Origin of the sequence: Dolichospermum sp. UHCC 0352, from assembly GCF_009711925.1 — a bacterium.
In the GTDB taxonomy this organism is placed as follows: Bacteria; Cyanobacteriota; Cyanobacteriia; order Cyanobacteriales; family Nostocaceae; genus Dolichospermum; species Dolichospermum lemmermannii.
Map to the genome: position 1 here is coordinate 1 of NZ_VIKY01000283.1, position 57,671 is coordinate 57,671.

24 protein-coding genes and 1 tRNA gene (1 of these 25 running past the window's edge) are annotated in these 57,671 nt (G+C 38.9%); 15 read left to right on the top strand and 10 right to left on the bottom strand.

All coding sequences use genetic code 11. The features are described from left to right. The first annotated feature begins 171 nt into the window (after window positions 1–171). The 3 genes from ispG to FJR06_RS20450 all read left to right on the top strand — a co-directional run bounded on the left by ispG (window position 172) and on the right by FJR06_RS20450 (window position 3,430). Window positions 172–1,398 (top strand): (E)-4-hydroxy-3-methylbut-2-enyl-diphosphate synthase, encoded by a 1,227-nt coding sequence (ispG, locus tag FJR06_RS20440; RefSeq protein ID WP_015078918.1) that lies wholly within the window; start codon window positions 172–174, stop codon window positions 1,396–1,398. A 301-nt stretch (window positions 1,399–1,699) separates the two neighbouring features. Continuing rightward, window positions 1,700–1,773, top strand: a tRNA-Pro gene (locus FJR06_RS20445). Window positions 1,774–1,930: 157 nt separating this feature from the next. Continuing rightward, window positions 1,931–3,430, top strand: a complete 1,500-nt coding sequence (locus FJR06_RS20450; RefSeq protein ID WP_168652163.1) for a family 10 glycosylhydrolase — start codon at window positions 1,931–1,933, stop codon at window positions 3,428–3,430. Window positions 3,431–3,480: 50 nt separating this feature from the next. Here FJR06_RS20450 and FJR06_RS20455 read toward each other — a convergent pair whose 3' ends face one another. Together FJR06_RS20455 and FJR06_RS20460 are read right to left on the bottom strand one after the other, a co-directional pair. Continuing rightward, the gene (locus tag FJR06_RS20455) at window positions 3,481–4,386 is read right to left on the bottom strand and encodes an alpha/beta fold hydrolase (RefSeq protein ID WP_168652164.1); all 906 of its coding nucleotides are present in this window, start codon (window positions 4,384–4,386) and stop codon (window positions 3,481–3,483) included. A 2-nt stretch (window positions 4,387–4,388) separates the two neighbouring features. After that, complete coding sequence (locus tag FJR06_RS20460) at window positions 4,389–4,889, bottom strand: HugZ family protein (RefSeq protein WP_148763239.1); 501 nt, start codon at window positions 4,887–4,889, stop codon at window positions 4,389–4,391. Between the two features lie 326 nt (window positions 4,890–5,215). Between FJR06_RS20460 and FJR06_RS20465 the strand changes: the two genes are divergently transcribed. The 4 genes from FJR06_RS20465 (at window position 5,216) to FJR06_RS20480 (ending at window position 8,201) form a co-directional block, all read left to right on the top strand. Next, a complete protein-coding gene (locus FJR06_RS20465) occupies window positions 5,216–6,700 on the top strand; it encodes a CIA30 family protein (protein ID WP_168652165.1) in 1,485 nt (494 codons plus the stop codon). 81 nt (window positions 6,701–6,781) lie between these two features. After that, window positions 6,782–7,174, top strand: coding sequence for a GFA family protein (locus FJR06_RS20470; protein ID WP_015078923.1), 393 nt, complete (start codon window positions 6,782–6,784; stop codon window positions 7,172–7,174). After that, on the top strand, window positions 7,175–7,618 hold the full coding sequence (locus FJR06_RS20475; RefSeq protein ID WP_168652166.1) for a CAAD domain-containing protein: 444 nt from the start codon (window positions 7,175–7,177) through the stop codon (window positions 7,616–7,618). Between the two features lie 208 nt (window positions 7,619–7,826). Continuing rightward, window positions 7,827–8,201, top strand: a complete 375-nt coding sequence (locus FJR06_RS20480) for a hypothetical protein (protein WP_015078925.1) — start codon at window positions 7,827–7,829, stop codon at window positions 8,199–8,201. On the opposite strand, the gene FJR06_RS20485 is transcribed toward FJR06_RS20480, so the two are convergent. Further along, a complete protein-coding gene (locus FJR06_RS20485) occupies window positions 8,198–8,806 on the bottom strand; it encodes a Uma2 family endonuclease (RefSeq protein WP_168652167.1) in 609 nt (202 codons plus the stop codon). The genes FJR06_RS20480 and FJR06_RS20485 overlap by 4 nt on opposite strands. 222 nt (window positions 8,807–9,028) lie before the next feature. Between FJR06_RS20485 and hemC the strand changes: the two genes are divergently transcribed. The 7 genes from hemC (at window position 9,029) to FJR06_RS20520 (ending at window position 13,308) form a co-directional block, all read left to right on the top strand. Beyond that, complete coding sequence (hemC, locus tag FJR06_RS20490; RefSeq protein WP_041457699.1) at window positions 9,029–9,997, top strand: hydroxymethylbilane synthase; 969 nt, start codon at window positions 9,029–9,031, stop codon at window positions 9,995–9,997. 8 nt (window positions 9,998–10,005) lie between these two features. Next, a complete protein-coding gene (locus FJR06_RS24550; RefSeq protein ID WP_015078928.1) occupies window positions 10,006–10,146 on the top strand; it encodes a hypothetical protein in 141 nt (46 codons plus the stop codon). After that, on the top strand, window positions 10,143–11,582 hold the full coding sequence (glgA, locus tag FJR06_RS20500; RefSeq protein ID WP_168632658.1) for a glycogen synthase GlgA: 1,440 nt from the start codon (window positions 10,143–10,145) through the stop codon (window positions 11,580–11,582). The genes FJR06_RS24550 and glgA overlap by 4 nt, the downstream gene beginning before the upstream one ends. A 94-nt stretch (window positions 11,583–11,676) precedes the next feature. Continuing rightward, window positions 11,677–12,006, top strand: a complete 330-nt coding sequence (locus FJR06_RS20505) for a hypothetical protein (RefSeq protein WP_168652168.1) — start codon at window positions 11,677–11,679, stop codon at window positions 12,004–12,006. Beyond that, window positions 12,003–12,068, top strand: a complete 66-nt coding sequence (locus tag FJR06_RS25000) for a hypothetical protein (protein ID WP_371724276.1) — start codon at window positions 12,003–12,005, stop codon at window positions 12,066–12,068. The genes FJR06_RS20505 and FJR06_RS25000 overlap by 4 nt, the downstream gene beginning before the upstream one ends. A gap of 14 nt (window positions 12,069–12,082) precedes the next feature. After that, on the top strand, window positions 12,083–12,547 hold the full coding sequence (locus FJR06_RS20515) for an SMI1/KNR4 family protein (protein WP_148763253.1): 465 nt from the start codon (window positions 12,083–12,085) through the stop codon (window positions 12,545–12,547). Between the two features lie 404 nt (window positions 12,548–12,951). Then, window positions 12,952–13,308, top strand: coding sequence for a DUF6006 family protein (locus tag FJR06_RS20520; protein WP_015078931.1), 357 nt, complete (start codon window positions 12,952–12,954; stop codon window positions 13,306–13,308). On the opposite strand, the gene FJR06_RS20525 is transcribed toward FJR06_RS20520, so the two are convergent. The 7 genes from FJR06_RS20525 to FJR06_RS20555 all read right to left on the bottom strand — a co-directional run bounded on the left by FJR06_RS20525 (window position 13,281) and on the right by FJR06_RS20555 (window position 48,304). Continuing rightward, window positions 13,281–15,059: an ABC transporter ATP-binding protein/permease gene (locus FJR06_RS20525; RefSeq protein WP_015078932.1), complete on the bottom strand. Its 1,779-nt coding sequence runs from the start codon at window positions 15,057–15,059 to the stop codon at window positions 13,281–13,283. The two genes, FJR06_RS20520 and FJR06_RS20525, sit on opposite strands and share 28 nt — an antisense overlap. 294 nt (window positions 15,060–15,353) lie before the next feature. Then, entirely contained in the window at window positions 15,354–16,367 is a 1,014-nt protein-coding gene (locus tag FJR06_RS20530) for a hydroxyacid dehydrogenase (protein ID WP_015078933.1), read from the bottom strand. A gap of 50 nt (window positions 16,368–16,417) precedes the next feature. Continuing rightward, window positions 16,418–17,176, bottom strand: a complete 759-nt coding sequence (locus FJR06_RS20535) for an aspartate/glutamate racemase family protein (protein WP_015078934.1) — start codon at window positions 17,174–17,176, stop codon at window positions 16,418–16,420. Between the two features lie 41 nt (window positions 17,177–17,217). Further along, entirely contained in the window at window positions 17,218–27,666 is a 10,449-nt protein-coding gene (locus FJR06_RS20540) for a non-ribosomal peptide synthetase/type I polyketide synthase (RefSeq protein ID WP_168652169.1), read from the bottom strand. A gap of 36 nt (window positions 27,667–27,702) precedes the next feature. Further along, entirely contained in the window at window positions 27,703–28,635 is a 933-nt protein-coding gene (locus FJR06_RS20545; RefSeq protein ID WP_015078936.1) for a cyclopropane-fatty-acyl-phospholipid synthase family protein, read from the bottom strand. Window positions 28,636–28,693: 58 nt separating this feature from the next. After that, window positions 28,694–40,303: a type I polyketide synthase gene (locus FJR06_RS20550; RefSeq protein ID WP_168652170.1), complete on the bottom strand. Its 11,610-nt coding sequence runs from the start codon at window positions 40,301–40,303 to the stop codon at window positions 28,694–28,696. 93 nt (window positions 40,304–40,396) lie between these two features. Further along, window positions 40,397–48,304: a type I polyketide synthase gene (locus tag FJR06_RS20555; RefSeq protein ID WP_217359802.1), complete on the bottom strand. Its 7,908-nt coding sequence runs from the start codon at window positions 48,302–48,304 to the stop codon at window positions 40,397–40,399. Between the two features lie 1,197 nt (window positions 48,305–49,501). Between FJR06_RS20555 and FJR06_RS20560 the strand changes: the two genes are divergently transcribed. Next, window positions 49,502–57,671, top strand: the 5' portion of a protein-coding gene (locus FJR06_RS20560) for a non-ribosomal peptide synthetase (protein ID WP_174783512.1). Its footprint extends 197 nt past the window's final position; the window shows 8,170 of its 8,367 coding nt (coding positions 1–8,170); its start codon is at window positions 49,502–49,504; its stop codon lies beyond the right edge, outside the window.

The following is a 57,671-nucleotide window of genomic DNA, read 5'->3' on the forward strand; positions in this document are numbered from 1 at the left end:
TCTCCAAATGCTTCGCCCGTACAGTTGTTAGTTGTCAGTTGTCAGTTGTTAGGTTATTTTTTGATTTACTTTTCAATTTAGCACCTAAAATACCCCAAATTGTGGCAATCTGAGAAGTATAACCGCTGGCAATCTGATATTTTAGCTACAGAAAATCTACCTATTTAGATTATGCAAACTCTGCCGACTTTGGAAATTACCAACACTACATCTAGTCAACCAACCTTTGATACCACCATCAAACGCCGCAAAACCCGCGCTGTACAAGTGGGAGATGTCACCGTTGGGGGAGGATATCCAGTGGTGGTACAGTCAATGATTAATGAAGATACTCTGGATATTGATGGTTCTGTCGCTGGCATTCGTCGTCTCCATGAAATAGGCTGCGAAATTGTCCGCGTCACTGTTCCTAGTATTGGACACGCTAAAGCACTGGCGGAAATTAAACAAAAATTAATTCAAACTTACCGTGATGTGCCAATTGTAGCCGACGTACATCACAATGGCATGAAAATCGCCTTGGAAGTTGCCAAACATATCGAAAAAGTGCGAATTAATCCAGGTTTGTATATATTTGAGAAAGCAAATACCAGCCGCACCGAATATACAAAAACTGAATTTGACGAAATTGGCGAAAAAATCCGCGAAACCTTGGCACCGCTGGTAATTTCCTTGCGTGATCAAGGTAAAGCTATGCGAATTGGCGTAAATCATGGTTCTTTGGCGGAAAGAATGCTATTTACCTATGGTGACACCCCGGAAGGGATGGTGGAATCTGCCTTAGAATTTATTCGCATTTGTGAATCTTTGGATTTTCATAATGTCGTAATTTCCATGAAAGCCTCACGAGTTCCTGTCATGGTGGCTGCATATCGGCTTATGGCTAAACGCATGGATGATTTAGGCATGGATTATCCTCTTCACCTGGGCGTAACAGAAGCAGGTGACGGGGAATATGGCAGAATTAAATCTACTGCGGGTATTGCCACATTATTGGCTGACGGTATTGGTGACACAATCCGCGTCTCTTTGACAGAAGCACCAGAAAAGGAAATTCCGGTTTGTTACAGCATTCTGCAAGCTTTGGGTTTGCGGAAAACAATGGTTGAATATGTGGCTTGTCCTTCTTGCGGACGGACTTTATTTAACCTAGAGGAAGTGCTGCACGTAGTCCGGGAAGCTACTAAACATTTAACAGGTCTGGATATTGCTGTGATGGGTTGTATTGTGAATGGACCTGGCGAAATGGCCGATGCTGACTATGGATATGTTGGTAAAAACCCTGGTTATATTTCTTTATATCGTGGTCGGGATGAAATTAAAAAAGTTCCAGAAGCCCAAGGTGTAGAGGAATTGATTAATCTGATTAAAGCCGACGGACGTTGGGTAGATCCTTAATTAATAAAATTTTTACTTCTATCTCTCCGGTGAATTACTTAATTTTTTATCTGACCGCGAATAACCCAAAGATAGAAAATTAGTAATTTTGCAGGAGGCAGAAGGTTTATCGCAGATGAAGATCTAACTTCAACGGAACGCCAGCAATCTTCAGATCAGGGATTCTAAAATTTTTTCAAAAAACCCCTTGCTATTTTCTTTAGTCTTGTGATATATTAACAAGAGTGACTTAATAAATTTTAGATGGACAATTTTGGAATCATCCCCACTCCAAAAGTCTAAAATCTCAAGTTCACACTTACGGGACGTAGCGCAGCTTGGTAGCGCGCCACTTTGGGGTAGTGGAGGTCTAGGGTTCAAATCCCTACGTTCCGATTTATGGAAACTTTAATCATGGCACATTCTTCTCATTCAATGTAAATGTTTGTGCGGAATACTGCTTTTGATGGTTGTATGTCTCTCCAAATCTGGGGATATTTTAAGTGCAGGCTATTTCATGCAAGCTATTACAAATTTAAACTGATTGCTATATATGTCTGATTACAACTGGAAATTTGTAAGACTAATTTTGTCTTGGCAAGGTGTATTTACTATAATTATTGCTAGTTGCTTATTAATTCTCAACTTAGTTACCGCACCAGCTATTGCTCAAAAGGGACAGGATTGTCGGGTATCATCAAAAGCAACTCAAGAAAAAGAAAAATTACGTTTATTAGCTTTTAAAGGCAATAAAGAGGCAGAAAGTCGCTATCAGAAATTACTCAAACAGCATACACAAGAATTAAAAACCTGTCGTAGTCAGACTTGGCCACAAACTCAAGCTATTTGGTTGCGCTTGTATCCCTGCGATATCCAGCCGGGAGTAGTTGATCAAATTATGGACCGCATTGTCAACCAAGGCTATAACCAAGTTTATTTAGAAGTATTTTATGATGGCCGGGTACTATTACCAGCCGCAGCTAACCCAACTGTTTGGCCTGCTGTGGTTCGCATTCTTGGTGCAGAAAAATTTGATTTATTGGCATTAGCAATTAAAAAAGGGCAACAACGCGGGTTGAAAGTTTATGCTTGGATGTTTACGAATAACTTTGGTTATACTTATGCTCAACGGGCAGATAGACAAAATGCGATCGCTCGTAATGGCAAAAATCAAACCAGCTTATCCGTAGTAGAAGATAGTTCTCAAGTCTTCATTGATCCTTACAACACTCAGGCTAAAAACGATTACTACCGCATGATACAACAGGTTATACGCCGTCGTCCAGATGGTATTCTCTTCGATTATGTTCGCTATCCTCGTCAGATTGGTAATGATTCTATTGCTACCAAAGTTCATGATTTATGGCTATTTACCCCTGCTACCCAAGAAATCTTATTTCGTCGCGCCAAAAATTCCAAAGGATTAGAATTAATTCGCCGTTTTCTCACCAGAGGATATGTGAGTGCTGGTGATATAACAGAAATTGATAAACGCTATCCTCAAGAAGATGAACCATTATGGGAGGGGCGCATTCCCCCAAAAAAACAGAAATCTTTGCCTTCCCCAGCGGAAAAACAGCGGGTTTTGCAATTGGATTTATGGTTATTCACTGTTGCTCATGCTATGCAAGGTATCTTAGATTTTGTGGCTTTAGCAAGTTACCCAGCTAAACAAAAAGGTATTCCCGCTGGAGTGGTATTTTTTCCCGAAGGTAATCAAGCTTTAGGACAAGGGTATGATTCCCGTTTGCAACCTTGGGATAGGTTTTCTAGTAACTTGCAATGGCATCCCATGTCCTATGCAAATTGCGGTAATGTTGATTGCATTGTGGCACAAGTTCGACAGGTTTTGAAGATGGCACAACCAGGGACAAAAGTGATTCCGGCTTTAGCTGGTAAGTGGGGAGAATCAATTAGTAATCGTCCATCTTTGGAAGTGCAAATGCAAGCTCTCCGGCAATTATCTCCTCAAATTAAGGGTGTTAGTCATTTTGCTTATTCTTGGCAATATCCTCAAGATGATAATGAACGCAAATCTTGTAATGTTCGCTAAATCGTTATAATTCAGTAGGGGAGGGGAAACCCTGCCCTTTTAAGTTTAATTTAAATTTTTAATTCTCCAGTTTTGTTGTATTTTTGCAATATTCCCATGACAACTGCTGGTATTTCTAAATGGGGAAGAATTCCAGTGTCGGGTATTTCGTGAAAACCTATAATTGCACCAGGATTTAAATTTGCTAACCGTCGTCCTAATTGCATATTTGTAAATTGGGCTTTTTCTCCCCACAACATGACAGTTGGAACTTGAAGTTGCTGAATATATAAACTCAAATCAAAATAAAGATTTCCGCGTAAGAAGGACAAAGCCGCAAACTTGGCTTGATATTGTTGTGCAGAACTTAAATAAGCTGATACCATTTCTTGGGTAACTCTTTCTGGTTTAGCAAACAGAAAACTTTGTAAAAAGTTCCTAACTGCAATTTCATTTTCTGCACCTAAAGCATAAATTAAATTATCTACCAACGGTGTATTAATTAAAGAAAGTGGTAATCTCCTTCCTGCACCTTCTCCAAAATCGTTAAAACCGGAAGGACAAACTAAAAACAAAGCTTTAAATAAGTCTGGATAAGTAACAGCAAGACGAATAGTTAAAGCCGCTGTTAAAGAAGATGCTACTACAGTTACAGGTTGATTACAGGTTTGAGTAATAAACTCAAGAATCGTCGTTAAATAATCTTGAATTTGATAATCTCGCACGGGGTGAGCAGATTTTCCCCACCCAATTAAATCTGGGGCTAAAATTCGATATGTTGACGCATAAGCCGGGTAAATTTTCGACCATTCATAAGCAGATGCACCACCACCAAAATTATGTAAGAATAATAATGGTGGTAAATCTTGATCTTTGGCATTTTCCCAAGGGGCGCTAATTTGGGTATAGTAAACCATTGCCCCCAAAGAGGTATGAATGAATTTACTACCAAACCCAGGAGGTTGAAATTGCAGCATAATTATGAAAGTGAATCTTTGGTAATTTGTACAAGTTGATTGATATTATCACTATTAATATTATAGGCAGCCCCAAACCCAATGACGAAACGTCCGGTATTCGGTGTAAGTTGCAAAATCCGAAAATCGGGTAAACTGCGTAATGTCGTAATCAATTCTCCAAAACGAATTTCAAATTTATCAACAACTTCCTGCCATTTCTCTGTTTCCCTGGCTATCAAATTTGCGGTACAATCAAAATTTAACCGCCGACGGGCAAAAATTTGTTGAGTTTTAACTTCGTCGTCAATAAATAAAACACTCACAAAAGGATGATTTTGAATATTTTGGGTGTGAGTAGCTAGTCCACTTACATAAATATAGATATTTTTATCATCGTCCATAATAAAAGGAGCATAACTAGCATTAGGAGTTCCTTGTTTATTTACTGTACTAATGATAATGCTAGTAAATTCTGTGGGAAATTTCTCATATTCAGCTTGGGCTTTTTCAGATTGATTCATCGCAATTATCCTAATTTATAAAAATTATAATACCATTTTTAAGAACAATAAAAATTCCTCCTTAACCTCTTCTCTCTGTGTCCTCTGTGCCTCTGTGGTTAGATAAATTACCTTTAAACCGCAGACGAGATATTTCTGAAGTTACATCAAAAAGGCTGTATAGCAATACTATTTGAGTTTAAAGAATATTCTTTTTAACCAACCACAGAGGCACAGAGAGCGCAGAGAAAGAGGAAAATGAATTATATCCAGGAGTTGATATTTTATCTACTATATACTCGAAAGTTGATACAATAAGACTAAAATAACATGATTAAATCGTAACTATGAGTAACAATGATCGTTCTCAATGGGATTTATGCAGGTTTATCAAAACCCTAACTTACTTTGAAGTATTTCCGGTTCTTAACTGGATAGAGAAACTCTTTCAAGGTAGTCCAAAAGATCATCAAGATATATCAAAAGCAGGAGGAAATATGGCTGTAATTCTGGTAGCTGGGGCGACGGGTGGTGTGGGTAAACGAGTTGTCAAAAAATTGATAGCACAAGGCTATAATGTCCGTTGTTTAGTTCGAGATATTGCAAAAGCGCGGACAATTCTGGGTGATGATATTGATTTGGTAGTTGGGGATATTACGAAATCAGAGACTTTGACAAGTCTAGTTATGGCTAATATTCAAGCTGTAATTTGTTGTACGTCGGTGCGTGTTCAACCTGTGGAGGGAGATACACCAGATAGGGCAAAATATAATCAAGGGGTGAAATTCTATCTCCCGGAAATTGTGGGAGATACACCAGAAAATGTTGAATATCAAGGTGTGAAAAATTTAGTTGCAGCCGCTGGAAAGTATCTAGTTTCTGTGGGTGAAAAACCGATATTTGATTTTACTAAACCATCAGATGAAATCAAAAATATCTGGGGTGCTTTAGATGATGTGGTTATGGGTGGTGTCAGTTCCAGTAGTTTTCAAATTAGGGAAAATACAGCAGTATTCACAGGTAATGTTTCAACTGCTAATTCTGGGGGTTTTGCTTCAGTAAGGACTAAGAATTTTTCACCATTAGTTGATTTATCTGGTTATCAAGGTGTGAAATTGCGGGTTAAAGGTGACGGTCAACGTTATAAAATATTTATCCGCACAGAATCAACTTGGGACGGTGTTGGTTATAGTTATTCTTTTGATACTGTTGCTAATAATTGGCTAGATATTCAGATTCCTTTTACAGATTTAGTTCCGGTATTTCGTGCCAAAATTGTTAAAGATTGTCCACCAATGGACGTTAGTAAAGTTTGTTCTTTGCAATTAATGTTGAGTAAGTTTGAATATGATGGTGCTTTAAATCCTGCTTTTAATCCGGGGATTTTTGCGCTGGAAGTTGCCTCAATTCAAGCCTATGGTGGGGAAACTTTACCTCAATTTGTATTAATCAGTTCTGCTGGGGTAACTCGTCCAGGAAGACCAGGAATTAATTTAGATGAAGAACCTCCAGCGGTAAGGTTAAATGACCAATTGGGAGGAATTTTAACTTGGAAATTGCGAGGAGAAGAAAGTGTCAAAGCTAGTGGAATTCCTTATACAATTATTCGACCTTGTGCTTTGACGGAAACAGCAGGAGGGAAGGAATTAATCTTTGAACAAGGTGATAATATTAGAGGGAAAATTAGCCGTGATGATGTTGCGGAAATTTGTGTACAAGCAATTAAAGAACCAAAAGCCAGTAATCTCACTTTTGAGGTTAAGGAAAGTGAAGTAATTGCTAATGATTTAGATTGGAAACGGTTATTTTCTTCTTTGCAAGTTGATAAATAGAACTTTAAATAATTAGTGAATTTGTTGGGTTTCCTTTGTCAACCCAACCTACAATTAGAGTTAATCAACTGGAGGAACTTAATGTCAAGTAAAGATAAATATGTTACGTATGAGGGTGGTTGTCATTGTGGTACGGTGCGGTTTCGGGTAGTAGTTAATAATCACAAAGTTGATGATTGTAATTGTTCAATTTGTGCTAAAAAAGGATTTTTGCATTTGATTGTTCCCCAAGAAAAGTTTACTTTGCTACAAGGGGAAGATGTCTTAAAAACTTATAAATTTAATACGGAAGTAGCACAACATAAGTTTTGCAGTATTTGTGGGATTCATTCCTTTTATATTCCCCGTAGTCACCCTGATTGTATTGATGTTAATGTGCGGTGTTTAGACGGAAATATAATTGGCAATTTTGAAATTGTGCCTTTTGATGGTGTAAATTGGGAAGAAAATATTGATAAGTTACAAAGAGGTTAAATGATAACTATGATGGAAACTCAAGCACAGCAAACAGAACAAGGAAATTATTCTTCACCACAAGATAGTTTATCTTTTTCCGGTGAAGACAATCGCAGTTTACCAAAATTACCTGCTGCTAAAGAATCTGAATCCCAATGGCAGCAAATTAGTAGACAAATTCTTGAATTCTTAAATCAACTGCCAGAGTATTTAGGCAGTATTTTTAACAACAATAAACAGGGTTTAATCACCCTAGTTTTAATTTTATCAGCTTTGGTCACAGTTAAGGTAGCGATCGCATTACTAGACGCTGTGAATGGTGTACCTTTGCTACAACCGATTTTCGAGTTGATTGGCGTATTTTACTTTATCTGGTTTGCTTTCCGTTATCTCCTCAAATTTGAGTCTCGGCAAGAATTATCCCAGAAATTTAACTCTTTCAAACAACAATCTTTAGGATAAAGATTTTTTATCAAGCTAATAAAATGTAGGTTAGTTCTAGACTAGCTTACATTTTTTTATTTTGTCATGGAGGATGTCAAATATATCTATAGATAGAGAATTTTAATCAAAGTATTTTTATTAATTATATCCTAAGATAGTGTATTTATCTGCTAGAAAATTCTAAGCTAGTCCTGGTAATCCTAGAAAAGTACAAGGGGTTAATTGTATGAATGAGAAGATTACCGCAGATACTTATGATAGAGGCATAATTCCCGCCGAAACAGCAGCACGAATGAAACGAGAGGGAGTAAATTATAAACACTTGCCGACGGAAGAGGATCTTGCCAGTGCTGCCACTGATGACCAAACTGATATTTACAGTATTCGGACAACGGACGGTTATACTGTGGATAAAGAGGGGCTATTGAATAATTATCCAGTTGAACCGGAAATGTATTATGAAGTTCCTGGTGATGCGCGGGAAATAGCAGAACAAGAAAAAGCTGAACGAATACAGGAATTGCGAGAAGTAAATGCAGATAAAACAGGTTTATTAACAGAGGATTTTGATAAAAGAGGTAAAGGACCAGGAATGATCTAATTTACCATTTCTTTGATTTTCTCCCGAAATCCTAAAGCCGCATCTAAAGGGTCATCTGCCACTACATATTGCGCCAAAATTGACAAATCTAAGTTTGGCAATAATTCACTTGTTGCCACCAATTCATAACTTTCACCGCGCAGATGATAAACGGCAAATTGATTGTTTTGAAAAAACCAAACTTCTGCTACACCTAATCTTTTGTAAACTTCTAATTTATCAATTCCCCCACTGGTGACTACGACTTCAATGGCAAGATCAGGAACTTCTTTTTCTATGCCTAGACAGTAGGATTCATCTGGTTCTACTCCTCCTCTTTTCCCTTGTTTACGGAAGGTGGTAGAACCAAGGGGAAAATAGCGAATGCGTTTTTCTTGAAAGTAAATTTCCAGCAAAGATCCAATAATTGTTTTGCGAATTTCATGACGGCGACTTGGTGACATTAATTCTATGACTCCATCTAAATATGTAACTCTATATTGTAAACTGTCACCCAAATCATTGAGTAAAGCTTCATAATTTTTCCAATTAACACCACTGATAGTTTGCCGTTCTTCTGGATCTTCGGCTTGTAATAGTTCAGATAATTCTGAAAGTAAAAGCATATAATTTCCTTAAAACCGAATTATTGCTAACTTGATTATATTCTAATTTCCAGATCCCCGACTTCTCTGAGAAGTCAAGGATATATTTCAAAAATTGTAAATAAATGTAAAGCTACTAGCAAATAAAATCTTCACAGAATTAGGTTAATCTAATCCGGTACGTCACTCCCTGCGGTAGTCTAGATAAATGTTAATTTATCGCCTGGTTTGACAAATAGTTTTATGACTTCAGTTTCCAGTCCTGCACGCGTTATTCGTATTGGTTCACGTAAAAGCCAACTAGCTCTAGTTCAAACATACTGGGTACAAGCGGAACTCCAGAAAAGCTTTCCCCACATTACTTTTGAAGTCCATACCATGTCTACCCAAGGGGACAAAATCCTGGATGTAGCATTGGCTAAAATTGGCGATAAAGGACTATTTACCAAGGAACTGGAATTGGGCATGATCAATAAAGAGATTGATTTTGCTGTGCATTCTCTCAAGGATCTTCCCACCAATCTACCAGAAGGGTTGACACTGGCAGCGATTACAGAACGGGAAAACCCCGCAGACGCGGTGGTATTGCATGAAAAGCATAAAGGTCTGCAAATCGAGACTTTACCCGCAAATGCGGTAATTGGGACTTCTTCCCTGCGACGTTTGGCACAGTTACGCCATAAGTTCCCTGATTTTACCTTCAAAGATGTGCGGGGAAACTTGATCACACGCATGGCAAAACTGGATGCTGGTGAGTATGATGCTTTAATTTTAGCAGTAGCTGGTTTAGAAAGATTGGAAATGAGCGATCGCATCCATCAAGTTCTGACTCCTGAAATCTCCCTCCATGCCGTTGGACAAGGCGCTTTAGGAATAGAATGCCGGGCAGATGATACGGAGGTAATTAGCTTACTGAAAGCGATTGAACACCCGCAAACACGCGATCGCTGTTTAGCAGAAAGATCATTTTTACGAGTTTTAGAAGGTGGTTGTCAAGTTCCCATTGGTGTAAATACGGTAATTAATGGTGACGAATTAACTCTAAAAGGTCTGGTTGCCAGCGTTGATGGTCAACAAATAGTTAAAGATACCGTCACCGGTACGGCTGCTGATGCTGAAAAATTAGGCGCACAACTAGCCAGTATTCTCAGGGAACAAGGCGCTACAGAAATCTTAGAAAAAATCTTCACCGAGATTCAACGAGGATCATAGGGTAATAGGTGACAGGTGACAGGTTACAGGTAACAGCCAAGAGAAGAGAGTTTAATTACCCAATCACCAATTACCAATTACCAATTACCAATCACCAATTACCAATTACCAATTACCAATTACCAATTACCAATTACCAATTACCATGAGAATTTTATTTGTAGCAGCGGAAGCTGCTCCCATTGCCAAAGTTGGCGGTATGGGGGATGTTGTCGGTGCATTACCCAAGGTCTTGAGAGCAATGGGTCATGATGTGCGGATTTTCATGCCTTACTATGGCTTTGTACCCGACAAAATGCCAGTTCCCAAAGAACCCATTTGGAAGGGAGCAGCCATGTTCCAGGAGTTTGCAGTTTACGAAAGTGTACTGCCTGGAACTGATGTTCCTTTGTATTTATTTCAACATCCATCTTTTTCACCTCGGCGGGTTTATGGTGGGGAAGATGAAGATTGGAGATTTACTTTATTTTCCAATGGGGCGGCGGAATTTTGCTGGAATTACTGGAAACCGGAAATTGTCCATTGTCATGATTGGCACACAGGAATGTTACCTGTGTGGTTGAATCAATCTCCAGATATTACCAGTGTATTCACCATTCACAACCTCGCTTATCAGGGTCCTTGGCGGTGGTATTTAGAGAAAATTACTTGGTGTCCCTGGTATATGCAAGGACACAATACAATGGCAGCCGCAGTCCAGTTTGCCAATAAGGTAAATACAGTTTCTCCTACCTATGCGGAGCAAATCAAAACACCTGCCTATGGTGAACAAATAGAAGGGTTATTATCTTTTATTGGCGGCAAATTATCAGGAATAATCAACGGCATAGATACGGAAATTTATGATCCTGCCAATGATAAATACATTAACCAAACCTTTACCATAGATACCCTTGATCAACGCAAAGCTAATAAAATAGCTCTGCAAGAAGAAGTAGGTTTAGAAGTTAATTCTAATGCCTTTCTCATCGGCATGGTGACAAGGTTGGTAGAACAAAAAGGGATGGATTTAGTATTACAAATCCTTGACCGTTTCATGGCTTATACAGATGCTCAGTTTGTCTTGTTGGGAACAGGCGATCGCTATTATGAAACCCAAATGTGGCAACTCGCATCCCGCTATCCAGGACGCATGGCCACTTACCTGCTGTATAATGATGCCCTTTCCCGCCGTATTTACGCGGGTACAGATGCCTTCTTAATGCCTAGCCGCTTTGAACCCTGCGGAATCAGCCAAATGATGGCTTTGCGTTATGGTTCTGTGCCTATTGTTCGTCGGACAGGGGGATTGGTTGATACTGTCAGCCACTTTGATCCAGTCAATGAAGCAGGTACAGGTTATTGCTTTGACCGCTATGAACCTCTGGACTTATTTACCTGTATGATTCGCGCTTGGGAAGGTTTCCGTTTCAAACCTCAATGGCAAGAATTACAAAAACGGGGGATGAGTGAAAACTTCAGTTGGTATGAATCCGCTAAAGAGTACGATAAACTTTATCGTTCTATCTATGGTTTACCAGATCCAGAACCGGAAGTAATAGCAGAACCAATACCAGCACTAGAACCAATACAAAAATCAGTTTAAGGTATTTTAGGAAGTTGGAATTTTAGACAATATTGATGGGGTATTTATCTGGAATACCCCTTTTTAATACACGATAGTATAGAATTAAAAAAAGATGGATTGGCTAGAGCGCGTCGCAGAAATTCGCAAAATTTGTAACGTGCCAGCACCAGCTCGAAATGTTGCTATTGCTAGAGTATGGGTAGATGAGACGTTTTCTGAGCCATTTGCTTTTAGTGGTAAGCTGTTGCGAGAAGGAGCGGTTGGTTTACCCAGTCAACCGATGTTTCAAACCTTTGACATTGCTGGACACCGAAGAGACTTAGACTCAGAGTACAAAATATTAGAAGCGATCGCCGAAAAATATACAAATAATAGAGAAGTAAAGGGTAAAATTGAATTATTTACTTCAAAGAGCCATGTGATTCGTGTGAGTATGTCATGAAGCAGTTTAGGCAAACTTTCCCGAACATTCAGCTAAATGTACATCACGGAAACATTGCATAAAGGAGTCGGTATAAATGTCAATTTGCAATTTACCCGCACCACTTAATCTTATTTTTCATGAGAATCATCTTTCCCCATGTTCAGATTTAGAAATAATTCAACTTGAACGACAACAAGGTATTAATCTGCCCAGCACTTACAAAGACTTTTTGAAGATAATGGGGCATGGGGCAGGTAAGTTTTTACGTGGTTCAGATTGCTTTTATCAGCATTTGCCACAAATTCAAGAATGGGCTAAACAGCTTTTAGTAGAAAATGATTTTCCTCAAACTTTACCGGAGGATGCTTTTGTATTTTTCATGCACCAGGGATATCAGTTCAGCTTTTTCAGACTTTCAGAAGGTGATAACCCACCAACTTATTCATATTGTGAAGGACAAGAACAGCCTTATTTTGTCAAAAGTCATGATCAGTTTAGTGAATTTCTATCTGTGGAAATCAATCTTTATTTAAAGTCTTTGATGCTGATAGCGAATTAGATATAGCAATTCCCATGCAAGTGAGGTACAAGAAGTCAGAATTAAACGCAGATAAACGCAGATAGACACAGATAATTTTGTACCTCATTAGACTAGAAAACGCTATATTTCTCACACTGAATTGAAAATCATGCCCATTTTTAATAAACGATAGTATAGAATTAGCAAAATAACCTTTAATGGAGATTTAACTTGTCGGCATCTTCGGTATTATCGGTTTTGTAAAACTATTTCTACAGCACTTCCCGGTGTTATGAGGTACATATCTAGCGGGCAAGACTTGTACTGAGCTTGTCGATAGCGCAGCGTGGCGTTAGCCATAGTATGCCCGCACTACAAGAGTTTCATGATTCAACTTTGTACCTCATAAGAGCGGAAACCGCTGTATTTAATTACCTAAACTTATGAAATTACTCCAAAAATGTTTGTTCGGTTTAATGCTGATTCCTTCGGGAATATTATTGAATTCCAGGACAATTAATGCCTCACAGGTAGCAAATCAGTGGTATTTTGGTTTATGGGATTGTAATATTGATGGTCGTAATGCCAAAATGCAGTGGCTTGTAGTTGATGACCCTCAAACTAGTTGTAATGGTGATGTTTGTAGCACAACATCAGGTGTTAAGGTTGTAGGACGGTTCAGTGATAATGGTAGTGCATGGGTTCCGCTCGCAAAACGTTCTGCAAATTCCACATCTCTCTCAATTCGTCATCCCGTCAGGCGGAATGTGGGTTATAAACTATTTTTTTTATTTCGATAATCTTTGACAGTCAGAAGTTGCCAACTAGAGTTTTGTGAAAGTTCCAGAACCCATTGATGATAATCAAATAGACTTTCTCTATGTCCAACACTAATAAATGTTGTTTTCGTCTCTTGTAACTGTTGATATAAATTCTCTTCATTCTTCAAATCCAAAGCGCTGGTCGCTTCGTCTAAGATAGTAAAGCTAGGATGAGTCACTAATAGGCGTGCAAAAGCCAGGCGTTGTTGTTCTCCTAGTGATAATATGTTTTCCCAAGGCAGCTCAGTATCAAAACTATCAATTCGACTGAGCAAGTTTTGCAGGTTCACTTTTTGCAATAGTTCTTTGAGTTCTGCATCGGTCATCTGACGATTTCTATTAGGATAAAGCAACTGTTCGCGCAAAGTTCCTAAAATAATGTAAGGACGTTGGGGTAAAAACAACAGGTCTTTTAGAGAAGGTCGCACTAAACGGCCAGTTCCTGCATTCCACAAACCGGCGATCGCGCGCAATAGTGAACTTTTACCGCGACCACTAGGGCCGACAATCAATAAACCTTCTCCCGGTTGAACAGACAATGATAAGTCTTCAACGATTACCTGCTCATAGTTAGGCGTTTGTAAGGTAACATCCTCAAAAGCCAGACGATTTTCTTCTATGGTTTTAATAGTGCTGACATTCTCAGGTTGTTTGGTAACAACTTCTAAAGCATCCGAGAAATAAGCTAAACGCTCAACATAACTGGAAAATCTTCCAGAAGTTCCAAATTCATCAATTAATGTTGCCAGACCATTAGCAAACATACTGCAAGCTATAACTGCTTGGTTAACTTGTCCAAAATCAATTTCACCTCGAATATAGGCAGGTGCAAATATTAAAAACGGAAACAATTGGATTACAGATCGATATCCTCTATTAAAAATGTCTTTATTTTTTTCCCAATTAATTTTACTTTCAGAATTTTTCAAGAGAGTATTAAATCTGCGCTCAATTATATTTAATTCTTGGCTTTCTCCTTGGAAAAAAGCTATAGATTCAGCATGATTCCGAACATGAGTTAGGCTGTAGTTGTAGCTTGCTTTAGATTCAAGTTCCTCTTGCGTAATCTTATCTAATTCTTGACTCATATAAGCAGCAATCAGATTACCTATAATAGTATAAGTAAGTAGAATTGCTACTACTAGTTTGGAAATTGACCAAAGAATTATTAAAAAAGTTGTCATTTCCAGGACTTTTTCCAACAAAGTAGCAGAAAAATTTAGAGCAGTCCTGGCAATAGGTTCGATTTCTTGAGATAGACGTTGGTCTGGGTTATCGATATCGGAGCTAAAATTGATTTTATAATAGGCACGATTGCTAAAATATTTTTCTAAAATCTGCTTGTTGAGCCATTGATACCAATCAAGGGCAATTTTTTTTCTGACAAATTTAGAAAATCCTGTTAAGAGGGTGATTAAGAGCAGCCCAAAGGCGTAAAGTGCTAACGTCTTAACAAATTTAGAAATATCTTTATCTTGAACAATAACATCGACTAAATAGCGATCAACAAAGCTATTAAAGGCAGTTATGCCCACAAGCCCAATTATTAATAAAATGAGGAGAACAAGCATTCCCCATGCCTGAATCACATCTGAAAATGCTCTTACACCTGGCTCTGTTGGAAACCAGTAAGGGGCGGCGATCGCTTTTACAGCCACCCAAAACTGAGTAAAATTAGCAAGGAAAGCAGTATTTTTTGAAGCTTGATTATAAATAACTTGATTTTGCATATTATACATCTTGCAAAAATAATATTTTACTATTATAAATTATTATGAAACTTTGTTTTATATTTCATAAGGTATAGCTATCAAATAAGAAAAATACATTATTAATATTGATATTTATGGCTCTTGCGTTTGTTTTATGGTGGTTGAGGATTGATTATCACAAAACCCTTACGGGGTTACGGGACAAGGGTTATAAACTATAATGCCCATATTTTGAATGAAATGCCGACACAATAAGGTTTTCAAGGATTCTGAACTAGGTTCTCCATAAAAAGTACCGAAGAACCTAAAAAATTATGAATTCCAAACTTTAGGATTGATGATGTAAGGTGGCTTCTCGCCCTGAAGCACTTGCAATATTTGGTTAGCTGCGGAAAGTGCAGCAGCCATACCAGCTTCAGGTGTAACTCCAGCTAGATGAGGTGAGAAAATTACATTGTCAAACTCATATAAAGGATTATTAATAGCTGGAGGTTCTGGCTCAAACACATCGATTGCAGCTCCTGCTATTAATTTTTCGCGTATAGCTGTAACTAAATCTGGTTGGCGAACTACTTTTCCACGAGATGTATTGATTAGAAAAGCAGAAGGCTTCATTTTCTTAAAAGCTTCTAGATCGAACATTTCACAAGTCTCATCAGTTAGCTCAGGATGCAAAGATACAAAGTCAGATTCAGTAAGTAGGTAGTCTAAATCTTGTACTAAAGTTGCTCTGACGGTGTCTGCTTTACCGCTTGGAACATAAGGATCGTATGCTAAAACTCGCATCTGCAATGCTGTACTACAAATTTTCGCAACAGCACTACCAATCCTTCCCAAACCAACAATACCAAGAGTTTTTCCTTCTAATTGAATGGGTTGTACCTGATTACGAATTAAGTAGTTTCCTGCTTTGACACATTGATTGAGAAAAGTTAGTTTTTTAGCAAGTGCTAAAATCATGGAAAGTGTGTGTTCTGTCACAGCCGTTGTTGACAAGCCAGGATTATTAACTACCACAATTCCCCGTTTTGTTGCAGCAGCAATATCAATTGCATCAGTTCCAAATCCAGAAGTACTAATAACTTTTAAATTTTTTGCCAATCCAATTGCTTGGGCATCTAATTTAGTAGGATAACGGACAAATACGCCAGATACATCTTGAATAGCTTCATGGATTTGATGCTGCTTTGGTTCTTTGATAATCTCGACATTAGTGTATTCTGCGAGCAGTTTTTCACCTATCTCATCATACATTTTACCAATTAAAAGAACTTTATGATTTTTAGTCTTGCTTGGGAAATTTTTGGGGGGGTAAATAATTGTCATGTTAATTAACCTTAATTTGTTTGATACAAAGATGCTTTAGACTCAAGATTTTATGAATGAAATTGCTGAGATAATTTCATTGTTTTTGTCAGCAAAAGAGAATTAGATGAGGATGAATCTAATAACTGAAAAAAGGTTTCAGCTATAGTAGTTAAAGGGTCAATTGCTTGAATAGAATCAATTCTATTAAGCTTGAGATGTTTGGCGAGAATATGAAATTCTGTACAACCAGAAATAAAGGAACGAGTATTGTATTTATCTAACAGTTTTTGAACATCTTCAAGAATTATTAGGGGGTTTTGTCCTCGTTTTAATACTTTAAAAATCATCTCATGAATCAAGTGATAATCTTTTTCATCTGGAGAAATAATCATATTTGCAGCAGTACAACCTTGCTCAAACAATTTTTTCTTGTAAGTACCTGAACCTGCAAGTAAAAGTGCAGGTTCATCATGTGCTTGTAGTTGTTGATCAGCAATTTTAATTAAAGAGATTACTTTATTAGTCTGATGCTCTGGTAGATGAGCCAAAGCATAATGAGCAGTACAACAACCAATCACTATGCGGTCTACTAATTGATTCAGTTTTTCTAAATGTATTTGCACAAAATCAATGAATTCTCTTTCATTTCCGCTATGCACTGAAGTCGTGCGATCTGGTGCAGCAGGAAGTGAGAAAACGATAACGTTGGGTGCTTCTTGTTCGTTGTCTATATACTGGTTGTATTCATAAATAGTTTTGAGAAATTCAATAGTAACTACAGGCCCCATTCCGCCTAAAATTCCCAGCACGGGTAGTTTTTTATTCATAGTTTTTCTCCAAATTTGCAATTCTTTATTTGTATAAATTACTAAAAATTAAAATTTGTGGCGAAAAGACTGTTATCTTCTTGACAGGCTTTATCTGTGTGATCGCACAGATGTAATAATGGTGTGTCAGGAGATTTGACTACTTCTTCTAGAAGAGTTTCTAACAACTTTATCATCAATGAAATACGTTCGTTAGCGAATATATCTGTGTTGTAGATTAACTTCAAATATAATTCCGCTTCGTCCACAAAAATGAACTCTAGATCAAATTTAGCAGTAACAAGTTCCTGCTCAAGGGTATTAACAGCAATTCCATCTATTGCTAGGTCTACATTTTGATTATTTTGCAGAACAACTACAACATCAAATAAAGGGTTACGGCTAGGATCGCGTTTAAAATTTAAATCTGATACTAGTTTATCAAAAGGATATTCTTGGTTATCATATGCCTCTATTGTGGTTGTTTTCACTTTTGCCAGTAAAGTAGCAAAGCTATCGTCTACTGTTATTTGATCGCGCAAGACTAAAGTATTAACATAAAAACCTATTTGTTCTTCTAAATCGGGATGATTTCTTCCAGCAATGGGAGAGCCTACTGTAATTTCATTCTGCTCGGTATAGCGAAACAGAAAACCTTTGACTAATGTTAGTAAGCCCATAAATAAACTAGCTTCTTGAGTCTTAGTTAATAACTCAAAATCCTTGATGAATTCTTGATTTGGCTTCCAGATAACCACAGAACCAGAAAAACTTTGTACGGCTGGTCGAGTATAATCTAAAGGTAAATCAAGCGGTGCTGGAGCAGGAATCAGTTTAGGTAACCAGTAATCCCTTTGTGCTTGCAATTTTGGTGTTTGGAGTTGCTGATTTTGCCATGAAGTATAGTCTTTATAATGAATTCTTAGAGGTGGGGGTAATTCTACATTCTCTTTTCCATAGGCATGATAATGTGCAAGAAAATCTTTAATTAAAACGCCTGCTGACCAACCATCTGAAATGATATGGTGCATATTGAATAGGACTATATTACTCTGTTGACTCAGCTTTAGTACATTAATCTTGAGTAGAAGACCGGATTCTAAATCAAAAGTAGTTTTGGCATTGTTACGAATAGCTTCAGCAATTTTTGCTGCTTGGTTTTCATCATCTACTAAGTCTATTTGATTGACTGCAAAATCTACCTGTTCGTTTACTATTTGACGAGGTTCGTTATTGATTAAAGTAAACGTAGTGCGTAAAATTTCATGGCGTTCTATCAATTTTTTAAAAGCATTTTCAAAGGCAGCGATATTTAAATCACCATTGAATTGATAAGCACTTGGCATTCCGTAAGCATAATGGTTATGATCGAGGAATTCTAAAGCCCAGAGACGGCGTTGTCCATGAGACATGGGATAAGATTCTTGTTGAGTTATTGCTGGTATGGGTTCTTGATAGTTAGATTGAGCTTTAGATATTAAAGCTGCTAATCCAAGAATTGTGGGAACTTTGAAGAAATCAGCTAATTTAACTAATACATTTAATTCTTTATGGACGTGAGTGACTACTCTAGAAAGGAGCAGAGAGTGTCCGCCGATTTCAAAAAAGTTATCAAAAATTCCAATGGGATGTTTAGTGAGAATTTTTTCCCAAATATGGACTAGCTTTGATTCTAAAGTATTACGCGGTGCAGTATAAGAGACTTGTGTTAATTGATCTGTTGGCTTGAGAGCGATGAGCGATCGCAAGTCAAATTTGCCATGTTTAGTTAAGGGAAATTGCTTTAAGAAGATAAAGGAACTAGGAATCATGTAAACTGGCAAATATTTAGCTAAAAATTCTCTGATTTCAGAAAATTTTATATCTTTATCAGTTTGACAATAAGCAGATAATTGAATTTGGTTATTTACCTCTATAGGTAAGACAATTGCTTTCTCAATCTCGGCATAGCGGCTAATTTGGTATTCAATTTCTCCTGGATCTACACGATAGCCATTGACCTTAACTTGATTATCTTTTCGCCCTATAAATTCAATCACACCTGGAGCAATTTGTTTACCTAAATCTCCCGTTCTAAAGAGAATTTTTTCTGAATTTAAAAAGTTGGGTTGAAATTTTTCTCTGGTAATTTCAGGAAGATTACGATAACCAACTGCTAATGCTGCACCTTCTACGCAAATTTCACCGATTACGTGCAGAGGTACGGGGTGATTGAATTCATCTAAGACAAATAATCGATTGTTATGGAAAACCTGACCAAGAGGTACGTCTGTATTTAAGTTGTCGTCTATTGTATATTGAGATACTCCTACACAAGTTTCTGTAGAACCGTAGACATTGCTGACAATTTCAGCAGGGAAGCGTTTTCGTAAAGCGATCGCAGTTTCTCGGTCTAATTTTTCTCCCCCGCAAGAGATATATTTTAAAGTGGGGATAGTTTCTTCGGGTGCGAGTACAGCTAAAATTTCTCGGTAAATAGATGGTGTTGTGTGCAGTACATTGATTTTGTTTTCTTGTAAAAATGAAACTAAATGCCCTATATGCTGTACTTCGTACATATATAAAGCAGCACCTATGGTTAAAGGTAGGAAAATATTACGAAAAGATGGGTCATGGGTGACAGGTGCAGTGAAGATATAACGCCATTCAGGATGTTTATTTAAGTTAAATGTCAGTCGTAAACTCCGAATTACATTCAAAATAGAAATGTGACGACCCATGACTCCTTTAGGGTTTCCGGTAGAGCCAGAAGTGTATAAAATATAAGCAATTTGGTTAGTGTCTGGTTGGAAATTAGGCTCATTTATGTCAAAATCCGTCAAAATATTGTCGATTTTATCTAAGCAGATTGCTTCGATTTCTTGGGGTAATTGGGAGATAAAATTACTCTCGGTAAGACAGAGATGACAGCCACTATCTTTTAAAATAAAATCGATGCGACTGCTAGGATATTGGGGGTCTATCGGCACATATATCGCCCCGGTTTTAAAAGTAGCCAGAATGGCGATAATTAAGTTTTGATTGCGTCCGATTGCGAGTGCGATCGCCTTCCCCGCACCAAGGTTATATTTCTCACGTAAGTAATTGGTTAAACGATTTACCTTCTCATTCAATTCTCGATAGGTAAGAGTCTTTTCCTCAACTATTAATGCAGGTGCATCGGGTGTAGATTTAACTTGAGCAATAAAGTCATCAATGATTGTAGAATTTTGGGGTAATTCTATTGTTGAACCTGTTAATTTTGCCAATAATTCTTCCTGTTGCACTTGTGTTAATAAATGCAACTCAGACAGTAAAATATTGGCATCTTTAATTACACCCTGCATCAAAATTTCAAAACTTTCTAGAAACTGTTTGATAGTTTCCGGCTTAAACAGTTCTGTATTGTAGTTGCAGTAGATAATCAGTGCGTCATTGACTTCGATGAAATTAAAGCCCAAATCGAAAGGAGTGTAACCAATTGGCTCTGGTGGTAGCGATACGTTCAGTCCTTCAAATTCAGGTAAAGTTAATTTAGGGTCGAGATTGAAAGAGACTGAAATCAGGGGAGAACGCGAAAAATCTCGTTGTAATTGTAAGGCTGCTAATAATTCTTCTAAGGCGTGAGTTTGGTGTTTAAAAGCGGCTATGAGTGTTTCTTTGGTGTGACGAAGATGTGTAACAAAAGAAGCAGTGACATCTGTCTGGATACGAATCGGTAAAAATTGCGAACAAAAGCCAACTAATTTTTCGCTTCCTTCGACTTGTCGTCCAGAAATGGGAATACCAATTACTAAATCATCATGACCGGAAATGCGCCGCAAAAAAGCTGTGTAAGCAGCAAACATTGTCATAAATAATGTTGCTTGATTTTTGCGTCCTACAGTCTGTAAATTTTGCCATAGTTGAGGAGCAATAATTTTACTTTCTCTACCGCCTGTGTAAGTTTTGACAGCAGGACGAGGAAAGTCTGTAGGAAGTTCAAATATGGGGATTTCTCCCTCATAAGTTTTTAACCAAAAATCACGATGTTCTTGCATTTGTGGACTTTGCGCTTCTTGCTGTCGCAAAGCTAAATATTTGCGAAACTGCATTGGTGGCGATAAAGATTCTGTAGCAACACCAATTTTTGCTGAATAAAGTTTGCCGAGTTCATTCAAAATTAGCCCTAGTGACCAACCATCTGCAACAATATGATGAGTTTTTAAAGTTAGCAGATAATGTTCAGGTGCTAAACGCATCAGCACAGCCGCAAATAAAGGAGCAACACCCAAGTCAAAAGGCTTTTGCGATAACTCAGTTCTCAATACTAAAGCAGTTGCTTCTGGGTTATCTTCATCCATCAAATTGATTAACGGTAAGTCAATTGTGACACTACTGATTACTTCCTGTAGTTCGCCTTGTTCTAATATTTTGGTTCGCAACGCTTCGTGGCGATTGACTACTTCATTAATCGCTTGTTGTAAAGATGAAATATCTAAAGCACCACGCAATTCTAAGGAAGTAGTCACATTATATGATGCTGAAGCGGTTGTATCTAATTCTGCCAATAGCCAAAGCTGACGTTGCGCTTCACTGGTAGGAAATTGCTGATTTAAATTATTCCTAGCATCTTCATCTTCAGTGCGATCGCTTGCTTCTCTTTTCTTTGTTTGTGGTGGTTTAGCATTTGCGAAAAAACCTGCTTGTCGCAGTTCTATAATCGCTTCTTTGACAGCAGCTACTACTTTATTTATATCCTCATTGGTATGGCGAGTTGAGAGAAAACAAACTCGTTTTTCCCATGTATACACACCTTTGAGATTTAATAAGTAGTAAAAAAGTGGTAATTCGATAGGTTTGAGGAAAATACTATAAGCACCAGAAGATTCAAAGCGAAACAAAGAGCCAAAATGAACAATGCGGATAGGAATTCCTGTTTCTTGAAAGAACTGATTAACCTCAATAGCTAATCGATTAGTTAATTGATTGACTGTTTCTTGAAGCGTTGCGCCTTGTTCACGTAAATGTAAAAGCACTGCCCGACAAGCAGCCAAAGCTAAGGGATGACGACAGAAAGTACCACCATAAGCAGTTAATTCTGTTTGCGGATGGGAATCATCTCCATAACTCCAGAAACCGCCATCAACTGTGTCTAAGAAATCTGCTTTACCGCAGATCATACTGATAGGCAAACCACCACCGATCGCCTTACCATAAACTACTATATCTGCCTCAATCTCAAACCATTCCTGCGCTCCTCCTGGAGTAATGCGAAATCCAGTAATAATCTCATCAAAAATTAGGGCAATTTCTTTTTGTTGAGTCAATTTACGTAATTTTTGGATAAATTCTTTAGGCTGTAAATCTGGTTTACGGCTCTGCACAGGTTCTACTAAAACTGCTGCTAAATTATCAGCTTGCTCTGCAATTATTTCTAGACTTTCTTCCGCTCCATAGGTAAGAACTATAACATCTTCAACCATTCCTGATGGTGTACCAAGACTCAATGGTTCAGCTGTTCCTACTTCCTCGCCAGCGCGGGCTAAAATGCCATCAAAAGTACCGTGATAAGAACCAGCAAAAATCACAATTTTTTGGCGTTTTGTCCGAGAACGAGCAATACGAACTGCTGCCATAATCGCTTCTGTACCAGTATTACTAAAAGCGACTCGTTCTACACCTGTCATTTCACAAATTAAAGCAGCTGTTTCTGCTGCAATATTAGACTGCATTCCTAAACCAATTCCGTGTTGCATTTGTTGCTGAATTTCTGTCAACACAAAATCAGGACTATGCCCAAAAAAGTTAACTCCAAACCCCATCGCTAAGTCGATGTAATCATTGCCATCGATATCACGAAAATATGCACCTTGGGCTGATTCTGAAACAATGGGATACTGAAATTCTTTTAAAGCCATACGGAAGTCAATAGTAGGTTTCACATCAACCATTGTCTTCCGGCTGTTTTGCGAATATGCCTTGGATTTTGCTGTTCTTTGATTATAAACAATCTCTAATTTTTGGATGAAAGCTTGCTGTTGTTCGGTTAAAGATTTACTCTCTGTCAGTTTTAAAGCTAGTGGATTCAAATTTGGAGAACTAATTTTTTGGGTAGGGGGTGTGGTTTCTGTTTTGCTTGTTTTAGGAGTAGGCGCAGTTTCTGTTTGAATCAACAAAACTTCTGGTGTATTGCTTGGTGCAACAGGTGCAGATTGCAGTATTTCTAATTGCTTGATAATAGTTTTTTCATGAATATCTTTGAGTTCTTTCAAAGATTGCAATTGAGCCATCATCAAAGCTTCTTTGCCAGAGGTTGGTATTGATACAGCTACTGTTTTTGATTGGTGATCAATAGCACTTTCAGGAGAAGTGGAAGCAATAATTAACTCTTGTCCATTGTAGATGCTGATATTATTTTGTTGAGAATAAATATCTGCATTGACAAATCCACAACGTTTTAAAGCAGCACACCAACTTTCTCCACTTAGCAATGGAGTATCTAAACGTAACTCTTTATCTTGAAAACGCCACCATCCGGGTGTGAGTCCAAAAGTTAAATCAAGCCATGAATTATTTTCTACTGTTTCTAGTAATACCAAGTAACCACCAGGTATTAGTAGTTCTCGAATATTATTGAGTGTTTCTGTAATATTTCGGGTACTATGAAGCACGTTAGCAGCAACAACTATGTGATAGGAATGCGCTGTTAACCCTTGAGAAACGGGTGATTTTTCAATATCTAATTGATTGAAGTTAAACTTATGCCTATTTTTAAATTTTTGCCGTGCTTTATTGAGGAGAACAGGAGAAAGTTCAGTGAAAAAATAAGTTGTATGATTGAGATTTAAATTATTAACAATTGCTTCAGATGTCGCACCTGTACCACCTCCCACTTCAATAATTTGGTAAGGGCGATCGCTACTAGAAAAATTATTTAAAATAGAGTTAATTGCTTGGGATACTCGTTGATTCATCAAACGAGATACAGGAGAATTGCCATATATACTTTCTGCATGGACAACTGAACCTGCTGGGAAAATTAACTCTAAAGGATCTATATTTCCTTTGAGAACTTCTGCTAAATTTTCTCCACAACGTTGTAGCATATCCAATTCAGGTTTTGCTGCTGGACAAATTGTTTGCAGATTCTCTATAGCTTCTGGTAAAGAAAAAGGCGTAGGTAGGCTTTTTACTATCCATACATTACCTTGATTTTGAATAATTCCAGTTTGCTCTAAAGTTTTTAAATAACGATTAACTAAAATATGATATTTTGAGGCTATGGGTAAGGTTTGTAATAAATCCTCTGTTGTCCAGGTGTCTGCTATACTTAGTCTTTTACCTAATACTTCTAAAGCTTTCAAGATATAAGCAACAGCAATTGGTTGTAATTGGGAAATCACCCACAGATAATTATTTAATTCTGACTCGGAATTAGATACTTGAACTGAGGTTTTAGTTAAAATATCATTTATTGCTGTTTCATCAGATGTATTTGATGGTTTTTGTTTAATATAATCAGATAGATAAATAGATATTTCGTCAATTGTTTGTAAATCAGTAAATAATTGATCTATCTTGACTTTTACGCCAAATTTTTCTTCAATTTTGCGAACAAAGTCGGTCAAAATAATCGAATCTGCTCCCAGATTTAATAATGTCTCATCATCTCTAATGTCATTTTCATCTTCTTTAAGTAGCAAAGCCAAGATAGACTTTAATTTATTACCGATTTCTTGCTGATTTTTTTTGATATTTGCAACTTTTGCTAAATTCATATTAGTCTCCATTAGCTCTCTTTCTAAAGGCACTTCTTTGGTCAAACTTGATTGTGATAAAACAGTAGATTTAAATTGAAAACGTTTTCTTTGAAAAGGATAATTTGGTAATTGGATATTTCTATAGCCATAATCTTTATTGAATTTTTCGGCGTTAAAATTAACTCCATTAATGTAGAGTTGGGCAAGTGCTGATAGCATCGTCTGCCAGTTATCCAAGCCTCTATTGAGAGAACTAAGCCATATAGCGTCATCGTTATAACGACGGCCTTGTTCTGCTAGTATTGGTCTTGGACCCACTTCTAAAAATAGGTTATATCCTTTGTTTAACGCCGTAATTAGACTCTGGAAATACTGCACTGCTTGACGGCTTTGTTGTCTCCAGTAACTTGCATCAGGCGCAGTTGTTAAAGGTTGTCCATCAATTCCTGAAACTAGTAGAATTTGAGGAGGATGATACGAAACCTCACGAGCAGCAATTTCAAAATCATCTAAGATTGACTCCATTAATGGAGAATGAAAAGCCCCATTTACAGATAGTAATTGAACGGCTATTTTTTGGCTTTTGCAGTTGGCGACAATCTCATCAATACTATTACTTTCCCCAGAAATCACAATTTGTTGAGGATGATTAATAGCCGCGATGGAAACTGTATTACCATAGTTTTGAATGAGAGCAGATACCGTAGCTTCATCTGCAAAAACTGAAGCCATTTTTCCTAGAGGTGCAGTTTGCATTAATTGCCCACGTTTAACAATTAATGCTAGACCTGCTTCTAAACTAAATACTCCTGCAATACAAGCTGCAACATATTCACCAACGCTATGGCCAATTAGTAAACTAGGTTTGATTCCCCAAGATTGCCACAACATGGCAAGTGAATATTCTAGAGCAAATATAGCTGGTTGAGCGTATGCAGTTTGATTGAGTAAATCTGTGCGATCGCCAAATAATATTTGTTGTAGTGGAAACTCTAAATAATTTCCTAAAATGTCTGCACATTGATCAATATATTGGCGAAATGTCGGTTGGGTTTGGTAAAGTTGATTACCCATACCCGCATAACAAGCTCCTTGACCAGTGAAAAGAAAGACTATTTTAGGGTATTTTTCTCCTGTAAAACGTCGATAAAAAATCCCATGATCAATATTTTTTTCCTCAGCAAAAGCTGCTAATCTTTGTTGCAACTCTGTCAATGTATCTGCAACGATCGCTAAACGTTCAGGTAAAGACGACCTACCAATTGCCGCACTATGACAAATATCTCCCATCTCTGGATGAGACTCTAAGCGGGTGTGAAAACGTAGTGCTAGTTCTTTTAAACCCGTTTCGCTATGAGCAGAAATCGTCAACAGATGGCTGGGACGTTGCAGTTTAATTTCTGGTATGTTGGCAGCAGGTGCTTGTTCAATAATTATGTGAGCATTGGTTCCAGAAAAACCGAAGGAACTGACTCCAGCGATACGGACTTGGCCATTGTTCGACCAGGGTATGGCTTGACTAGGAATTTTGATCGGGTATCCTTGCCAATTAATCAGGGGATTGGGTTCTTGGAAGTGGAGATGAGACGGAATCTCACCATGCTGGAGGGCGAGAATTGTCTTGATTGTGCCTGCTATCCCTGCGGCAGCTTCGAGATGTCCGATATTAGTCTTAACTGAACCGACGTAAAGAGGTTGCGATCGCTCTCCATACACAGCAGCGATCGCGTTCATCTCAATGGGGTCGCCTAAAGAAGTACCCGTACCATGTGCTTCTATATAACCGACTTCCTGGGGTTTGACTCTAGCATCAGCTAAGGCTTGACGAAGTAAATCTTGTTGGGCGGGGCCACTGGGAACTGTTAAACCGGCGGCTGCACCGTTATGATTGACCGCAGACCCCCGTAGTAATGCGAGAATGCGATCGCCATTTTTTTCAGCGACAGACAGGCGTTTGAGAACTAAAACCCCGCATCCTTCGCCCCGCACATATCCATTTGCAGCCGCATCAAAAGTCTTGCAGCGACCATCGGGAGACATCATCCCCGACTGACAAAGGTTAATCGTAATTGCCGGATCTAAGATGAGATTGACACCACCTACTAAGGCTATTTTGCACTCATGATTTCTCAAGCTGCGAATAGCTTGGTGAAGTGCAACCAATGAAGAAGCACAGGCTGCATCAATAGACATACAAGGTCCGCGGAGGTTGAGAAAATAAGATAACCTACCTGCTGCTGCACTTAGGGAGTTTCCTGTACCAAAAAAAGAATCGATTTCATCATACTTGCTTTTGTAGACTGTCATCGCGTGGTCAACACTAGTGATACCGACAAACACACCCACGCGATCGCCTGCTAAATTAGTTGGTGGTAAATTGGCGTTTTCTAACGCTTCCCACGCCACCTCAAGTAATAACCTGTGTTGAGGATCCATTGAAGTTGCTTCGCGGGAAGATATGGAGAAGAAACGGGCATCAAATTCTGTAATATCCTGTTGTAAAAATCCCCCATAACGAGTGTTCATTTTGCCAGGAGTAGGCTCTGGAGCATAAAATTTTGAGATATCCCAACGGCTTTGAGGAACTTCTACAATTGCATCAAGTCCAGCTTGACAAAAGTTCCAATAAGCTTCAGGAGAACTGATTCCTCCAGGGAAACGACAACCCATTCCCACAACAGCAATCGGCTCACTTTGTCTAGTTTCTAATTCAGTAATGCGAGCCTGCATCGCCTCCATTTTTGTGAGGGTTGTAGCTATTAATTTTTTATAATCTGTATTTTGAGCCATGCTTTTGTCCGCGATTTTTTGATTGTCTGGTAATATCTAATCCGGTTTTTCCCCTGAAAATAAAAGATAATCATCAAAAGCCATAAACCAACCTCTATCTCTCGACCAAGCCTCAAGACCTGGATTATCTTGCTGGAGATTGATCACTAAATCGTGTTTACTAATGCCTTTACTGGACTCAGCAAAGTAACGCACAGCAGCAGGCCAAACATATTCACTAATTGATACAGCTTGGATATTTACAAATCCATGTTTTTTGAGTTTTTCAACATAAATATTGCGGTCATATTGGTTAACAAAAGGAATACACATTTTCTTGCTATTGACGCGCAGCCAAAAGTCAATATTTCGTCCTACTCTTGGCAGACAATCAGCTAATGCTAACTTTCCACCGGGGCGCAAAACTCGAAATGCTTCCGCAAAAAAATCTTCACGAGTATTGAAATGAAAAGCACATTCTAAAGCTGTAACTTTATCAAAAGTATTGTCCTCACAAGGAATGTTAGTTGCCGAACCCACCTGAAGATTTATACGTTCAGATAATCCCGCCTTAGCTACTCGTTCTTGAGCAATTTCTACTTGTATTTCTGTCGTATTTATCCCAGTAATTGCATCTACATTGTTTTCACGCACCCAGAGTATATCTTGTTCAGCAAAACCGAAGCCGACATCTAAAACTTTGTCTCCAGGGCTAAGTTTGGCAATTTCTCCCAATTTCCGGGCTAAAGCAGCACAGGCTCCGTTATAAGTCGTTTCCTCTTGCCAATAGCCAAAGTTGAGCCATTGGGGAACATTGGGATCGTGAAGATCACACTCTCGTTTAGCTATCCTAGTATAAAGTTCAGATACCTCAAATTTATCTCGTAAAAACCAAAGTTCTTGAAGTGGATTCTGGATAAATTCTTTGATGATTATCCAGCGATTGCGCCATTCATAGTTGAAGGGGATTTTACCAATATTTTCCAACACTTTACTCTCCTATTTATCAATTAAAAATTTTTGACGCACTGAAATTTAGCTTTAATATTTAATCACCATATTCTTCAAGCTCCGCTAACTTTTGATTAAGTAGTATAGCCAACTCATCTTCATTGAGACTTTCATAAGGATTGACAATCTCACTAGATTCATTTGATTTTATCTCAAAATCAACAGAATCTGCTAACACTTCTTTCTGCAAATAAATGTTGAGACTCGCAATATTAGGATAATCAAAGATTATAGATGTAGGTAAAGTACAAGCTAAATTACTTTGCAGCCGATTTTTAAATTCTAGTACCATTAACGAGTTTAAACCCAACTCTAAAAATGAGGTGTGGTGAGGAATCACACTACTAGCAGATAATCCGGTAACTTCGCGTAAAATTTGCTCAATTCCTTGCGATAAATTTTCTGCTCGCTCATCTATAGATACAGACTTTAATCGTTCTAATAATTTTGCCTCTTTGCTATCTGCTTTAGTTGTAATTACTTCGGCAAAGAATGGTTGATTAATGTTAAAAGCTTGATTAAAAGTAGACCAATCAATATCAAGAATAATTCCTTGATCAACGTCGCTGAGAATTAAGTCACTGAGATATTTGATAGCGGTATCAGAAGGCATACTGTGAATACCCCAATTAGCAAAACGTTGTTTTTCAATTTTATTCCCTGTATCCCATGCGCCCCACTTGATACTAATACCTGGTAATCCTAAACTTTGTCGTTGCTGTATTAAAGCATCCATAAAAGCATTAGCAGCAGCGTAACTACTTTGTCCCGGTGAACCTAGAATTACAGCAGCAGAAGAAAAGGCTATGAAAAAGTCTAAAGATAGATTGCGGGTGTAGCGGTCTAATAATAAAGTGCCTTCCACTTTGGGACGCATAACATTTTGATATTTTTCCCAATTTTGATTAGTTAAAAGCCCATCATCAAGGACAGCTGCCGCGTGAATGACTCCGCGTAAGGGGGGTAAATCCGCGCCAAAACGGGAGAATAGCTGTTCCGTATCTGCGGCTGAGGTAATATCAGCATTGACAATTGTAATCTGTGTACCATTTTTAGTTAATGAGGCGATCGCTTCTGGTTGAGATTTGACATGGCGACTACACAAAACCAAATGGCTAGATCCCATTTGTGATAACCACTGAGCCATGAGCAAGCCAAGTTTACCCAAACCACCTGTAATTAAATAAGCTCCCTCTTTGCTAACTAATTGCTGTTTTTGGGCTGCGGGAATTGTTGCAGATACTAACCTTGCTCCATAACGGTTTCCTCGGCGTAAAGCTAGGCGTGACTCACTGCCTGATGTATGAAATTCGTTGAACAAAAATTCAGCTTCATGAGATTCTACAATTGCTGGTAAATCTAAACATACACAACGAATTTGGGGATATTCATGATTAATTACTGCTCCTAATCCCCAAAGCGGAGATTGTTCCGGTTGCAAATAAGTTTCAGATAAAACTCGATTCGCACCACGAGTTACTAACCATAAATCAGGTAATTTTTTCATATTACTAGTAATAGTTTGAATTAAATACAATACAGCATTACAACTCTTGTAAACTGTATCTGCACTTGCTTCATTAGGTACAGTTTCCCAAGCAAAAATCACACCCGTAGGAAATTCACCCGATGGATATGCTTCTTGATATAAACGTTGAAAATCAGATTTCCGAGATGGATTGATGACAAAACTTTCTAGAGAATGACGTTTATAATCATCACTAAGTTCTACAGTAATAACTCTTTCTCCAGCTTTTTGCAATAAATTAATCGACTGATACAAAGCTGTGCTAGGACGTACAAACACTAACCATGAATGTTGAGAGTTTCCTGTAATAGTTGAAACTGAATCAAGCTTTTGCCATTGCACCTGGTAAAAACAATTATTTTCAGTTTCTTGCCATAAACGTTGTAAAACTGCTGGATTAATCCGCCGTGCTGTTAAGTCTGTAAACCGAGCGCAAAGCTGTTCTTGCTCATCATAAACCTCTACATCTACACAGATTTCACCATCAATCTGAGATTTAATCTCAATGTGCGTCCAAGCTTGAGTACCAGGATTGCCAAATAATTCTAGAGAAGAGAAACCATAAGGTAAATGCAATTCCTGACCGTGAATTTCTGGGAAAGCCGCGCCAATACTTTGTAAACAAGCATCTAAAAGCACAGGATGCAAACAATATCGCCGATCTACCAAACTGCGATCGATACTAATTTTAGCCTGAGAACTACTGCTAAAATACCTGAGTTCTTGAATAGCCTGAAAACGCTGACCATAGCTAATTCCCATCTGCTCATAAAACTCATAAAATCTGGCTAGATCTACAGATTCCCTTCTTTCATCCTTTGCGTCTCTGCGTCTGTGTGTGAGCTTTTCATGTCTTTCATTAACGTTAATCTCACCCGTAACATGAAGTACCCAACTATCTTTTGCTGAATCACTACTAAATATCTCAAAACTATAGCCAGACGACTTCTTAGACTTAAAAATCAGTTGCAATTTAGTTTGAGATTGAGATAAAACTAACCCCTGATGAATAGCAACATTTTGAATAATCGCCAAATCATCAGTAAATATTTGCCGACTAGCTACTAAAATCGTTTCAATAAAACCCGTAGCCGGAAACAAGATTTTTCCAAATACCTTGTGTCCTTCCAGATAATCTGGATACTCAGAACTTATCTCTCCTTCAACAATAATTTCTCCTGTAGCTAGCTTTTTAACCTCATGAATAAAAGGATGCAGTTTAGTCTTAATATCACTTACAAAAAATTGTGGATTTGATAACCAATAACGTTCTCGTTGAAACGGATAAGTAGGTAAAAGAACCCGCTGGACTTGCTTAAATACCTCTGTCCATTCTATAGAATAACCATTAACAAAAAGTGTTGCTAAACTTCTGTACATCTGGGCTTGTTCATCTTGTCCAGGTACAATGCTGGGTAGCCATAATATTTCTTTGCTTTGAGAATTTAGCCGCGCCATACCTAATAACACAGGCTTTGGTCCTAACTCCAAAAAATGGCGATAACCACTGTCAATTAACAATTTAAATCCTTGACCAAAATGTACAGTATTGCGAAGATGGCGCAGCCAATAATCGGCAGTAGCAATTTCTTTGCCAATTGGTTTACCTGTGACATTACTAATAATATTCAGGCTTGGTTCATGGAAAGAAACTTGCTGTAACATCTTAGCAAAATCATCAAGGATTGGCTCCATTAAAGGAGAATGAAAAGCATGAGATACTGCCAAACGTCTAGTTTTATAACCTTGCTCCATAAATGATTTCTCTAGTTGTTCAACAATTTCACTCAAGCCAGAAATAACATTAATTGCACCATTATCTGCGGCAATATTTACTTGATTTCCATAGGGAGTCAGATGATCGGCTACTGTTTGATAATCAGCATAAATTGCTGCCATTGCTCCATTATGCGGTAGTTCTCCCATCAAGCGACCGCGTTGAACAACTAACTGCAAAGCATCTTCTAAAGAAAAGACTCCTGCTAAACAAGCGGCGACATATTCACCAATACTGTGTCCTAAAAGGGCAGCAGGTTGTATTCCCCAAGATTGCCATAATTTCGCAAGTGCGTATTCCAGTGAAAACAGGGCTGGTTGTGTGATTTGAGTCTGTTCTAGCTGTTCACTATTTTGCAATTGAAAAATTAAACCTAAGAGCGACTTTCCTAAAATAGGTTGCAGAATGTTGTCACAAAGTTCCAGAGTATTTTTAAAGACGGGTTCTTGGTTGTAAAGAGTTTGTCCCATCCCTGAATATTGAGAACCTTGTCCTGAAAATAGGAAAACTACTTTTGTTTGAGTTTCTGATGTAATTGGAGTAATTAAATTATCAGAATCTTCACCTTTTTGGAAATCAGCAAGTGCTTTTTCGGCTGTAGTATTTGAGTCAGCCAAGACACACAATCGATGCCGGAAAATAGCCCTTCCTGTACTGGCAGTAAAACAAGTATCTGCGAAATTCACAGATTCATTTAAAGCGTATTGATAATTTTTTGCTAATTCTTTGAGAGATTTTTGAGAACGAGCCGAAAGCGGCAGGAGGTAAAATTTCTGCTCAGATGGCTGTGGAGAATTAGATGCAATTTCTCCAACAATAATATGAGCATTAGTACCACTAAATCCAAAAGAACTTACTCCAGCAATGCGTTCTCGTTGGCTAGGATGCCAGTTTTTTCCATGTACTGGAACTTCAAAAATCTGAGAACTCCAATCAAAACGGGGGTTGGGTTGTTGAAAGTGAAGATGGGGAGGAATTTTGTGATGTTGTAGGGCTAAAACAGTTTTAATTAACCCAGCAATTCCGGCTGCTCCTTCTAAATGTCCTAAATTAGTTTTGACAGAACCAATAATTAAAGGTCGATTTTGGAGACGTTTGCCAAATACCGCAGCCATACTTTCTAATTCAATCGGATCGCCTAAAGCTGTCCCAGTACCATGAGCTTCGATAAAATCTATTTGCTCTGGGTTGAGTTTCGCCGCCTTTAATGCTTGATGTAATAATTTTTCTTGAGCATCACCATTAGGTACAGTCAAACCACTACTTGGTCCATCGTGATTTACGGCTGTACTATGAACTTTAGCTAAAATGCGATCGCCACTTTTAACGGCTTGACTCAACCGCTTGAGAACAATCATCCCGCAGCCTTCGCCCCGTACCATACCATTAGCACTCGCATCAAAAGTCTTGCAACGTCCATCAGGTGCAAGCATATGGGCGCGACTTTCAATTAAGGAAATTACCGGAGTTAAAATTATATTCACACCACCTGCTAAGGCAATGTCACACTCACCATTACGCAAAGCATTGCAAGCTAGATGTACTGCTACTAAAGAAGAAGAACAAGCAGTATCAACTGTCATTGATGGTCCCTGTAAGCCCAGTACATACGAAATACGACCGGCAGCTACACTCAGAGAAGTGCCAGAACCAGTATAGGCGTTAATTGCTTCTGGTGCGTAACTCAACTGGGCATAGTCTTGAGTCATCGCCCCCACAAAAACCCCTGTTTGAGTGTTGCGTAACTTTTGGGGGTTTTGCCCAGCAGATTCTAAGGCTTGCCAAGTTGTTTCTAATAGTAGGCGTTGCTGAGGATCGATGGCGACTGCTTCGCGGGGGACAATGCCAAAGAATTCGGCATCAAATTGATCTATTTGCTCTAGAAATGCTCCGTAAGGAGAATAGATTTTTCCTGGTGTATCTGGATCGGGATGATACCATGCTTGCATATCCCAGCGATCGCTGGGAATTTCTCTGACTGCATCTTTCCCCTGTTCTAAAAGTTGCCAGAATGATTCCAAATCATTCGCACCGCCAGGAAATCGACAAGCCATCCCTACAATCACAATTGGATCTTCTTCCTGTTGCGGTTTTTCGGGGGTATATTTTTCAATTTGGATTTGGGGAACTTCTTGTATTAGTTGTTGTACAGGAGTTTGCACCTCAGAGGTAACTAAAATTTCCCGCAGGAGATAATCTGCTAAAGTTTCCACATTGGGAAACCGAAAAGCGATTGTTGTGGGTAGAGAGCAATTAAAATCTGTTTGCAGAAGATTGCGAAGTTCTGTGGAAGTGAGAGAATCCATCCCCATGTCAAAAAAGCCTTGTTGGGGAGATACTTCATGAGTTGATAGTCCTAATACAGTGCAAACTCGCAAACTAATTTGGCGGATAAGTAAATCACGACGCTGTTTTACAGGTATGGTTTGCCACTGTTCTAAAAGATTGGATGCAGTTTGAGATTTAGGTTTGATTTGGGGTAAGAAGTTTTGATAAAAGCTTTGATTAATGTATGGAAAACGTTGCCAATCAATAGCAATTACACCAGCACGTACAATTTGATTAAACAGAATTTTTTCTAGAGTATTGAGTGCTAAATCTGGTGCGATCGCATCATAACCTTTGGCTGCTAATCTTTCTAAGACATTGCGATCGACTGCTGCACCGATTTCGCTCCACGGCCCCCAGTTGATGACTGTAGCTGGTAAATTGTGTGCATGACGATAATAGGTAAAGGCATCTTCAAAGGCATTCGCAGCCGCAGCATTAGCTTGTCCCGCCGAACCAATGAGCGACACAGCAGAGGTATAACAAACAAAGAAATCTAAGGTATCGTTCAGGGTTAGTTGATGCAGTAGCCAAGTTCCTTTCACCTTGGGGGCGAGAACATAGTTGAAACGTTCTGGTGTCAGTCGCAGTAATGTTGTATCGTCTAAAGTGCCAGCGATGTGGAAAATTCCTCGCAACGGATATTGCGATCGGCATTCTTCTAGTAGGGCGTGCAGTTTCTCGGCATCTGTGACATCAACATCTTTAATTTGGATGTCTTCGTTAATGGATTGCAGACTTGCTAGAATTTCAGGATTGAGAGCTTTTGCACCACTGCGACTGCACAATACTAAATGGCACGCGCCATGTTCTATCATCCATCGGGCAGTGGCTAAACCTAATCCGCCTGTACCACCAGAAATTAGATAAAAGCCATCTTGACGGAAATTGATGTTTCCATCTGCTAATTTGCGCTCTACCAAACGCGGACAGAAGCGTTGTTCGCCCCGCAAAGCGACGCGGTTTTCTTGGGTGTTGTTGTGGATTTCTCTAAATAATTTTTCTCCTAAATCTTGTGCATGAGGATCTAAATCAATCGCTCTAAAATTTAGTTCGGGATGCTCTAGAACTAAGCTTAAAGCCATTCCTAATAAGGAAGATTGGGCTGGAGAAGTTAAGGTTGTGATTTCTTTTGCTGGTACAGACCCTTGAGTAACAAGAATGAGCGCGGGGGGGTTTTCTTGTTGTAATAATGCCTGAAGTAGAAATAGAAAACGTCTACAATGAATTTCTACAGCTTGATAAATTTCGCCTTCTATTTCTTGTAATGACCAGAGGTAGATGATTTCACGGGTTTCTGGTGTTATCAGGTTTTGTAATAGTGATAGGTAATCGTCGGGGTTATCGGGGTTAATGTCTTGAGGGGAGATGAGGGAACAAGTAATTCCTCGCTGTTGGAATGGGGTGATTAAACTGCGAGCAATTCCGTTAGTGTCAGCAAAGATTATTTCGCGCCAAGACACAGAGGTGCATAGAGAAGGAAGGCTGCTTTTGGCGATGATTACGCTTTGTTGTAATAGGTTCCGTGTCTTTGGATTGGTTGGTTCGATGATGTTAATTTCTGTAAATTGATGCTTGGCGAGTAGGTTTTGCCAATGTTCTGTATCTACTAATGGATAACCATTGCGGTGCGGATCTTGACTGCATAACCACCATCCTTCTGTTAACCCAAAGGTTAAATCTACCCAAGGACGCGCTCCGGTACTTTCTAATAGTATGAGTATGGCATTAGGAGCTAGTAAAGAACGGACATTATTAAGGGTTTCATTAATATCTGCTGTGGCATGAAGGACGTTAGCAGCAATAATAATATCAAAATAACTAGGTAGAAATCCTTGAGAAATGGGGGCTTTTTCTATATCTAAAGTTTGATATTTAATGAAGGGATAATTACTGAAATTTTCTTTGGCTCTGGTTAAAAAGCTAGAAGAAATATCGGTAAATGTGTATTCAATTTGTTCTGGAGGTAAATGTGGTAAAATTGCTGCGGTACTTGAGCCTGTTCCCCCTCCAATTTCGAGGATGCGTAACTGTCGATTTGTTGGTAAATTTGCTACTACAGTTTTAATTGTGGCTGCGACTAGTTCATTCATCAACTTAGCACCAGCCGCATCAGAATATACAGATGCGATCGCATTCAAATCGCCTTGGGGAAATAGTAATTCTAATGGCTCAATTTGGCGGCGCATTACCGCAGCTAAAGCCGAACCACAACGTTCTATCAAATTAATTTCTGCAAGGTAATCAGGAAATTCCCTACGTAGTTGTTGAATTGGTAATTGAGATGAAGATATAACAGGTTCTTTTGCTAATAACCATCCATCTTTTTGCTGAGTAATTATTCCTTCTTCAGCTAGAATTGCTAAACACCGCGACAATAAAGGACGATAAAAATCAACAACTCCACCTTGAGTAGCAATCTGTTCTTCTGGATAAATTTGACCTAATTGGGGTTGCCAGTTAAGCTCTTTTAAACCTTCCCATATATAACTTACGCTTAAAGTTTCCATTTCTTCAAGCAAGCGTTCATATTGGTACAATTTTTCAGCTAATTGCTGTTCTAATTGCTGGGGTTGAACTAGAGTTTTAATGGCATCAGGGTTTAGTAAATAATCTCTACCATCAGGTAACAATGATGCTAAAGTAATCCACTCCTCTATGTAAGATTGTGGTTGGATTTGATGGCGGATAATTTCTTGACTTTGAACTGATTTAAGTTCAAATCCTGTAATTGCTACTAGTAACTCACCTTGTTCTGAATAAATATCAATATTAGAGATAATATAGTTATTAGAATTTTTAGTTAGTCGAGCTGCACTGATGACACTAGCACCTGGAGCCTTGAAGAATTGAAATTTAGCAATGCGGACTGGGACATAAGTTACAGATGATTCTTGCTGAAATAAAATTGCAGCGATCGCCTGAAAACAAGCATCCAACATTACTGGATGAAACTTATATTTTTCGGCTTCTAGACACTGAATTTGTGTTAACTTGATTTTAGCAAATGCACTATTTTTGCCACGTTGAAGCTTATTAATGATCTGGAAGCTACTGCCGTAATTAACTCCTGATTTTTGATATCTTTCATAAAATGAATTAATTTCCATCTGCTCTGGACAGTTAGCAGCTATTTGTTCTAGATTTTGGCGATTTGCATCTAGTATATTTAAACTATCAATTCCCCCGGTAACAAGTACATCCCAATTATTATTACTTTGCTGATATATTTGAAAACAATTTTGTTCAATAATTAACTGTAATGTATCCTCTTGTTCTTGCAGCAATAGTGCTTTTTGAAATTCGATATTTTCTAAAATTACAGCTTGGCTTTGTGCCGCTGCTAACGCCATTTCAATAAAAGCTGCACCAGGAAATATCGGTTTATCAAAAACTTGATGTTCTGTTAAAAATTCTGGGTTGTTCTGACTAATACTAGCTCGATATTGAATAGAAGAGAGGGGAGAGGGGAAGCGATCGCCTAATAAAGGGTGTCCAGAGCGATTTGATTTAATAGCATCTACCCAGTAGCGTTTGCGAATAAAAGGAGAACTGGGCAAACTAATTTTTTGTCCTGAGCAAGAGCGATGGAATTCTTGCCAATTAATATTTACTCCTCTTACATATAGTTCAGCTATGACTGTTTGGATTTGCTGATAATTACTGCAATCTTTTGCTAAACTACATAAGCAAAGGATTTCTTTTGCTGGTAATTTACTATGAACGATATTATTTATGGGCTGATTTCCAATCTCTAGAAATATTTGATAGCCCATCTGATGTAAGGTAAAAATCCCTTTTTCAATATTGTCTAGGTGATGTAGCTGTTGCAACCAGTAAGCAGCAGTTTTAATATAATTATTAGCAACCTCACCATTATTAGAAATTAAAGTGAGTTGTGGATTACGATAAGAAACTTCTTCAGCTACTTTTTGAAAAGCTAAAAATTCTTTTTCTCCACTTTGCTCGCTAAATAAATGAACGCGAGTTGCCACTAATTTAACTGCATCTCCAATCGAAAAAATTCCAGCTTGTTGAGCAGCAATATATTCGCCTAAACCATTTCCTAAAATTGCAGAAGGGCGGATTCCCCAAGATTTCCAGAGTTCACAAAGAGCATATTGCAGCGCAAATAATGTTGGGTGAACATATAAAGGATCGTTTATATCTTGATTGTTATCAAGTAAGTCTTCTATAGAGAAATTTAAATAGTTTTGAAATAGGCGATCGCATTGCATCAAAGCATCACGAAATACAGGCTCATTTACAAAAAGCTCTTTCCCCATCGCCGGAAATATAGTTCTTGCATCATTGCAAACAAAAGCGATTTTAGTATTTACTCGTACCTCACCGTAAATGATATTAGCTTCTCGGTCATTACCATTAACAAAAGCTCGAAGTTGTTCTTTAAAACTAGCAGTATTGGAAACTAATAAAGTTAATCGCTGTTTATGATGAAAACGACCTGTATTTACAGAAAAGGCGATATCAGTTAAGTTAACTTCCGGTTTTTGGTCAATATAATTAACAAAGTTAGCAGCCAACAGACGCAATCGTTCTTCATCTTTAGCAGACAGAGTTACCAGTACAGGAAATGTTGTTTTAGTTGAGGATTGTACTTGCGGAGGTTCACTCAATATTGCATGAGCATTTGTTCCCGATGCTCCAAAAGAACTGACTCCAGCCGCTTTTATCTTGCCATTGCCTTGAGTCCAGGGGCGAGTCTGTGTCACCACGTGCAGAGGTATGCTATCCCAATTAATGTGAGGATTTGGTTTTTGGAAATTGAGATGTGCCGGAATTTCGCCATGATAGATAGATAATATAGTCTTGATCAAGCCAGAAATCCCCGCCGCCGCCGCTAGATGACCAAGATTTGTTTTGACAGAACCGATTAACAAAGGTTGGGATGGAGAGCGATTGACACATAAAGCATCAGCGATCGCTTTAATTTCAATCGGATCTCCTAAAGATGTACCCGTACCGTGAGCCTCGACATAATCAATAGCATTGGCACTTAGACGAGCATCAGCTAAAGCATCACGAATTAAATCTGTCTGCATAGGTCCATTAGGAACAGTAAAACCGCCACTGGCACCATCGTTATTGACAGATGTTCCTCGAATTAACGCCCAAATGCGATCACTATCTGCTAAGGCTTCACTCAACCTTTTTAAAACAACAACTCCGCAACCTTCACCAATCCCAAATCCGTCAGCACTTTCGTCAAAGGTTTTGCACCTACCGTCAGCAGCTAACATCTGATTTCTGCACAAGGCGATCGGCACTTCCGGGGTGAGAATTAGGTTTACTCCCCCCACCAAAGCTTGCCGACATTCCTGGGAGCGCAAAGAACGGCAAGCTAAATGCACTGCTACCAGTGAAGAAGAACAAGCCGTATCGATAGCCAAACTAGGGCCATTGAGATTCAAAAGATAAGAAATGCGTCCAGCAGCAGCATTTATATGGTTGCCAGAGATATGATAAGCCCCTATTGTGCTATAATCTCCTCCCGGTGCAATCAGACGAGCATAATCATTGTTTGTGATGCCAATAAAAACACCGGTTTTGCCGATTCTGGCAGTAGGCGCAGCCATACCAGCATCTTCTAACGCCTCATAGCCAACTTCTAAAAGTAACCGTTGCTGAGGATCGATATGCAAAGCTTCTCTCGGTGCAATCCCAAAAAAGTGCGCGTCAAACATCGACACGTCATTGAGAAAACCGCCTTGAGATACATAGATTTTGCCGGGTTTACTACGATCTGAGTCATAAAAATCAGACACATTCCAGCGATCGCTAGGTACATCTGTGAGCGTATTACCACCAGCTTTGAGAAAAGACCAAAAAGCTTCAGGAGTGGAAATATTTTTACCAAAACGACAACCCAAACCCACAACCGCAATCGGTTCGCTTTGTTGAGCTTCAACAGCTTTTAATCTCTCCTTCGCTTCATTTAGCGCCTTAAACACCCTAGCTTGGACAGACTTATCGTTACTTATCTCCAACTCCATCTTTTCTCCTTCCCCTCTTCCTCTGCGTCTACCTAAGTTTGCTTAACGAGGGTTCCCCTAGCACCGCAACTTCTCTCTGCGTGAGCTAAAAAATCAAGAATTACCTAAAAAAGCCTCTAAATCTGCAAGCTCTTGTAAAAATAAATCCTGATCAACCTCCTCCTGAATAGGAACAACATTTACAGAAGCATTAACCTGCCAACTAAACACCTGTTCCACTAAATAATCAACTAATCTTCTAATGTTAGGAAAATCAAATATCAAAGAAGCAGGTAAAGCCACTTCCAATCCTTTCTCTAAACGATTTTTTAATTCAATCGAAAGCAAAGAATCAATCCCCATTTCTAAAAATCCTTGTTCGGTATCTGGTATCTGTTTATTTCCTAAAATTGTCCCTACTTGTTTGCCAATATATTCAAACAAATGTTGCCGACGTTCTCCTGGTGGAATTTCTTCTAGAAAACGACGTGTAGAGATTGACTGTTGAATTCCTTTAACTGAATTTTTGTATTCTCCTAATTTTTCAAAAATTGGTTTATTGCCTTTAGATTGATAAATATTTTTGAATCGCACCCAATCTACATCAGCTAGTAAGATTTGTGTTTTTCCAGATTCCATAATAGCGGTCATTGCTGCAAAAGCTTTATCTAAAGCAATTTCTTTCATACCAATTTGTTTGAGCCAATCTTCATAATCTTGAGAAACTATGCCATTTCCAGCTAATAATGCCCAATTCAAACTAGTAGCTGGTAATTTTTGAAGATGACGTAAATGAGCTAAAGCATCCATAAAATGACTAGCAGTATCGTATAAACCTTGCTCTTTAGCTCCCCAAATTGCACCTGCGGTAGAGAACAAAACAAAGTAGTCTAATTGAGTTGCTAAAGATAACTGATGCAAATTCCAAGAACCGCGAACTTTTGCCTGAAAAACTTCTGCAATATCATCTAATGTACATTCGCTTAATTTAGCTTTGCGTCCTGACACTCCGGCAAGATGGAAAATACCCCGGAGCGGATCAGATATTTTTTGAATTTTGGTAAAGATGCGTGACATTTGCTCAAAATCTCCCACATCTGCTTGACAAACTTCTACAGTTGCTCCCTTTTGTTCTAAAGTCTTGATATTTTGAATTATTTCCCCAAATTCTGCTTGTGAATCCCACTCTGCTCGTAGTGGAAATTGACGACGTGTAGTCAAAATGAGGTGTTTTGCGCCCAAATCAACCAGATGGCGAGCAAGTTGTAATCCTAGATGACCAATACCTCCTGTAATCAAATAAGTAGCTTGAGCTTGGATAGTGACTGGTTTTGTAGGTAGAGATTCCAGTGGGGAAAGACGCGCAACGTAAGCTTGACCTTTGCGGAACATCAGATGATCTTCGGTGACAGAGTTAGTCAATCCTGAGAGTAAAGCAACAAGATTTTGAGCAATATCGGCGTGGGGACAGAGGTCTATCATTCCCCCCCATAGTTCTGGTTCTTCTAGCCCCATCACGCGCCCCAACGCCCAAAGCGGAGACTGAGTAACAAAAGATGGCTGCTCTAATCGAAAGGGTTGACCACCTTGGGTAACGAGGAATAATTTGGGAGGATGAGGTATTTTTTTAATCGCCTGGAGAAGATTTAAAAGATGGTGACAGCGATTGAATAAAGTAGACTCATACTGATCGCCCTCACCACCATTCACAAGATAAATAATTCCACGCCAACAGAGAGATGAAGCCAGCCGTGTTTCTAGCTCAGAGCTATTTTCTAAATTGGCGATCGCACAAGATCCACAATCTTTGCTTAGTTGCTGTTGAATTGCTAGAGCTAGATTATCTGTTTCACTATCGGTAAAAATTAGCCAATTACCCGAAATATCGCTGCTTTTTTCGGCATTTTGGGCAACAATAATACTTTGCTGAAATAAAGGACTGCCAATTTTTTCGTCAGGAGAAATAAATTCAGCTTGAGCAAAACCAGATTCTCGGAGAATAGATTGCCAAGTAGATGCTGCAATAATGGGATGATCTGAGCGTAAATCGCGATCGCTAAAACGCCACCAACCTTGAGTCACGCCAAATATTAAATCAATCCACCGGGACTGATGAGTAAGTTCTAGGAGTAACAAGTGTCCTCCAGGACGCAGTAAACCTCGAATATGGGGTAAGGTTTCTCCTTGTAAATCCCGCGTAGAATGCAATACATTTGCTGCAATAATTAGATCGTAAGAACCGGGTAAAAAACCTTGAATTTCGGGGTCTTTTTCTATGTCCAAAACTTTGTATTCTATGAAAGAATGAGCAAAAGTATCTTTGGCAGTCTCTAGAAAGAATGGCGAGATATCAGTAAATGTGTAGTTAATTTGACGAGAAGCACAAGCTTGGAGAATTTGATGGGTAGTAGCTCCAGTTCCCGCACCAATTTCTAGAATTCGGATTGGTTCTAATGGAGAATAGTTTGATAATAAAAGCTCTACTGTTTTAGAGATACTAAGGTTGAGAACTTTTGCCCAAGATGTGTTTTTATAAAACTCTGCTACTCCAATTTGCCCGTCTTGAGCAAATAAGATGGATAAAGGAGAAATCTTCCCGGTAATTATGGCTGCAAGATTGACCGCAACTCGCTTAAACAGCGTTAATTCTATGGAAGCATTTGGATACTGAACAATCAAATCATCTACTGTTAAATCAGAGTGAGATTGTTGCGGTTCACTGATGATTTTCCAGCCCAAACCCTGCTTTTCTAGAAAGCCTGTTTGTGCCAATATTTTTAAGCAGTGCTGCCATAGTAATCTATACTCCTCTTTAATGCCAGCCTGACGTAAACTATTTTCTGGAGAGAGGATAGTATTTATTTGCCATAATCCCAAATCTTTTAACGTTTTCACAATAAAGTTGGCACTAAGTTCTTCCATTTGGGAAAAAGCTAGAGAAACTCCTGTAAATTGTGTAGATTTGATTTGTTCTGACAAATAAGAGCCTAAATCAGTTTGAATTATTTCTAAATTCTCTAATTTCTTAGCTGATAAAAGATGAGGTAGCCACTCTAACTGATAAAGTAAGTTATCAAAATTAGAATTACCTGTGTCTTGATGATGTAGCTGAATTAATTGTTGAACAATTGCCGATAAAGTTTGTTTTTCAGCTTCAGAATAATTCCCAGTTTCTATTAGAGTCTGGATCAAATTGTTTGTATCTTTTTGAGACAACATCTTGACAACAGCAGATTCCTTGGCAGTTTGGAATTGAGTTTTTAAGGGAATCCAATGTTGACGTTGCTGAAAAGGATAAGTTGGTAAAGCACATCTTTTAGGTTGGTAATCTTTTTCAAGTCCAAACCAATCTATATTTGCACCACGTACATAAAGTTTACCTAGACTTTCTAGTAGAACTTCCCAATCAGAAAATCCTGAGCGTAAACTCGGTAATATTAGAGGGTTAGATAAAGATATCGATGACTGAATAATGCCTAAAAGAACAGGTTGTGGTCCAATTTCGATAAAACTATCACATCCAAGAGATTCTAGAGACACAACTCCTTGATAAAATTGCACAGGATGCAGCAAATGTTGAATCCAATAATCAGGAGTAACAATACTGTCATCTGCAATTTCTCCTGTCAGGTTAGAGATAATAGGAATTTGGGGTTTAGCAAAATCAATTTCTTGCAGGGTATTTTTAAATTCTCCACATACGGGTGCTATTAATGGTGAATGAAAAGCATGAGAAACCTTTAATTGGCGAACTTTTACTCCAGCGTTAATAAAGTGTTCGCTAAGTTGTTGAATGATTGTTTGTTCGCCGGAAATTACTGTATGTTGTTTTGCATTGATTGCTGCGATCGCAACTTTTATCCCCTGATTTTTACACAATTGCCGCACAGATGTTTCATCCAGAAAAACGGCAGCCATCGCTCCTTGCTCTGCGGGTAATCCACCAATTAAATTTGCTCTTTGTACGACCAGTTTTAAACCACTTTCAATATCAAAAACTCCTGCAAAACAAGCAGCCGCATACTCGCCCAAGCTATGCCCTAAAACAGCAGTAGGCTCAATGCCCCAAAAACGCCATAATTGAGCTAGTGCTACTTCGACAACAAATAAAGCTGGTTGGGTATAAGATGTATGATTTAAAGCTACATCAGAATTAGCAAAGATGACTTGCAGTAAAGATCTACCTGTTAGTTCTTGATATATTGTTTCACATTGGTCTAAAGTTCGCCGGAAAGTTGGTTGGGTTTGATAGAGTTGGTTAGCCATTCCCAGATACTGAGAACCCTGTCCTGTGAACAAAAAGGCAATTTTGGGAGGCTGCTTTTCATCAACTTGAGCGTGAATTACTGACTCTATATTTTGTTGTCCAAACTGATGTAATTTAGTAACAAAATCATCAATTTGGCAACCAGTCACCGCTAAACGATTCTGGAAATGAACTCGGCTAGTATTGGCTGTGAATACTATATCGGAGATATCGCTGGCGGGATGATTTTGAAGAAATTCTGCATAGCTTTTTGCTAAATCTACCAAAGCCTGTTCTGTTCTGGCAGAAAGTGTGAGTAAATGGTGGGGACGCTTGATGTCATTGGACTGGGGAATAATGGCGGGCGCTTCTTCCAGCACCACATGAGCATTCACGCCACCAATTCCTAAAGAGTTAACCCCAGCGCGTCGAGGCAACTCCTTGCCATCTTCTTGCTTTGCAGTCCAGGGTATGGCTGCGGTATTGACATAAAAAGGAGTCTGGGAAAAATCAATCTGGGGGTTGGGAGTATTGAAGTGTAAAGTCGGGGGAATAATTTGATGTTTGAGAGCCAAAGCAGCTTTGATTAGACCAACAATACCAGAAGCAATTTGCATATGCCCGATATTGGTCTTCACCGATCCCAAAGCACACTCTCCCTGATTTGCAGTGCTATATGCTCTAGCCAAAGCATCGATTTCGATAGGATCTCCCAGTTTTGTACCTGTGCCATGAGCTTCTACAAAGCCAATGGTATCAGCTTCGACTCCGGCAAAGGCTAGTGCTTCGGCTGCTACTAAAGTTTGACCTTCTCCTCCAGGAGCTGTAAATCCTAGCTTTCTACCGCCATCGTTATTGATGGCAGATCCCTTAATCACAGCGTAGATATGATCGTTATCTGCTAGAGCGTCTTTTAATCTCTTGAGCAAAACAACTCCAACCCCACTGCCAAAAATAGTACCATTCGCTTGGGCATCAAAGGCGCGACAATGCCCATCAGGAGATACAATCAAACCTTCTTGATACAAATAACCAATCTTTTGGGGAGAGTTGATAGAAGCAGCTCCAGCCAAAGCCATGTCACTTTCACCGTTCAACAGACTTTGACAGGCTAGATGCACAACTACTAGTCCAGTGGAACAGGCTGTTTGGACATTCACACTAGGTCCACGCAGGTTCAATTTATAGGAAATCCGTGTAGTCAAATAGTCTTTATCGTTAGCCACCATCGTTTGAAACCCTCCCATCGAATCTAATGTGAAGGGTTGTAACTCGTCGTTGGCATCTAATTGACCGCGATACGGATAGCAATTATTAATAAAATAGGTGTTCATGCTTGCCCCAGCAAACATCCCGATCGCTCCCTCATAGGAGTTAGGATTATAGCCAGCGTTTTCTAAACACTCCCAGCTACATTGCAGCAGTAAACGTTGCTGGGGATCGAGTAATTCTGCTTCTCGGTCTGTGTATCCAAAAAACTCATTATCAAAGGATTCTACCTTGTCGAGAATCGGTCTAGCTTTGACATAGTTAGGCTGCTGGAAAAGTTCAGGAGCAACCCCCGACTCTAGTAGTTCTTCTTCAGAAAAGAAGGATATTGTTTCGACTCCGTTTTTGAGATTTTCCCAAAAACTATCTATGTTGTTAGCTCCAGGAAATCGACCTGCCATACCAATAATAGCAATATCATGAGTGTCCTGATGGCGACGCGAACGATTTTCGGCGCGTTTTCGACTTTTTTCTGCTATAATATTTGTGGTATTAGATTCTTCAGTTAAGAAATGGGCTAATGTGGCAACTGTAGAATTTTTAAATATTTCAGTTAGAGGTATCTGGCGACCAAAAATTTTTTCTAATTGGTTTCGGACACGAATTAGGTGTAGAGAATTCCCTCCTAATTCAAAGAAGTTATCCTGTATACCTACTGAATCAAGTTGTAAAATCTCACACCAAACTGCTGCTATTTGGCGTTCATTTTCAGACTGTGGTAAGCTGGCGTTTTTTTGGCGATCGCTCGCTAAATATTCATTGATTGCTTGGATGCGATCACTAAATAATCCCTGTTCAAAATCTTTTTTTAATTTAGCTTTTTGAACCTTACCAATAGATGTTTTGGGAATTAACTCAGCCGCCAAAGGAATCACATAAGCAGGCGCAATTCCTACTTTCTGTGTTAAATGCCTGCGAATTTGTCTGAATACTTTTACTGCATTATCAATATTATTTGATTCTGGACTAAAAATAATAACTAATAAATCTGTTTCTCTGTTTTGGTCGAAAACTGCAAAGGCAGCCGTATAGGAAATAGCTACACCATCTAATTCTTCTATCGCTGTTTCAATTTCATGGGCGAAGTAGTTAATACCGTTAATAATAATTTCTTGTTTCTCTCTACCAGTAATAACTAATTCACCATTGTGTAGATAACCTAAATCTCCAGTAGTAAACCAACCTCCATCTTGAAAAACTTCTTGGTTAAGATCGGGATTATTATAATATCCTTCAGTTACAGAAGGTCCTTTAATCTGAAGTCGTCCAACTTCGTTTTCTGGCAAAATATTATTCTCTTGGTCAATAATTCTAATAGTAGCTCCAGGAATAGGGCGACCTAGAGAGACAAAACTATTTTCTTCTATCAATTCATCTTTGCTTAAACCTGCTGACCAAGTAATTCCAGAACAAGATTCAGTCATCCCGAATGCTGGTTTAATTACTCTATCCCGCAATTTATGTTTTTCTAGAATTTCTAAAAACAAGCGAATAGTTTTGACCGAAACTTGCTCTCCGGCATTAACTAAAAATTTGATTGAGGAGAGGTCATAACAAGATTGGTTAAGTTCTTCAGTATGCTGATTAATTAAGGAGAATGCAAAGTTGGGAGACCAAGAGATAGTAGCTTGATACTTTTGAATTAGTCCTAACCATTTGAGTGGTTGACGTAAAATTAATTCAATTGGCACATGGATTTGATGACAAGCCAAATCCACAGCCATAATTCCTAAAAATACTATTGCCCCTACATGGTCTAAGGGCATCCAATTTAGGGTAACTTCTTGTCGTGTAAAATTATTCATCCGCACTGTACCGACGGACATAGATAAAAGGTTGCGATGATGCAACATCACTCCCTTGGGTAGGCCTGTACTACCAGAAGTAAATAGTAATAATGCTGGATCTAATGGTGTAAGATGAGGTAATTCATGAGCCGACAGTTGGTTTGATAGAGATTGATTACTTCGTAATTTATCTATAGATACTACCCGCAATTCCTTTAAATGAGATTGAGTAGTTAATTTTTCTATTTTGCTAATTAATTCACAATCCGTTAATATAATAGGCTTCTCTAAAATCTGCCAGACATTTTCAAGTTTTTTAACTGCGGCATTTTGTATATCATAATTGGGAGCGATGCTCAAAGGTGCAGGTATAATCCCACCTAAAAAACAAGCCCAAAGTGCAGGAATAAAATCTTGATTTCTCCCAATTTGTAATATGGCTTTATCTCCTAATTTAAGTCCGCGTCGATAAAGCCCATCTAAAATAATCAGAGCATCATTATATAAATCTTTATAAGTCTGAAAATATTGACTTTCGTCACTTCTAATATATGTAATACCTTGACTTTCGTACTTAGCAGCATCACTCAATACTTCTGGAAGAGTCCGCCAGATATCTTCTAATTGTTCACCAAAGAGCATTGCATTATCCTGTTGACGCAGCAGTGTCTCCTGTTCCTCTACACTTTCTTGGAAGTCTATCTGTGTTCCCCCTGCCATTATATGCCCCTATTGCTACCTTTTATACTTTTATTATTTGTCCCACTCTTTTTTGAATTCGGTATCATATTACAAAAATTGATTAACAGCAAACAACCGTACAATTCAAAAAAACAATGTATTCATTTTGATGTTTATAGTCTTCTTATATCTTGCACCTGGAAATTTGATTGTCAATTTCATGACTAAATGCAATCCGGGGCATTCGTTTAAGGTTGAGTAAAAAAAAACACAAAAGTAATTGTAGAAATATTGTTTGAAATGCAATTTGTGCCGCGATGCCCCAATGCGCCAAAATGTAAGCAAAAAGTCAAAAGAAGTAGGGGAGCAGAGGGGAGAGACTGGGACAAAGCTTGTATCCCGTCCCAAGCCAAGCGCCCTGGAAGGGCGGGGCTTCTTACCCATGCTCCGCAACGCTTGTCGCAGAGAGGAAGGGCTTGCTCTCCCTGCTAGAAAGCCCCCTTCCCCTCTGCCTCTTCGGTGAGGGTACAAACCAACGATAAACTCCTAGTGGTCTGTCAAGCAAAAAATTGTGAGTTTGAGGGAAAATAGAGATGTAAGTAGTATTACTTGCTAAACCAATCATTTAATATAGATAAACTTTGTAAATTCTATTCTTAAGTTCTGTATAGATATTTATAGTATAGTAAAGGTAAAATCTAGTGATCGCTGCTGGAACTGCCATGAATCAAAAAGAAAACTAAGTTTGATGGGGAGATGCTCGTGTGAGCGATCCCTACTTAAAAAAAATTTACAATGCAGTTAATTGCAAGCAAATCTATCTATACAAGCATTTTGGCTGTCACTTAAATTCCAGGGTGAAAAATAAATGAAATTTTTTCTTAATGACCTATTGTATCCAAAACGCTTATGCTGTAAATTTAATATTTAAGGCTCTATACCAATTCTCTATGAAACTAGCACTTAATAAGTTCCTCTTTTTTCTTAGCCTTAAAATTTTTGAACCCGCGTAGGCGTGTTGTATCTGTGTAGCCAAGCCAGTGCGGTGGTGAGCCATCACTGCGGGAGAATTTACCGCCATAAAGCATCTGGCGCGCAAATTTAGTCACCAAGGCTTAAACAATATCACACTAATTACTATCTTGAATTAGTCAGAACTTGAATTAGTCAGAAAATATGTGACTAATAGTGGAATTTTAATATAAAAAAATATCATCTAAATTTTTGGAGAAGTTTATGGACGTGATAGAAACACATCTTGTTTCAATAGATTATCAAATTCGACAACTGCGAGAAATCCAGCCAGTCACAACTTTATTTAATATTGGAATTCAAAATAAAATAGAAAAACAAGACAAAATAATTGATACTATATCTATAGAGCTACGCGATAAAATATATAATTTAACTACTAATTCTCCTGTTAATAACCTAGCTTTATATCTATCAGTTATTAAATTTTTAATATTTAAATATACTGCTCAAGAACAATTTATTGTAGCAACGGGAGCTTTGAACCTAGACAAGTCTAATAGCTTAATATTCTCCAGATTTGACAAACAAAAGATTATTTCATTTAAGGATTTACTTAAAATAACTCGCAGTAATCTCCAAGAAGGATACCGTTACCAAAATTATGATGTAGACAGTCTTGTAGAAACGTTTATTGCCAGAGGCGGAAATCCAGCAGCGGTTTTTGATATTGCCCTAATCCACAAGGGATTATGCAGTCACAGTTCTTTGTTAAACAACTTTCAATTAGTCTTTGAAATTGATGCTCAAGATACTTCTGTTTCTGTAACTTTCCCAAAAGATGCTTTTAGTGCAGATTTTGTTCAGAGAATGCTGGCACATTTTCGGCAAATTATAGAAACTGTTACAGTTAATCCTGATTGTAAATTGTCAGAAATTGATATATTAACAACAGAAGAACGTAATCAATTAATTAGAAAATGGAATAATACAGAGATCCAATATTCCCAAAAATGCATCCATCAACTATTTGAAGAGCAAGTAGAGCGTAGCCCCGATGCAATAGCAGTAGTATTTGACAATCAGCAATTAACCTATCGCCATTTAAATGAGCGGGCTAATCAGTTAGCGCACTATTTGCAAAAATTAGGTGTAAAACCAGAAGTACTGGTAGGTATTTGCATAGAGCGTTCCCTAGAAATGGTAGTGGGACTGTTGGGAATTTTAAAAGCTGGAGGAGCGTATGTACCATTAGACCCTAGCTATCCCAAAGAACGCTTGAGTTATATGCTTGAAGATACGGGGGTGAAAGTTTTGCTCACCCAGCGTTCGCTTACTGAACTCTTACCAGAGAATCAAGCGATTGTAGTGTCTTTGGATGGAGATTGGCAAGTTATAGCTCAAGAGAATCAGAACAATCTCAACAGTGGCGTGAAAGGAGAGAACTTAGCTTATGTAATTTATACCTCTGGCTCTACAGGTAAGCCAAAGGGAGCAATGAATACCCATAAAGGCATTAGTAATCGCTTAGTGTGGATGCAGAATACTTATCAGTTAACATCCAGCGATCGCATTCTCCAAAAAACTCCCTTCAGTTTCGATGTTTCAGTATGGGAATTCTTTTGGCCGTTATTGGCAGGTGCAACTTTGGTAGTGGTGAAACCTCAAGGGCATAAAGATAATACTTACTTAATCAAGCTGATACAACAGCAACAAATTACGACAATCCATTTTGTGCCTTCGATGCTGCGAGTGTTTCTGCAAGAACCAAGCTTAGAAAATTGCAGTTGCTTAAAGCGAGTGATTTGTAGTGGAGAAGCACTACCTTATGAACTGACACAACGTTTTTTTGAGCGGTTAAACTGCGAACTACACAATCTCTATGGACCAACAGAAGCAGCAATTGATGTCACATTTTGGCATTGTTTACCACAGATTCAACAGCAGATAGTTCCCATTGGTCGTCCCATTGCCAACACCCAAATTTACATCCTCGATCAATATTTGCAACCAGTTCCAGTTGGTATAGCAGGAGAATTACATATCGGTGGTGTGGGTTTAGCCCGTGGCTACCTTAACCGTCCTGAATTAACTTCTCACAAATTCATTTCTCATTCCTTCGGTGATGGCAAATTATATAAAACAGGTGATTTAGCTCGCTATTTACCCGATGGCAATATTGAATTTCTCGGTCGTATCGACCACCAAGTTAAGATTCGCGGCTTCCGCATTGAACTAGGAGAAATCGAGACTGTACTCAGCCACCACCCAGCAGTAGAACAGTCTATAGTTATAGTTCACGAGGAAGAAACTGGACATAAAAGCCTCATTGCTTACATCGTCGGAAATTCTCAACCCAGCGATGCTGTTGAGCATAACCAAGAAGTAAATTTATTTGACGAACAAATATTGCAATGGCAAATGCTCTACAACCAGACTTACAGCCAAGCTAACCTAGAGCCAGACCCGATGTTTAATATAGTCGGCTGGAACAGTAGCTACACAGGTCAGCCAATTCCAGCAGTACAAATGCGTGATTGGCTAAACGACAAAGTTGAGACAATTCTTGCCCAGCAACCAAATCGAGTCCTTGAAATTGGTTGTGGAACAGGACTAATTTTATTCCAAATTGCTCCGTACTGCCGCCATTATTGGGGAACAGACATCTCATCAAGGGGACTAGACTACATTCAGCAGCACTTGAGCAAACCAGAGTCACAACTGCACCATGTGAATCTATCGCAGCGTCCAGCAGATAATTTTGAGGGTTTAGAGGCACAAGGATTTGACACCATCATCCTTAACTCAGTTGTGCAGTACTTCCCCCATATTGATTATTTGTTGCGTGTCTTAGAAGGAGCAGTGAATACAGTCGCCCCTGGAGGCTGTATTTTCCTGGGAGATGTGCGGAATCTGCAATTACTAGAAGCTTTCCACACCTCTGTAGAACTGCATAAAGCTTCGCCCGATTTATCTGTAGCCCAATGGCAACAGCAGGTGCAGAGGCGAATTGCCCAAGAAAATGAACTGCTGATTGACCCAGCCTTCTTTGCGGCTATTCAACAGCGTTTTCCCCAAATTACTCATGTGCAGATCCATCTACAACGAGGTCAGCACCATAACGAACTGACTCAATTTCGTTATAACGTCCTACTGTATGTGGGAACTACGGTGGATGTCCCCCATGATATTCAGTGGTTGGACTGGCAGAACCAAAAACTTACATTGGCTATGGTACAACATCTGCTAGCAGAGGCGAAACCTGAGATACTGGGCATTACACGGTTACTAAATCCACGGTTAATTAAACCTTTAAAAACCTTAGAATTACTGAAAAATCCTCACAAATTCCAGACAGTGAGCCAATTGCGTCAGTCCATAGATGCTATTTCTCCAGAGGCAGGAGTAGAACTTGATGACTTATATGCTTTAGCTGAGGCTTTGTCTTATTCTTTAGTTGTTAGTTGGTCAGACTCTAGTGTCTTAGGCTATTACGATGTCATCTTTGTGCAACACCAAAGTCAGGCAAAAGTCCCTCTGAGAGTCTTCACTCCTACAAACGGTCAAGCCAAACCCTTGCATGACTGGCAATTTTATGCGAACCAGCCCTTACAGCCAAGGTTGAACCGTCAACTCATACCCCAACTGCGTAGTTATTCAGAATCACGTCTACCAGAGTACATGATGCCAAATGCTTTCGTCATGTTGGATGCTATACCACTGACAGCCAATGGCAAAATCGACCGTCGTGCCTTACCATCTCTAGAACAAATCCGTCTCGAGTTGGCAAACACCTATGTTGCGCCATGTACTCCCATTGAAGAAATATTAGCTGTAATTTGGGCTGAAGTTCTGGGGATCGAACAGGTGGGTATCCATGACAACTTTTTTGAACTAGGAGGAGACTCAATTCGGGGTATCCAAGTGATCGCCAAAGCTAAACAAATTGGTTTCGATTTTTCTCTACCACAGCTATTACAATATCAGACAATCCAAGAATTGGCTGGTTTAGTTAGCCGCGAACTGGGTTTTTTACCCACACCAAAAACAGAAGCCTTCAGCCTCATCTCTGACGAACAGCGCCTAAATTTGCCAGAGGATGTAGAAGATGCCTATCCGCTTGCAGCACTACAGGCAGGGATGATCTTCCACAGTGAGTATAGTAATGATGTCTCGATCTACCACGATGTCTTTACTTATTACATTCGAGCCACTCTTGACCCCCAGGCTTTACACAGTGCCATTCAACAGGTAGTAAATCGTCATCCGGTGCTACGTACCAGCTTTGTTCTGACTGACTACAAGCAGCCACTACAACTGGTTCATCAACAAGTAGATGTTCCTTTAAAGGTAGACGATCTGAGCCATTTATCGACTACTGAACAAGAAGTATCGCTTGATGCCTGGATTGAACAAGAGAAAAAACGACATTTTGATTGGGGTGTTCCGCCTTTACTACGCTTTTATGTTCATCGCCGCACCTCTGAGACATTTAATTTAACTTTGAGCTTCCACCACTCTATTCTTGACGGCTGGAGTGAGGCCTCGTTGCTCACTGAATTATTGCAACAATATTTATATCTTCTAGGTAAAGACGTTCTTCCTCTGTCAGCACCACCCACAATTACCTTTCGAGATTTTGTCGCATTAGAGCAAACAACTCTTCATACTCAAGAATGCCAAAAATATTGGCAAAAGCAACTCAGCGACATCATTATTACCAAACTGCCACGGTGGTCAAAGTCGAACGCTGCCACTAAAAATTGCGATTTGCCAGTTTCTATATCTTCTAGAGTTTCTCAGGGTTTAAAACAGTTAAGTAAAGCCACGGGAATACCTCTTAAAAGTGTTTTATTAGCGGCTCATTTAAGGGTATTGAGCTTATTAACTAACCAGACAGATATTATCACAGGTTTAGTATCTAATGGCAGACTAGAAGATACTGATGGAGAAAAAGTATTAGGGTTATTTCTTAATACTTTGCCATTGCGTTTAAAACTCCTTGGTGGCAGTTGGATAGACCTAGTAAGGCAGACCTTTGATGCTGAACGGGAATGCTTACCTTGGCGAAGATATCCCCTGGCTGAATTGCAACGGACTTTTGGTGGACAGCCCTTGTTTGAGACTGCGTTTAACTTTGTTCATTTCCACGTTTACCAAAGTATTATCGGTGTTAAAGATTTAGAAGTATTAGATGGTAAATTTTTTAATCAAACTAACTTTGCTTTACTAGCTAACTTTAGTCTCCATCCAATTTCTTACAAAGTAGAGTTTACCCTGAAATACGATCCCAGCCAATTCTGTAAAGAACAGATGAAAATGATTGGCGGATACTATCAAGAAGCTCTAACAGCAATGGCCAATCAATGGTCAGAACTATATGAAAAGCATTGTTTACTCTCAGATAAAGAACAGTATCAACTGTTAGTAGAATGGAATAATACCAAAGCTAACTATCCGCAAGACAAATGTATTCATCAGCTATTTGAAGAACAAGTAGAACGTAGTCCCAATGCAGTAGCGGTAGTATTTGAAAATCAACAATTAACCTATCAAGAGTTAAATGAGCAAGCTAATCAACTAGCCCATTATTTACAAACAAAAGGCGTAAAACCAGAAGTACTAGTAGGCATTTGTCTAGAGCGTTCCCCTCAAATGGTCGTAGGACTATTAGGCATTCTCAAGGCAGGTGGGGCATATGTACCATTAGATCCAACCTACCCAACACAGCGTCTAGAGATGATTTTGGCTGATTCCCAGGTATCGGTGTTACTCACACAACAGAAATTAGTGGCAAGATTACCTGAAAACAAAGCTGACATGGTGATATTAAATACAGATGGCGGGGACATTTCCTTAAAGAATAAGAAAAATCCTATCAGTCAGGTTAATTCTCGCAACTCGGCTTACGCAATTTATACTTCCGGCTCAACAGGCAAACCCAAAGGCGTAGTCATTGAGCATCACAGCACTATAACTCTCTTGTGTTGGGCAAAACAAGTCTTTACTACTGACGAACTAGCGGGTGTTTTGGCTTCAACTTCGATTTGTTTTGATTTGTCAGTCTTCGAGCTATTTGTACCCTTGGCTTGGGGAGGTAAGGTCATTCTGGCACAGAATGCCTTAGATTTACCTAGCTTACAAGCTCAAGAGGTGACATTAATTAATACAGTACCAACCGCGATCGCTCAACTGCTACAAATCAAGGGTATACCTAATTGTGTGCAAACAATTAACCTCGCAGGTGAACCATTATCAAATCAACTGGCACAGCAACTTTACCAGCAGGAAAATATTCAGCGAGTTTACAATCTCTACGGACCGTCCGAAGATACAACCTACTCAACATTTAGTTTGGTGCAAAAAGGGGCAATTAAGCAACCTAGTATTGGGCGACCAATTTCTAATACCCAAATCTACATTTTCAACCCCGATCTCCAACCTGTACCCATTGGTATTGTTGGGGAATTATACATTGGTGGGGAAGGTTTAGCCAGAGGCTACCTTAACCAACCCGAATTAACTTCCCAGAAATTCATTGCCAACCCCTTTGATAATTCCCAAAAATTGTATAAGACTGGGGATTTAGCTCGCTATTTACCGGATGGCAATATAGAATTTCTTGGTCGCATCGATAACCAAGTTAAACTTCGCGGCTTCCGCATTGAATTAGGAGAAGTTGAATCTGTCCTAGAAACTTATCCGCAAATTCAACAAGCAGTAGTCATGCTGCGGGAAGACACTCCTGGTAACAAACGACTGGTAGCTTATTTAGTCACACAGAACCAGTCTATAAGCATGAGTGATTTGCGCCGTTTCTTACAGCAGAAATTGCCAGATTACATAATTCCTTCCAGTTTCGTCATCTTGTCAACTTTGCCATTAACCCCCAATGGTAAGGTAGACCGCAAGATGTTACCTGCACCAGAAGCAGAACTGACACGAGAACAAGAGTTTGTTCCGCCACAGACACCTGTTGAGCAGATTTTAGCCACGATTTGGCAAGATGTCTTGGGAATTAAGCAAGTAAGTCGCTACGATAAATTCTTTGAAGTCGGTGGTGACTCCATCCTCAGTATTCAAGTAGTCGGTCGCGCTCGTCAAGCAGGAATCAAAATCACCCCACGACAAATATTCCAATATTCAACCCTTGCCGAACTAGCTGCTGTAGCTGATACTTGCACATTGATGTTGGTTCAACAGGGTTTAGTGACAGGATTTGTACCTCTAACTCCGATTCAACATTGGTTCTTTGAGCAAAATCGATCTGAACCGCACCATTTCAATCAATCAGTACTGCTGCAAGTTCCCTCTGATCTCAAACCAGAGTTACTGTCCCAAGCTATTGGCAAATTATTAGAGCATCATGATGCTTTACGTTTGCGGTTTAGCTTTGAGGAAGGTGAATGGCAGCAAATCAACTATGGCATTTCTGATGAAGTACCTTTCCAAGTCATCGACTTATCCCAAACTCCTCAATCACAACTACCACAAACCTTAGAGCAAATAGCGACTATCCAACAGGCTAGCCTAAATCTCTCAGATGGGCCATTAATGAGAGTGGTATTGTTTCAATTAGGCAATAACCAAGATAGTCGATTACTGATCGTTATCCATCATCTAGCGGTCGATGGGGTCTCCTGGCGGATTTTACTAGAAGATTTGTTCACAGTTTACCAGCAGTTAAAACAACAAGAAACTATTCAACTGCCACCTAAGACCTTAGCTTTTAAAGAATGGGCTATGCTTTTGCAGGAATATGGGCAAGCTGAGGCAGTGCGATCGCAATTAGATTACTGGTTAAAACAGCCTTGGTCTGAGGTGAATTCCCTACCAGTAGATGATCCCACAGGAAAACAAAACAACTCAGTAGCTAGTGCTGCTAATGTATTTGTTACTCTCAGTCAAGAACAAACTTGCGCCCTCTTGCAACAAGTTCCCTCTGCCTATAATACCCAAATTAACGAAGTGCTGCTGACAGCTTTAGTGCAAACTTTGGCAGAATGGACAGGAAATTCCACAGTACTCATTGACCTAGAAGGGCATGGTCGAGAAGATATATTTGCCGATGTGGATGTATCTAGGACAGTAGGCTGGTTCACAAGCATATTTCCAGTAATATTGCAACTGCAAAATCAAAATCATTTGGGAGAGGCTCTCAAATCAATTAAAGAACAGTTGCGAGCTATTCCTCAACAAGGTATTAGCTATGGAATTTTACGTTATTTGAGTCAAAATCAAGAAATTAGTTTTCAAATAGCCGCACTACCATTCAGGGAAGTTAGTTTTAACTACTTGGGTCAATTCGACCAGGGACAATTACGAGGAATTGATTGGAAATTAGCTAGTGAATCTAAAGGAGCTAATCAAAGTCTGGAGGGGCATCGTACTCATCTATTAGAAATTACTGCCAGAGTAATAGAAGGGCAGTTGC

Excerpts from the sequence above, each read along its gene's own strand:
- ispG (WP_015078918.1), top strand. The coding sequence starts at position 172 with ATGCAAACTCTGCCGACTTTGGAAATTACCAACACTACATCTAGTCAA.
- FJR06_RS20450 (WP_168652163.1), top strand. The coding sequence starts at position 1,931 with ATGTCTGATTACAACTGGAAATTTGTAAGACTAATTTTGTCTTGGCAA.
- FJR06_RS20455 (WP_168652164.1), bottom strand. The coding sequence starts at position 4,386 with ATGCTGCAATTTCAACCTCCTGGGTTTGGTAGTAAATTCATTCATACC.
- FJR06_RS20460 (WP_148763239.1), bottom strand. The coding sequence starts at position 4,889 with ATGAATCAATCTGAAAAAGCCCAAGCTGAATATGAGAAATTTCCCACA.
- FJR06_RS20465 (WP_168652165.1), top strand. The coding sequence starts at position 5,216 with ATGAGTAACAATGATCGTTCTCAATGGGATTTATGCAGGTTTATCAAA.
- FJR06_RS20470 (WP_015078923.1), top strand. The coding sequence starts at position 6,782 with ATGTCAAGTAAAGATAAATATGTTACGTATGAGGGTGGTTGTCATTGT.
- FJR06_RS20475 (WP_168652166.1), top strand. The coding sequence starts at position 7,175 with ATGATAACTATGATGGAAACTCAAGCACAGCAAACAGAACAAGGAAAT.
- FJR06_RS20480 (WP_015078925.1), top strand. The coding sequence starts at position 7,827 with ATGAATGAGAAGATTACCGCAGATACTTATGATAGAGGCATAATTCCC.
- FJR06_RS20485 (WP_168652167.1), bottom strand. The coding sequence starts at position 8,806 with ATGCTTTTACTTTCAGAATTATCTGAACTATTACAAGCCGAAGATCCA.
- hemC (WP_041457699.1), top strand. The coding sequence starts at position 9,029 with ATGACTTCAGTTTCCAGTCCTGCACGCGTTATTCGTATTGGTTCACGT.
- glgA (WP_168632658.1), top strand. The coding sequence starts at position 10,143 with ATGAGAATTTTATTTGTAGCAGCGGAAGCTGCTCCCATTGCCAAAGTT.
- FJR06_RS20505 (WP_168652168.1), top strand. The coding sequence starts at position 11,677 with ATGGATTGGCTAGAGCGCGTCGCAGAAATTCGCAAAATTTGTAACGTG.
- FJR06_RS20515 (WP_148763253.1), top strand. The coding sequence starts at position 12,083 with ATGTCAATTTGCAATTTACCCGCACCACTTAATCTTATTTTTCATGAG.
- FJR06_RS20520 (WP_015078931.1), top strand. The coding sequence starts at position 12,952 with ATGAAATTACTCCAAAAATGTTTGTTCGGTTTAATGCTGATTCCTTCG.
- FJR06_RS20525 (WP_015078932.1), bottom strand. The coding sequence starts at position 15,059 with ATGCAAAATCAAGTTATTTATAATCAAGCTTCAAAAAATACTGCTTTC.
- FJR06_RS20530 (WP_015078933.1), bottom strand. The coding sequence starts at position 16,367 with ATGACAATTATTTACCCCCCCAAAAATTTCCCAAGCAAGACTAAAAAT.
- FJR06_RS20535 (WP_015078934.1), bottom strand. The coding sequence starts at position 17,176 with ATGAATAAAAAACTACCCGTGCTGGGAATTTTAGGCGGAATGGGGCCT.
- FJR06_RS20540 (WP_168652169.1), bottom strand. The coding sequence starts at position 27,666 with ATGGCTCAAAATACAGATTATAAAAAATTAATAGCTACAACCCTCACA.
- FJR06_RS20550 (WP_168652170.1), bottom strand. The coding sequence starts at position 40,303 with ATGGAGTTGGAGATAAGTAACGATAAGTCTGTCCAAGCTAGGGTGTTT.
- FJR06_RS20555 (WP_217359802.1), bottom strand. The coding sequence starts at position 48,304 with ATGGCAGGGGGAACACAGATAGACTTCCAAGAAAGTGTAGAGGAACAG.